The organism is Rhodocytophaga aerolata, assembly GCF_030503435.1.
In the GTDB taxonomy this organism is placed as follows: domain Bacteria; phylum Bacteroidota; class Bacteroidia; order Cytophagales; family 172606-1; genus Rhodocytophaga; species Rhodocytophaga aerolata.
The window spans coordinates 57672-115342 of sequence record NZ_JAUKPO010000021.1 but is presented as its reverse complement, the minus strand read 5'-3'; the positions used below and the strand labels follow the sequence as shown (position 1 = coordinate 115342).

General features: G+C 39.8%; 44 protein-coding genes (2 of these 44 cut by a window edge). 17 read left to right on the top strand and 27 right to left on the bottom strand.

Annotated elements, in window-relative coordinates; all coding sequences use genetic code 11:
- The 13 genes from Q0590_RS25845 to Q0590_RS25785 all read right to left on the bottom strand — a co-directional run.
- Window positions 1-81, bottom strand: the 5' end (the start) of a protein-coding gene (locus tag Q0590_RS25845; RefSeq protein ID WP_302040528.1) for an SDR family oxidoreductase. It extends 660 nt beyond the left edge of the window; the window shows 81 of its 741 coding nt (coding positions 1-81); its start codon is at window positions 79-81; the stop codon falls past the left edge of the window.
- A 90-nt stretch (window positions 82-171) separates the two neighbouring features.
- Window positions 172-1068 (bottom strand): SDR family NAD(P)-dependent oxidoreductase, encoded by an 897-nt coding sequence (locus Q0590_RS25840; protein WP_302040527.1) that lies wholly within the window; start codon window positions 1066-1068, stop codon window positions 172-174.
- Between the two features lie 76 nt (window positions 1069-1144).
- A complete protein-coding gene (locus tag Q0590_RS25835) occupies window positions 1145-1558 on the bottom strand; it encodes an SRPBCC family protein (protein WP_302040526.1) in 414 nt (137 codons plus the stop codon).
- A 243-nt stretch (window positions 1559-1801) separates the two neighbouring features.
- Window positions 1802-2551, bottom strand: coding sequence for a pirin family protein (locus Q0590_RS25830; RefSeq protein WP_302040525.1), 750 nt, complete (start codon window positions 2549-2551; stop codon window positions 1802-1804).
- Between the two features lie 70 nt (window positions 2552-2621).
- On the bottom strand, window positions 2622-3566 hold the full coding sequence (locus tag Q0590_RS25825; RefSeq protein WP_302040524.1) for an NAD(P)-dependent alcohol dehydrogenase: 945 nt from the start codon (window positions 3564-3566) through the stop codon (window positions 2622-2624).
- Between the two features lie 280 nt (window positions 3567-3846).
- The gene (locus tag Q0590_RS25820) at window positions 3847-4584 is read right to left on the bottom strand and encodes a helix-turn-helix domain-containing protein (protein ID WP_302040523.1); all 738 of its coding nucleotides are present in this window, start codon (window positions 4582-4584) and stop codon (window positions 3847-3849) included.
- A 148-nt stretch (window positions 4585-4732) separates the two neighbouring features.
- Window positions 4733-5647, bottom strand: a complete 915-nt coding sequence (locus Q0590_RS25815) for a helix-turn-helix domain-containing protein (protein WP_302040522.1) — start codon at window positions 5645-5647, stop codon at window positions 4733-4735.
- Between the two features lie 21 nt (window positions 5648-5668).
- Complete coding sequence (locus Q0590_RS25810; protein ID WP_302040521.1) at window positions 5669-6433, bottom strand: SDR family NAD(P)-dependent oxidoreductase; 765 nt, start codon at window positions 6431-6433, stop codon at window positions 5669-5671.
- A 1682-nt stretch (window positions 6434-8115) separates the two neighbouring features.
- Window positions 8116-9660 carry an aldehyde dehydrogenase family protein gene (locus Q0590_RS25805; protein WP_302040520.1) on the bottom strand — a complete coding sequence of 515 codons (1545 nt, stop codon included), beginning with the start codon at window positions 9658-9660 and terminating at the stop codon, window positions 8116-8118.
- A gap of 127 nt (window positions 9661-9787) precedes the next feature.
- The gene (locus Q0590_RS25800; protein WP_302040519.1) at window positions 9788-12079 is read right to left on the bottom strand and encodes a histidine kinase dimerization/phosphoacceptor domain -containing protein; all 2292 of its coding nucleotides are present in this window, start codon (window positions 12077-12079) and stop codon (window positions 9788-9790) included.
- A 194-nt stretch (window positions 12080-12273) separates the two neighbouring features.
- Window positions 12274-13092, bottom strand: coding sequence for an alpha/beta fold hydrolase (locus Q0590_RS25795; RefSeq protein WP_302040518.1), 819 nt, complete (start codon window positions 13090-13092; stop codon window positions 12274-12276).
- Between the two features lie 156 nt (window positions 13093-13248).
- The gene (locus tag Q0590_RS25790; RefSeq protein WP_302040517.1) at window positions 13249-14247 is read right to left on the bottom strand and encodes an alpha/beta hydrolase; all 999 of its coding nucleotides are present in this window, start codon (window positions 14245-14247) and stop codon (window positions 13249-13251) included.
- Window positions 14248-14404: 157 nt separating this feature from the next.
- Window positions 14405-14989 (bottom strand): protoglobin domain-containing protein, encoded by a 585-nt coding sequence (locus Q0590_RS25785; RefSeq protein WP_302040516.1) that lies wholly within the window; start codon window positions 14987-14989, stop codon window positions 14405-14407.
- A 494-nt stretch (window positions 14990-15483) separates the two neighbouring features.
- Here Q0590_RS25785 and wrbA point away from each other — a divergent pair, with 494 nt between their 5' ends.
- Both wrbA and Q0590_RS25775 read left to right on the top strand, forming a co-directional pair.
- Window positions 15484-16095: an NAD(P)H:quinone oxidoreductase gene (gene wrbA / locus Q0590_RS25780; protein ID WP_302040515.1), complete on the top strand. Its 612-nt coding sequence runs from the start codon at window positions 15484-15486 to the stop codon at window positions 16093-16095.
- Window positions 16096-16192: 97 nt separating this feature from the next.
- On the top strand, window positions 16193-16552 hold the full coding sequence (locus tag Q0590_RS25775) for a cupin domain-containing protein (RefSeq protein WP_302040514.1): 360 nt from the start codon (window positions 16193-16195) through the stop codon (window positions 16550-16552).
- A gap of 54 nt (window positions 16553-16606) precedes the next feature.
- On the opposite strand, the gene Q0590_RS25770 is transcribed toward Q0590_RS25775, so the two are convergent.
- The 4 genes from Q0590_RS25770 to Q0590_RS25755 form a co-directional block, all read right to left on the bottom strand.
- Window positions 16607-17014: a nuclear transport factor 2 family protein gene (locus Q0590_RS25770; protein WP_302040513.1), complete on the bottom strand. Its 408-nt coding sequence runs from the start codon at window positions 17012-17014 to the stop codon at window positions 16607-16609.
- 73 nt (window positions 17015-17087) lie between these two features.
- On the bottom strand, window positions 17088-19466 hold the full coding sequence (locus Q0590_RS25765; RefSeq protein WP_302040512.1) for a GAF domain-containing protein: 2379 nt from the start codon (window positions 19464-19466) through the stop codon (window positions 17088-17090).
- A 57-nt stretch (window positions 19467-19523) separates the two neighbouring features.
- Window positions 19524-19736: a hypothetical protein gene (locus tag Q0590_RS25760; RefSeq protein WP_302040511.1), complete on the bottom strand. Its 213-nt coding sequence runs from the start codon at window positions 19734-19736 to the stop codon at window positions 19524-19526.
- 527 nt (window positions 19737-20263) lie between these two features.
- Window positions 20264-21166, bottom strand: coding sequence for a helix-turn-helix domain-containing protein (locus Q0590_RS25755; RefSeq protein WP_302040510.1), 903 nt, complete (start codon window positions 21164-21166; stop codon window positions 20264-20266).
- Between the two features lie 612 nt (window positions 21167-21778).
- On the opposite strand from Q0590_RS25755, the gene lpdA reads away from it, so the two are divergent.
- From lpdA to Q0590_RS25705, 10 genes are all read left to right on the top strand, one after another.
- Entirely contained in the window at window positions 21779-23185 is a 1407-nt protein-coding gene (lpdA, locus tag Q0590_RS25750) for a dihydrolipoyl dehydrogenase (protein ID WP_302040509.1), read from the top strand.
- 49 nt (window positions 23186-23234) lie between these two features.
- Window positions 23235-24164, top strand: a complete 930-nt coding sequence (locus Q0590_RS25745; RefSeq protein WP_302040508.1) for a ring-cleaving dioxygenase — start codon at window positions 23235-23237, stop codon at window positions 24162-24164.
- A 98-nt stretch (window positions 24165-24262) separates the two neighbouring features.
- Window positions 24263-25132, top strand: coding sequence for an alpha/beta fold hydrolase (locus tag Q0590_RS25740; RefSeq protein ID WP_302040507.1), 870 nt, complete (start codon window positions 24263-24265; stop codon window positions 25130-25132).
- A 150-nt stretch (window positions 25133-25282) separates the two neighbouring features.
- A complete protein-coding gene (locus Q0590_RS25735) occupies window positions 25283-26068 on the top strand; it encodes an MBL fold metallo-hydrolase (RefSeq protein WP_302040506.1) in 786 nt (261 codons plus the stop codon).
- Window positions 26069-26282: 214 nt separating this feature from the next.
- A complete protein-coding gene (locus tag Q0590_RS25730) occupies window positions 26283-27107 on the top strand; it encodes an alpha/beta hydrolase (RefSeq protein WP_302040505.1) in 825 nt (274 codons plus the stop codon).
- A gap of 65 nt (window positions 27108-27172) precedes the next feature.
- Entirely contained in the window at window positions 27173-27586 is a 414-nt protein-coding gene (locus tag Q0590_RS25725) for an OsmC family peroxiredoxin (protein WP_302040504.1), read from the top strand.
- A gap of 207 nt (window positions 27587-27793) precedes the next feature.
- Window positions 27794-28495, top strand: coding sequence for a hydrolase (locus tag Q0590_RS25720; protein WP_302040503.1), 702 nt, complete (start codon window positions 27794-27796; stop codon window positions 28493-28495).
- A 175-nt stretch (window positions 28496-28670) separates the two neighbouring features.
- Complete coding sequence (locus Q0590_RS25715; protein WP_302040502.1) at window positions 28671-30428, top strand: amidohydrolase; 1758 nt, start codon at window positions 28671-28673, stop codon at window positions 30426-30428.
- 63 nt (window positions 30429-30491) lie between these two features.
- Window positions 30492-30932 (top strand): DMT family transporter, encoded by a 441-nt coding sequence (locus Q0590_RS25710; RefSeq protein ID WP_302040501.1) that lies wholly within the window; start codon window positions 30492-30494, stop codon window positions 30930-30932.
- A 3-nt stretch (window positions 30933-30935) separates the two neighbouring features.
- Window positions 30936-32309, top strand: a complete 1374-nt coding sequence (locus tag Q0590_RS25705) for an alginate export family protein (RefSeq protein WP_302040500.1) — start codon at window positions 30936-30938, stop codon at window positions 32307-32309.
- 150 nt (window positions 32310-32459) lie between these two features.
- Here Q0590_RS25705 and Q0590_RS25700 read toward each other — a convergent pair whose 3' ends face one another.
- From Q0590_RS25700 to Q0590_RS25675, 6 genes are all read right to left on the bottom strand, one after another.
- Window positions 32460-34289, bottom strand: a complete 1830-nt coding sequence (locus Q0590_RS25700; RefSeq protein ID WP_302040499.1) for a sensor histidine kinase — start codon at window positions 34287-34289, stop codon at window positions 32460-32462.
- The gene (locus tag Q0590_RS25695) at window positions 34286-34789 is read right to left on the bottom strand and encodes a hypothetical protein (protein WP_302040498.1); all 504 of its coding nucleotides are present in this window, start codon (window positions 34787-34789) and stop codon (window positions 34286-34288) included. The genes Q0590_RS25700 and Q0590_RS25695 overlap by 4 nt, the downstream gene beginning before the upstream one ends.
- A 29-nt stretch (window positions 34790-34818) precedes the next feature.
- Entirely contained in the window at window positions 34819-36219 is a 1401-nt protein-coding gene (locus tag Q0590_RS25690; RefSeq protein ID WP_302040497.1) for a sigma-54-dependent transcriptional regulator, read from the bottom strand.
- Window positions 36216-38540 carry a histidine kinase dimerization/phosphoacceptor domain -containing protein gene (locus Q0590_RS25685; RefSeq protein ID WP_302040496.1) on the bottom strand — a complete coding sequence of 775 codons (2325 nt, stop codon included), beginning with the start codon at window positions 38538-38540 and terminating at the stop codon, window positions 36216-36218. Before Q0590_RS25685 ends, Q0590_RS25690 begins: the two co-directional genes overlap by 4 nt.
- Before the next feature lie 562 nt (window positions 38541-39102).
- Complete coding sequence (locus tag Q0590_RS25680) at window positions 39103-42870, bottom strand: sigma 54-interacting transcriptional regulator (RefSeq protein WP_302040495.1); 3768 nt, start codon at window positions 42868-42870, stop codon at window positions 39103-39105.
- 2226 nt (window positions 42871-45096) lie between these two features.
- The gene (locus tag Q0590_RS25675; RefSeq protein ID WP_302040494.1) at window positions 45097-46668 is read right to left on the bottom strand and encodes an IS1182 family transposase; all 1572 of its coding nucleotides are present in this window, start codon (window positions 46666-46668) and stop codon (window positions 45097-45099) included.
- 568 nt (window positions 46669-47236) lie between these two features.
- Here Q0590_RS25675 and Q0590_RS25670 point away from each other — a divergent pair.
- From Q0590_RS25670 to Q0590_RS25650, 5 genes are all read left to right on the top strand, one after another.
- Window positions 47237-48070, top strand: a complete 834-nt coding sequence (locus Q0590_RS25670) for an AraC family transcriptional regulator (protein WP_302040493.1) — start codon at window positions 47237-47239, stop codon at window positions 48068-48070.
- 153 nt (window positions 48071-48223) lie between these two features.
- The gene (locus tag Q0590_RS25665) at window positions 48224-48688 is read left to right on the top strand and encodes a (2Fe-2S)-binding protein (RefSeq protein ID WP_302040492.1); all 465 of its coding nucleotides are present in this window, start codon (window positions 48224-48226) and stop codon (window positions 48686-48688) included.
- 3 nt (window positions 48689-48691) lie between these two features.
- Window positions 48692-50899: a xanthine dehydrogenase family protein molybdopterin-binding subunit gene (locus Q0590_RS25660; protein WP_302040491.1), complete on the top strand. Its 2208-nt coding sequence runs from the start codon at window positions 48692-48694 to the stop codon at window positions 50897-50899.
- A gap of 442 nt (window positions 50900-51341) precedes the next feature.
- Window positions 51342-52025, top strand: coding sequence for a hypothetical protein (locus tag Q0590_RS25655; protein ID WP_302040490.1), 684 nt, complete (start codon window positions 51342-51344; stop codon window positions 52023-52025).
- A gap of 549 nt (window positions 52026-52574) precedes the next feature.
- On the top strand, window positions 52575-53165 hold the full coding sequence (locus tag Q0590_RS25650; protein ID WP_302040489.1) for a hypothetical protein: 591 nt from the start codon (window positions 52575-52577) through the stop codon (window positions 53163-53165).
- 414 nt (window positions 53166-53579) lie between these two features.
- Here the strand turns inward: Q0590_RS25650 and Q0590_RS25645 are convergent, their stop codons facing one another.
- From Q0590_RS25645 to Q0590_RS25630, 4 genes are all read right to left on the bottom strand, one after another.
- A complete protein-coding gene (locus Q0590_RS25645) occupies window positions 53580-54668 on the bottom strand; it encodes a DUF3616 domain-containing protein (RefSeq protein ID WP_302040488.1) in 1089 nt (362 codons plus the stop codon).
- Between the two features lie 522 nt (window positions 54669-55190).
- Window positions 55191-55508: a hypothetical protein gene (locus Q0590_RS25640; protein ID WP_302040487.1), complete on the bottom strand. Its 318-nt coding sequence runs from the start codon at window positions 55506-55508 to the stop codon at window positions 55191-55193.
- Between the two features lie 114 nt (window positions 55509-55622).
- Window positions 55623-56252, bottom strand: coding sequence for a response regulator (locus Q0590_RS25635; RefSeq protein ID WP_302040486.1), 630 nt, complete (start codon window positions 56250-56252; stop codon window positions 55623-55625).
- Window positions 56253-56303: 51 nt separating this feature from the next.
- A protein-coding gene (locus tag Q0590_RS25630; RefSeq protein WP_302040485.1) for a tetratricopeptide repeat-containing sensor histidine kinase crosses the window boundary here: on the bottom strand, window positions 56304-57671 show its 3' portion. 648 nt of this gene lie beyond the right edge of the window; the window shows 1368 of its 2016 coding nt (coding positions 649-2016); its start codon lies off the right edge, out of view; the stop codon is at window positions 56304-56306.

The following is a 57671-nucleotide window of genomic DNA, read 5'->3' as shown; positions in this document are numbered from 1 at the left end:
ATGAAAACCCTTTTGTAAGAGTTGTTTTGCCGTTTCCAGGCCAATGCCTTTATTGGCTCCTGTAACTAATACTGATTTCATCTTCGTATATTTTATGATGATTGGTGTGAAGGCTATTTAACCAATGGTGAACGGATTACTATTTCCCATCAGCCAAATAGGTATTTGATCTTATTGTTTATTGTAGGCAGGGAAATACACCTCCTTTACGAAGTCCTCTGCTGTAGTGGGAGTGGTCGTGGAATGATCTCTTTTTTGATAATTCATGAAGCCGCTTTTAATGGCTGTCCCCATCTCAATTAAATTATTGGCAAAATCTTCTGTAAAACCGTTGCTTAAAAAGGCTTGTGTCGCCTGCTCTACCGGAATTTGCACATAGGGCAAATCGGGATTGTTAATGGCTTTCCCAATAATGCTGGTAAACTCTCTATACGTATAGTCTTTAGGTCCCATGACAGCATGAACACTTTTACCCTTGAAGTCAAGATTAGCTAAATGGTTAGCTGCTATTTTAGCTACATCTTTTGTGGCTACCATGGGTATTGAATGGTCGCCATCTGCTACTGTACCATTGAATCCCATCTTTTTAACCAACCCAATTGTTCGTAAGAAATTTTCCATGAAATAGGCTGAACGAATGTGCAGTACGTTTACTGCTTCGAGCTGATTTAATCTGACTTCCTGTTCACCGGTTCCCCCCATCATGCCATTGCCTTCATGCATGTGAGAGCCCACACTGCTCATATTGACAATGTATTTGATAGTAGACTTTTCGATGGCTTCAAGTAGCCTGCCAGTTACCTGTCTTTGATAAGCTCTTGTGTTTTCGGCTTTTACATTATCAGGTACTAATACAAATGCACTATCGGCATTTTTAAAGGCACTTGTCAGCGTTTCCACATCGGTGATATCTGCTGAAATGATTTCGGCACCCAGACTGCGGTATTTCTCTAACTTTTCGGTGTGCCTTGCGATCAATGTTACCTGATGGCCGTCATGTAAAAGGTTTTCAGAAATTTTGCTGCCAATGGTTCCAGTAGCTCCGAGAATGACTATTTTCTTTTTCATTTTATTATGTTTAAATGGTTGTTGATTAATTACTATGTAAAGATGTGGTGATTAAAAAAGTAAAACTTGTATCAAATCACTGTTCTTGAGATGGTACTTTCCAGGTAGTTCCATTTTCTAACTGCCCGCTCTCCAAATCACGTTTTATTATATCTAGTGCATTTTTAAGCATGGATTGCACAGCTTTCATCAGCACCGACTTGACTATAAACCTGGTGAGAAAATTGGTTGGAACAGCCCGGTAAGTCCATTCGATTTTTGTTTTGTTATTTCCCAAATCAGTGAAGAGCCATTCTCCCTCAAGTCTTTTAAGGAGTGCTGAAAGTGCTCTCGAAGTAAAATGTTCGTTCTTGTATGAAAAGGAAGTGGGCTCATGTACTGTTAGAAGGGTTTCCTGAGAGGTTGATCCATCTTTAAAATAAACTGTCCGTTGCAGGCCTGCTTTATTCCATCCTTGTTTTACGCTTGTATCAATGATTGCCGGAATCATGGCGTTTCCCCGAAAGTGTGCATCAAGTTGATTGGAGCGATGTAATTGAAAGCCCTGTCAATTTGAGAATGGATGGTCATTGCAAGGGTTATCTCAGGACTTTTGTTGGGATCTTTCGTTTCTTTAGTAGTTGTCATTTTCAGGATGATTTAGTAGTTGTTACTCGATTACAATACAAAATTGCTTTAATTGAAAGGGATAAACTTGTATCAAATCACTGTTCTTGCTTTGATTGCCAAGTAATCAGTGGAGATTGCCACTATACATTCCGCCGTCAAAGTATAGCCCGTTTGTTAGTGTAATGAACAGTACAATATCACTTGTTTCAACTGCGTGGAATGTTGGACTTTCCTTTTCAATCAATGCACTCTCCCCTGTGACAAGAGCTATGGTTTCATTGACATTTATTTTTCCGTCAAATACATAGAACAGGAAGGCAGAATTTTCAGACGGTGTTTCGGGTAAGAGAATTTCTTCACCCTTTTCTAAGCGCAGATCCATCAAATGGGTATTACTTCTGATTTGCAGTGGGTAATCATCGCCTTTACCGGCTATTTTTCGCCAGTGGTTGATACTGTACGTTTCAGGCAATTGATAAAATTGAACTTGAGGGGGAAGACCAGCTGTTTCCGGCCTGATGAATATTTGTAGCCCTTCTAAAACACCTCCTTCCTCTAACACCCTTTCTTCGTGATAAAAGTTTGCCCCTGCGTTCATCACCATCAATCTTTGATTTGAGATAAGGTCAGTGTTTTTTTGGGAGTCAAGATGTTTTACTTTGCCACTTCTCAAATAGGTGAGGATCTCATCATCTTTATGTGGATGCATGGGAATAAGTGTTCCTGGAGTTATGCGCGCATGGTCTATTCTTCCTATGCTGGAAAAACCGGTATCGTGTAACTCGGGCCGGATAAGCCCCGGATATAAAATCTGTATGCCAAAGCCGCCATGCTGTTTCCCATATTTAATGGCATTGTCTATTTTTGTTAGCATTGTTGTGATTATTAATGATGATGTGAATGGAATTCGCAAAAGATGTCAGGCAACATCTGCTTTGTTATTTTTAATTAAGTTCTATGGCCACTTTTCCGATGTAACCGCCCTGCTGGGCATATTGATAGGCCTCTTTGTACTGATCAAATGGAAATACTTTGCTCACTTCGATCTGTAACCCATTCTTTACTGCACCTAGCAACACATCAGTATAGGTAGTGGAGGGGCTTGAGAGTATGACGATGTGCTTTTTGGCAGTAAATAAGTTTTTGAAAAGTGCAAGGGGAATTTCGATTGGCTTGGGTGTTGGGTTTAGAAACAGGGCTTTAGCATTCATGAGTTGTCTGGCCTTTTGGTAGCCCATTTTGCCTGATAAGTCAATCACAATGTCGTAGGTAGCTTTCTGAGAAAGCACATTTTCTTTTGTATAATCTATGATAGAATTTGCTCCCCATTTTTTTGCAATTGCTGCCCCCGCAGTGCTTGTAACGGCTGTTACGTGTGCGCCCCGTTGTTTTAATAACTGAAGTAAAAACATGCCAAAACCACCGGTAGCACCATTAACCAAAATGCTAGTTTGTGAAGTGATAGTACCCATTTTTTGTAATGCGGTAAGTGCCGCAGTACCAACTACCGGAATAGAAGCCGCTTGAGGAAAGCTGATAGTAGAAGGTTTTTTCCAGACTAAAGAAGAGGGCACGGCAACATATTCGGCTGAAACACCTTCTTTCATCATATTTTTTACCACTCCAAAAACTTCATCGCCTTTTTTGAAGCCAACCACTGAAGACCCGATATCTTCAACGATGCCAGCGAAATCAGTTCCTGTATGCTTTGGAAATTTTGAGCCCGACATTAATGTCATTTCACCTTTTCTGATTTTCCAATCCATTGGATTGATAGAAAATGCTTTTACTTTTATTAGTACCTGATCTGATTGAATAGTAGGTTTTGGTTGTTCCAGAGTTTGCAAAACATCTATGTTTCCAAACTTTTGATACACGATTGCTTTCATGATATCTTTTTTACTTGTTTAAAATGATATCACAAAGTTGATAACAACCAGCTTGTCAAACTTGTATCAGATCACTGTTGTGCCTAAGGTGATAGGACTTTATTATGAGTAAATCAAAATAGGTATAGTAAAAATATCAAAATAACATCTGTATATAGGATAACTTTTGCCTTTTTGAAAATGGGATGAGCTATAAAAGCTAGAGGCACCTTTAAATGAAGGTGCCTTTAGTAACCTATCCGCCGTGTTAAACGAGAATACAAAAGGGGGTAGAGCCCGGCTAATAAACTTGAATCAAATCACTATTGTACTTTAGGGCTTTAGGAGGCATTCCAAACATTTCGTACATATACTTATTGAATTGTGGGAGGTCATAGAAGCCGGTATCGTAGGCAATATCGGTAAGGCTTCTATCCTTGTCAGAAAGTGTGAGATAGATTGCCTGGCGTAACCGTGTCCACAGTAAATATTTAGATAAACTACTACCAGTTTGTTGTTTAAAGAGTGACGCTAAACGGGATGGCGAAAGGAAAACTATATCGGCAAATGTTTGCGGTGTTATCTCTGTTTGAAAGTAATTCGCCTTAATGTATTCAACTATTTTTGTAACTCTTTCATCATAGTGGGCATCAGGTAATTGAGACAGCAAAGCATCAACTATATTGTTAACATCTAAACTGTCTTTTGGTGTCTGAAAGAAAGCATTCGTTTCTGGGGGTGAGTCGAAAACAATATACTCCTGATTTTCTTTAAATCTGCTTGCTAGTTCCAAACCAATAGTTGAGTAGGGTTCTATATTTAAAACATTCAATGTTCCTTTTTCGGCAACGCAAAAATGTGTGACATGTGGTTTGATCAAAAAGCCGTGAATACGTTCAAAGAGTACTCCGCTGATGGTTGAATTAAAGGGCGTGTCGTTTGATAAAACGATTTGATAGGCAGAATGATGATGAATTTCTACAGTGAGGTTGCGGGCTTTAAGGGCAAGAATGAACGGATTATGGATCTGTTTTTTCATGTAACTTAAACTATTTGATGTTAATTGTCGGGAATATACTTTCTATATAGCGTTAATGTCTTTTTCTCAATAGATGTGCTCCAAATATTCGGCCTACCATTAACCAGCTTAGATAGATCAGCGCATTTTCAAGCCCCGGATACTGTCGTCAGTTAAATGAACTTCTAAATTCTATGGGTGACACCCTAGTTTTATTTTTAAATAATTTCGAGAAGCTCTGACTGTGCTCAAAGCCTAATTGAAAAGCAATTTCCGAAACTGTTAATTCAGTGGTTGATAGTTTTTCTTTTGCTTTTTCTATCAATTTTTCATGAATATGTTGTTGTGTGGTTAGCCCTGTTAGAGATTTTAATAAGCTGCTTAAGTACATGGGAGATATATTCAACGAATGAGCAATGTGTTGGACGCTAGGTAAACCTGTTGTATTTTCATTATTGAAATAATCTTCGATGATCTTCTCTACATGCGCTAAAATTTTATGATTATTAACTTTATGGGTTAGAAATTGTCTTTGGTAAAAGCGGTCGGAGTAATTAAGTAAGGTCTCAATTTGAGAAACAATTATATTTTGGCTGAACTTATCTAAATTAGCATTGTATTCCTGTTCGATATTTTTAACTATAGCATTGAGCGTTGCTTCTTCCTTTTCGGAAAGAAACAACGCTTCATTTACTGCATAGCCAAAGAACTCATATTGGTTTATATTTTTTGCCAGGGGAGTGTTCCATAAAAAATCAGGATGTATCATTAATACCCAGCCACTTTTAGTTGTGGCAATTTCTTCAATTTTTTCAATGCCAAAAACCTGATTGGGTGCTATAAAAAACATAACTCCATCCTCGAAATCGTAATGATTCTGGCCATACTTGAATTTAGCACCCACACTCCGTTTGATAGAGATGTGATAAAAATCGAATACAAAATTCTTATTGTTTATTTCTTTGGAGCATTCAAAGCTGCTGTAATCAAATAAACTGATTAAAGGATGCTGAGGTGAAGGCAAACCCTTCATTTTATGAAACTCAGCAATCGATCTTACTCTATGTACCTGATGTTGGCTCATGTTTCAAAATTAAAAATAATATTATACCATCATTCCGCCTGAGAGTTCAATTCTCTGTCCATTCATCCAGCCGGCTTCCGGCGTACATAAAAAAGCGACTATCCCACCAATATCTCCGGGTTCACCCACACGCCCTAAAGCTGTAACTGATGCTATTACATTCCTTTTATTTTCATCAGATTTGTTTGAACCTCCACCAAAATCAGTTGCTATAGCACCCGGTGCGACGGTGTTTGCGGTAATTTGCCTATTGCCCAATTCTTTTGCCAAACATCTGGTGTAGGTTTCAATAGCCCCTTTCATGCTCGCATAAGCAGACACATTCGGAAAAGAAATCCTGGTTAATCCAGAAGAAATACTAATTATTCTTCCGCCATTATTTAATAATGGTAAGAGTTTTTGGGTTAAAAAGTAAACTCCCTTAAAGTGAATATTCATCATAGTATCAAATGCTTCTTCGGTAGTTTCGCTCACAGAACCATATACTCCAGCTCCGGCATTGTTTATTAAAAAGTCGAAATTAGGTGAACCCTCCTGTTCTAGTAAATGCTGACTAACCTGGACTACAAAAGTGTCAAAGGTTTTGATATCACTCACATCCAATTGGAAAGCTCTAGCTTTCTGGCCGATTGATACTACTTCCTGTACCACCTTATCTGCCTCAACTTTATTATTACGATAGGTGAAAATGATGTTGTTTCCGTTTCTAGCCAAATTGATAACCATATCTCTACCTAAACCACGGCTTCCACCTGTTACTATTGCAGTTTTATTTTTTGTTGTCATAATTTTGAATTTATATTATGACACAAATTTCAAAACATCTTAATTGACTTTTGTAGCTAAATTAGTGATTCTTGTAGCCATTTTAAATACTTATCCATACGTCGATGTATCGTCGTAAATACTTATCTTTCAAATATTCATTAAAAGCCATTTACCGGAAAGGACATTCATTTAAGAAGGCAGGTGTGCTTGTCATGGACATTGTACCGTGACATGATGTGCTACTGGTTTAATTTGATGCAACAAAAAGGGCAAGAGGAGAAAAAATTATGTAGATCACACATCAAGCAAGGAGAAAATTGCATAGTCATACATATAGTTAAAATAAGTCAATAGCCTGTGAGAAGAAAGAGAAAAAGGGTAACAAAAACTCATGAAATTTAGCTAAGTGAACTTTGATTTTTTTAACCACTTTTTGTAACTGCTGCCAATATGGCTGATTTTGCAGGGAGTACTTAATTATAAATTGTTGGTTGAGTAAAAGAAAAGGCAGCCACTCAGATACAAGATCCTAATTAAAGTCTATCCAATCTAGTAAATAAGAACATTCTACGTTCAAATGAAAGCAAAGAATAAGAGGGGAGAGGGTTCCCGCTTTTAAGGGACTGTTCTTGAGCAAAATGCTTCCCAAGCTGAGCTTAAGTGAATTATTTTTCCTAGCCAAACAAGATAAAAAGGGTAGTTTAAAAATTATTTTTTCGGACCTATTTCAGACCAGTATAGCCTAAGTGTCTGACAGAGAGTATACAGGGGACTGCCTTCTAAGCAGTAGGTCTTTGGTTCGAATCCAAACGGAATCACTCCAAAAACCGCTAAATTTGCGAAATTTGGCGGTTTTTTGTTTTTAAACTTGCAGTAGCCAAATTGCCGAGCTTATTTTGAGGTTGATTTTTTAATCCAAAAGGAGTGTTTTTGGGCTTGTCGCTATTAACTTTAAAAATGATCTATCTTTCTACTAACTACATCAACTAAGTGCTGTAAGGGTAGAGAGCCAAATCCGGATACAAAACCGTTATTTTATTTTTACATCTCGCACAATCGGCAACCAGAAAAGAGGATTTCTATTCTAAATTCATCGGGCAGAAGGAACAATGGTTTTTTTTCTAAATTTTTTAGTGGCAACGCAAAATACCCCAGACAATCAATAATATATTCTTTCTTTAAGGAGAAGACGGTTATAGTTGCATTTTCAATGATTGCATTAGAATCATAATCTCTTATTATACCAACAACTTTTTTGTATTGCTGAATATTTACACAAGATGTACAGATAATTACTCATCATAGAGTAATTATTTTAATAGATAAAAAGATTTAACTATTTTGAGTTAGCTCTGAATATTATGAAAATTCATGAAAATGTTTATATAAGATGATTGATTTTTGAATTGCAAGGTGAGTAAAGATTGATATAGTATGTAAATTATGTCAATATCTAATTTTAGGTATATTTGGTTAGCTACCTCTTTGGTTTAATAAGAAGTATTTTATATGAAAATAAAACCCAGCACTTTCCAAGACACGGTCCTCATTTCTACATCCAAACTATGAGACTAAGCAGCCAAAGTAGTTCTGTGGGCTTCTAATTCTACAATATAAGTGTTGAATACAGCCATCCGCTGATCAATATCTATTGATTTTAGCTACAAGTGCAGGTCTAGTAAACTAAACAGGAGATATTATTAGATTTTCTCAGGTAATAGGGTTGCATCTACATAGTTGCCCAGAACTAGTTCCGAAGGTGATCCCTGCGTAACAGCTTCCACCAGTAACTTACCCCCGACAAAAGCTCCTTTCCATGATTCGCCCAGGCCTCCGAAAACTTCTTCCCGGTCACCACGGGAGCGAAGATTGTTGATGCCCACCTTGAAAGCACGCACCTCTCTTGCGGTACGCTGTGCCCATTTTAAATCATCTGAGGCAACGGCCGCAACTAGTGCGCCATTAGAAATATTCATTTCACCCACCAGTTCTTCTACACGGTCTACCAGCACAACAGAGTCGATCGGGCCAAACGGTTCTTTAAAGTATAGTTCACTTTGGCGTGGCAGGTTTACCAGCGCACGCGGTGCTCGATATGTGGATCGGTCCTGATTAGGTAAGAATAAGGCATCGTCCAGCTTACCTTCATAAAAAGGGGTGGCCCCGGTTTTGAGAGCATCTGCATACAGTCTATCCAGATCCTGAGCTTGACGGGTGTTAATGACCGGTCCAAAAGCCAGATCAGGTAGTTTATCTTCTGGTTTGTCTACTATTGTGGGGTTGCCGATTTTAAGGCTGCGAATGGAATTCCAGTACGTTTCCAGAAAATGCGGGAATAAACGGCGCTCAACTACAAAGCGTACATAAGCAGTACAACGTTGTTTGCCATAGTCGTAGCCTTTTTTGAGCTGCTCCCCAAGGCTATTCCAATCAGAAAAATTCCAAATACCATAGGTGTTCACCCCTTCCATTTCCAGCATATAACGCTTGTGAACAGAAGCCAGGGCATCGGCAATGTTGCGGCCATTATAACGTCCTCCTACAAAGGAAAGACAATCGATGGCCCCATCTTTTACCAGTACCTCACTCAGTTCCCCACCAGAACCACTCACCAGCGTAACTGGCAAACCGCAGCGGCGGGCGATAGCAAAGGCCACACTCAGCGATATAAATCCACCATCGGTAGGTGTTTTGGCTATGGCCACATTGCCGCACAGTACCTGCACCAGTACGGCATGCATCAACACTGACATCGGATAGTTCCAAGAGGCGATGTTTGATACTACCCCTAAAGGTTCCCGGCGTCCAAGCATTTCTTCTATATGGTCTATGTACCACTGCACACCATCTATACAGCGGTCGATATCGGTAAAACCAAGCTTGTACGTTTTCCCAATTTCCCACATTAAAAGTTTTGCGATCAGATCCACATGGATACGCAACTCATCAAGACAATTCTGCACACGTTGCTTCCGCTCATCCAGGTCTATACGGCACCAGTCAGCCGCTTCACGGTGAGCACCTTGTAGGGCGCGCAACGCATTGGCCCGGTCCAGCATAGGCAAACTACCGATTACTGCGTTATTGATAGGGGATATAAATTCCTTGGGAGAGCCTGCTTGCTGCCAGCGGCCCTCCATCAGGTTCAAGTAATTTCCATTTGGATCAACTATTTCGGGAGTTACCCCTTTTACCTGCTCAAGGAGGGAGGAAAACTCTACGTGTGGGGAAACAATTTTTGCCATTTTTAAAATGTATTTGGAGTAAGCTAAATACAATCGTGAGTAGAAACATTTAAAGCTAACTCTAATTGAGTAAGTAATCCAAATGTTAGCTTCAACAAATTAGATTTTAATTATCAGAATTTTTTCCTCATAGGGCAATAGCACTGTCAGATAAAATGGCATATTTATCAACGGCTTCATTCAGTGTGGGTGTGGCTTTGAAGCTTATACAGATAGTCAATCCATTTTCTGATCTTATTTCTAATTTACCTTCAAGATCGTCGGTTAATCCCCGAATGAGCTTCAGTCCCAATCCTTCATTACTTTTTTTAGCATAGAAGTCGGTAGGCAAGCCTCTGCCATTGTCGGCAATGGTAAGAATAACTTCATTATTTTCTGATGTTTTACATTCAACCCAAATAGTATTATTGATTTTCTGTTTAGAAAAAGCATACTTGAATGCATTGGTGACTGCTTCGTTTACAATAAGTCCAATGGGTACCGCCTGAGAAACATCTAGTAAGATAGGTTCATAGCTTTGGTTAAAGCTGATATGGTAGTCATCGCTAAAACTTTCGCGCAAATGCTGGATTAACTCTTTAAGGTATTCTTCTATATTGATAGAAGCTACATCAGTTGCCTGATAGAGTTTTTTGTGAATTAAAGACATGGCATACACCCGGTTCTGGCTTTCCCGGATAGCTATTAAAGCATCATTACTCAGATTATGAGCTTGGGATTCCAGCAAACTTAAAACAGTCTGAAGATTATTCTTTACCCGGTGGTGAACCTCTTTTAATAACCATTCTTTTTCTGTAAGCAGATGCTCTTTCTCCGAAAGCAACTGTTGCAACTGCTTATTGGTTTTCTGCTTTATCCGGTATTGATTGTAGAGGAGTCCTATAATGGTACCAAGCAAAAGTATGCTTACTAAAGTAGTGGTTAGAATGATTTTTGATTGCTGGATTTCACTCTGCTGAACCTGAGTTCGTTTGGTTAACAGATCAATGCTTTGTTCTTTTAGTTTAATATCCTGGTCTTTTTTTGCGGTCTCATACTCTAAAGTAAGGGCTTCAATTTGTTTAGTTTTATTCAAATTATATAATGAGTCCTCAATCAACCGATAATGTTGATAATGGTCAATTGCTGAAATGTAGTTGCCTCTGGCTGAGTCGAGTTTAAACCATTGCAGATAATTCCTAGACATAGGTAATGGGGCAGCATCCTTTTTAATTAATTCCTTGTGTACTTTTAAATAATGTTCTGCTTTGCTATACTGTTGAGTTATTAGAAATAATTCAATGGCGTTGCCATAGGTAGAATGATTGGCACGCTGATCTACCCCAGGTTCTTTAACCAGGTCTAGTGTTTTATCGCAAAATTTTTGCGCTTCTATATAATCTTTCTTTGCCATATAAATGGCCAGGTATAATTTATTTATATTCAATTGAATAGGTTTATGCTCAGGCTGTGGATACCTATTTATGGTTTGCCTGATAAGATCAAGCGCTTCATCGGTTCTGCCAAGCGTTATATAGGATCGGATAATATTACTTTGAATCAGGTAAATACTTTTGATATCTTTGTATTTTTCTGCTACTGCATAGGCTTTCAGAAAGTATTGACAGGCCCGCTTATCATCGTTGAGACCAGAGTACGTAAGCCCAATCCTGTTATAAATGGTACACAACTGAATGGTTGTGTCCTTAACTAGTTGGGCAGTCTTTTCCGCCAGTAATCCATACTCCAAGCCTGTTTGATGATCGCCTATATAGGCGTACAGAACACCAATCAGATCGTAAACTCCATGTAAGCGCGTGTAATTAATGGATTGATACAGAGACAGAGATTTTTTCAAAACTAGTATCGCTTGTGGAATACTGTCGTTTATTGCAAGTAAATCTCCCAGCTGCTTTAGTGAATAGGCTTGCTTTTCTATGTTTCCATCCTGTTGGAAACTAATTGCAGCTCGACGTGTAAGATTGATTTTCTCTAGCGACTGCTCAGCATTGTAATGATCAAAATAATATGCATACTCAAGCAGGGATTCACCCAGCACTGACTTTAAATTGTGCTTTTTTGAATAGGATATGGCTTTATTTGCTAACTCTTTTCCTGCCTGTTGCTCGCCTTTTTCCCGGTAGGCCATTGCATAGAGTAAATAAGCATAGGCAATACCTTTTTGGAAAGAGAGCTTTTTGCTAAGTCTTTCAGCTTCTTGAATATAAATAAATGCACTATCAAGATCTGTCTTATTTTCCCCTGGTTTTTCGATAGAAAAACGGCCTACCTTATATAGTAAGGTGATACGATTTGTATCTTGTTTGCTTGTTTTTAACAAGAGCTTTGCTTGCTCAGCTTCCTTTAATGTTATATCCTGTGCATAACAATAGCAATGAATAACAAATAGCAGAAGTATAATTATTCCAGGCCTTTTCATATGATAAGTACTTTAATCAGCTTTTATCTATGAAAGGTACAATGGAGAAGGCATTGTCTAAAATTTAGAGTAATATATACAACAGAAAAGCGGATATAGACAAATATGGAATTAAACTGCTCTGTGTTGGATTGCAAAACTGAAAGCTAAGCTTTGATAGCTTTCAGTTAAAATCTGCCAGACAAGCATTCTGGTTATTTTTTAATGATATCTAACAAGGTGCTGGATACCAGGGATGGTTTGGATAAAAAAGGGCTATGGCCTGTGTTCAATGTATACCGTTTAGTAATATTTGCTGCGTCAGCCATTTTCTTTTGATAATCCGGACTGATTACCCGGTCCTGGGCTGTATGGATATAATATTTATCTACTTTGCCAAAATTTGCACTAGTCAGCGCAAAGGTATAGGTAAATGGAATGGTGGGTTCAGTCCGGTATTTGGCTACTAGCAATTCTTGTGTTTCTTTAGATCCATCCTGACAGAACAAATATACCAATTTATCTGCTTTTACACCTATGGTGAGCAGATCCTCGGAAGGTACCAGTGCAGGGCCTAACTCAGATCCCTGATCCATGCCTTGCAATTTTAGTAAGTCATCCCCGTTTGCAGGAACAAAGGCACCTATATACACTAGTTTTTCTATTTTGTCTGGAATTTTCTCTGCTGTAGCAGTTATTACAGAACCTCCCATGCTATGGCCAACCAGAATTACCTTTGTACCCAACTCTCCAATGAAAGAAGCTACTTTATCCCGGTACATTTCCATGGAAACATTAGCTGGTGATGTTGGGTCATCTCCATGAGCTGGCAATTCTACAGGCACCACCCGGTGACCTTTTTTCTCCAGATCTTCTTTAACTTTTTGCCAGATCCACGCACCTTGCCAGGAGCCATGTACTAGCACAAAGGTTTTAGCAGAACCTGGCACATGATTATCGTCGTCTTTCATGTAGGCAGTAGAAAGAAATAATGCGGCTACGATGAGCAGCAAACTGTTCATTAATTTTTGCATAACAGTGGTAAGTGAGGGGTGAATGAGTTATCCTGAAATAGCAGAGAACACTAGCAGGAGAAGGATATTGAGAGGTAACAGGAATTAATTTTTTTTCTAACTCCTTATTTAGATGGGACAGGTAAATACAAGTTCAGTATTTACCTGCCTGTTTTATTAACCAAGGTATTTTTTCAATTCAGCCGCTGCATGTACAAATAAAGAACGGGTAGCAGGCAGATGGGCTAAGCCATTCAGGAGGCCAAAATCGTGAATCATACCATTGTATTGGATCGTAGTCACTGGTACGCCTGCCAGATCTAATTTGCGGCCATAGGCTTCTCCTTCATCTCGTAGAATATCATTTTGGGCTACTTGAATTAGTGTGGGTGGTAAACCTCTTAGCTCCTCTATAGTGGCCTGCAAAGGCGAAGCGTATTTTTCTTTTCTTTGCTCCAGATCTGGTACATATTGGTCCCACATCCATTTCATCACAGAGGTAGTCAGAAAACGGTCTTCTCCGAATTCCTCATACGAGTTCAATTCAAAATCAGCATTGGTAACCGGCCATAATAAAATTTGCAACTTAATGTCTGGCCCTCCTTTATCTTTGGCCATTAAACAGGTCGCTGCTGTTAAATCTCCTCCGGCACTATTGCCTACTACTGCCATAGTAGTACCATCTACACCTATTTCTGCACCATTTTGGGCTACCCATTTGGTGGCTGCATAAATTTCATGTAACGCTTGTGGATACCTGGCCTCAGGTGAACGGGTATATTCCACAAAAACAGCACAATATCCTGATAATACTACCAGGTCACGTACCATTCGCTTGTGGGTAGGAAAATCGCCTAATACCCAGCCCCCGCCATGCAGGAACATAAATACCGGCAGCACCTCTTTCACTCCTTCCGGACGGATAATAAAAAGTTTCACCGTGTATCCATCGCTGGAAATTGTTTTTTCTGATACCTCGATACCTGATAAGTCTACATTCATAGATGTTTGCGCATTTACCAGCACCATACGGGCATCTGCCGGAGAAAGAGATTCCAGCGGAGGGCCACCAGCAGAATTCAGCATTGTTAAGAATGCTTTGGTGCCTTGATCTAAACGTGGGTCTTCGGCATAGTGTACTACACCTGGCTGGGTTAAAGTGGCTGAACTGTTCATAAATAGATTGTTTGTGTAGGTTGAATAAAAGAAATAATTATACCTTTTGTGAAGCGTATCTGAATGGAGGAACTGATTTAAAGATGGAAGAGAATATTGCCTGCAACAATGTCTATGTGCGGCATTCTATTAGTCATTAGCAGCACTACCCAGCCTTTTAAAAAGTACCGGCTTTTGTATAAGGATAGCACCATAATGTGACGGTAAGGGTAGTGGCTTTGAACCAGGCAGCATACATTTTTTCCACTTTCGACGCCGAGTGACCTTTGCTAGCCAGAAAAGGTTTTATAGTAGCGGTTATAGGTACAATAAAAGCAACTAAATAGCGGAAATGGATAATAGGTTCAGCATCTACTCCATCCGTCTGGTTCTTTTTTACTAAGTGCCGGAGGCCAATTTCATGCTGGTAATTCAGCCAATCCTGATCATAGGCACGAGTACAGGTATCCATAATCCATTTTCCGAAACGCCTTCTAACATTAGCCAGATAATTTGCATCTAAGTTGTTGTTTTTTCCAAAATACCTTGCTAGATGCGGATGGGCACCAACAAAGCCATACCAAACATCCAGCACTGCATCTGTTTGATCTTCTAATATGATACCTGCTAGGCGTAAATACTGAACATCTTCATCAGAGAACAATACGGTCTGTTTTAATAAATCTAAATCGGCTTCAGAAACTGGCGATGGGTCTACTTGTCCGTAAGTATACCCTGGAATTTGCTCTATTTGAGTTTGCATAGGATAGAAAGAATTACATAATAAATTAAAATGGATGTATTAAAATATACAGAAGACATAGATTCCCTCGATACCTACGTAGATATAATAGAAGGCTTTGAATTATATGAGCTCTGAAGTTTTATGCCTGCTACTAAAGCCTGGAGCGTAAGACAAAAGTATAAGTAGGAGTAGGCTTAAACAATGGACAGATAAGAACAAGAGTTGTATATATCAGCTTGACAAAAAGTTGTTTCTTTTCCGTCCTATCTACCTGGCAGTAGACAATCCTGATACCTTTCTACATGTGTAAAGACTATAACAACAAAATAGATACCTTCAAATTAAACCCCTTTCCACTAGCCGCTACTTAATTAAACTTGTTTCAAAATATACAAGGATTGAGAAGATCTAGCCATTGTCCCGCCTGGAATGCAGGAGTACTTTTGTTAAAAGCAATTTGCTTCATTTCTGATAGCATACTCACACTTCACTCTACTTAATTATTATAAAACATGGATAAAATAAAATTGGCTGTTATTTACTACAGCACTACGGGCACAAATTATCAACTGGCACAATGGGCCGCCCAGGGAGGCGAACAAGCAGGAGCCACGGTGCAGCTATTTAAAGTATCAGAACTTGCCTCAGCAGAAGCCATTGCTGCGAACCCTGCCTGGCAAGCCACTGTGGAAAAAACCAGACACATTCCTGAAGTTGCACTGAGTGATCTGGAATGGGCAGACGCTATTATTTTTAGTATGCCTACCCGCTATGGCAATATTCCTGCCCAGATGAAACAGTTCCTAGATTCTACAGGAGGCTTGTGGTTCCAAGGCAAACTAGCTAATAAAGTGGTGAGCGCCATGACTAGTGCCCAGAATCCGCATGGTGGACAGGAATCTACGCTACTTTCCTTATATACTACTATGCATCATTGGGGTGCCATTATTGCAGCTCCCGGCTATACTGATCCGGTAATTTTTGCTGCCGGCGGTAATCCATATGGCGTAAGCGTTTCTGTAGACAGAGAAGGAATGAAAACCGATGTACAAGAAGCTGTTATCCATCAGGCTAGGCGCACTGTCATGATAGCTGGATGGATAAAAAAAGGCTTATCTGCTTAACGTACATAAAGGCCATAGAAAATTACATAAGTAGTGGGTATTGCTCACTTTTAAATGAAATTAGCCCTGTTTTTCTCTTTATTCTTTGTTCTTTGATATGGATACATTTGAAGTAACCCGTTTGTACGCAGATACAAACAGGCATAGTCATTTTGAGAGGTTACTTATTCCGCTGCACTCAGCTGGGAGTATTGGTTTTGTGTCAGAAGCAGAAGAGGTAGAGAGTATTATCTTCCGGAAGGTACTGCCAGAATATGATTATGATTTTCACCAGGCCCCAGCCAAGCAATATATAATCTTACTGGATGGTGAAATAGAAATAGAGACTTCTCAAGGAGAAAAAAGAAATTTTATGCCTGGAGACATTATCTTGGTTGAAGACACAACTGGCAAAGGACATCGGACAAAAAATCTATTGCCTGCTATCAGAAAATCTGTATTTGTCACTTTGAAGTAAATAAAATTATTGAAATATTTGAATCGCTCCTAACCTTACAGGAGTTGATAATTTTTAACCCAAAAGAGGAGTAAAATCTTTATACACTTTCAATACATTCACTAATTCATCTTCTATTTTTAGAAAAATAACTCCTGAGATAATTATATCACTTTGATCTATTCTCTCATAGGTAACTTCCATTTCTACGACCACACTATTTCCTGATTGATAACTATGTAGAATTTCATACTTAATTGCTGTTACCTGTGCAAATAACTGTCTCAAAGTCTCAATCAAGTTCTGTTTATATTTACCTTTTGCTATACACCCTAACGTATATTCTATATCATCTGCCAAATAGGAAGTAAATTCTGCTATATCTAAAGCATTTAGCTTTTTGTATGTATCAGTCAAAACTTGTTGAAGATCTAAAGACTGATATAATTGAGCCTGGAAAGTATAAATGGAAACAGAAATCATATAAGTAATAGTTGAAAATTTTTTCAGGCAGATAGATTTGGGTATATCAGAAAGTAAACAGATCCAAAACTGTCTATACTTTATCTATAACTGCTGCTGGCTTAGACTTCTTTCGCAAAGGCTCACTATCTTTCAGTTTCACCTCTACGCGCAACGCTTTTAGGCCCTGTACTCCTTGTAGGTCTTCTACCTCTAAATTTTCTACGGATTCCCCTAACATCCCATTTTCCTGCAAATACTCTATGTATTCGTAGTATTCGCTTGCTTCTTTAAACTGGGAGTAGATAATGACTATCTTACCCGGCTGTGTAAGTCTTTCCTTGGTATCTTTAACTAAAGCCTTATCAATACGTTTTTTCAGTATTTCATAGCGGATATTATAGGCCCCATCTACATCAAAATGCCGCTCATCCAATCGGAAACGAATAGATAAAGGAAGTGAATGGACTAATATAAGCCCGGTAGTTTCCAATGGAATTTTTAATTGTGGTTGTAAGGCTTTTGCTCTTCTAGTCATCTCACATAAGGTCATCAGCTGCCACAAGCGGAGGTTTTTTAGATAAATCGAGCTATACTCCTGGTTCTGTACTAAGGAAGCACCCACATAAATGGTATATTCAATGCCATCTGTTTTATACTTTTCGAAATAATGAGGAAACATTTGTTGTGCTCGTTGTTCTTCGTCTTCAAGGTAAATTGATAATGCATCGTTAATCTGCATAAGGCTTTCTTCAAAATCCTTTCTCTTATCATATAACATTCCTAATTCAACATCCAAAGCACTCCAGTAAATCTGCAGGTCAGGCTTTAGCTCTTGATTAACCGAAGCTATATGTCTGAATACTGGTTCTATTTCTCTTTTGAAGAAGTCATTGGTACTAATTTCAGCATCAGACAGCAGACCGCTCTCCATACCTTTAATATATTTGTGTGTTTTGTGTAAGAGCTTGGCGTAAATAGGGAAAGGATATAGTTGGTAAACTTTATTTATCACATCATTAGCCAGTCGTAACTGAGAAAGTAAATCCTGCCTAATTGCACGATTGCGTTCAATTGAAGAGTTTCGGATGTCCGCTGCGGCATACAGTGGGTATATCTGCGTAAAAACAATTGGTTCAATCTCCAATGCTTCTCCCTTATACTGCTTATCCAATAAATTAATGGCTGCTTCTTTAAATCGCCACTCGACAGATGGATGAATGGCGGTGAATTTTTCTTTAATAATTGCATCAATCCTATTTTCTTCTTGATCATTATGCCATTGTAAAGCCAGTGCAAACAAAGGCAAGACTTCTTCTATTCTGCTGAAGACCATATTACTTAGGTCAGTAGGTTGAGGAAAAGCTAGTTCCAGTACACCTATTATCTCCTCTTCAAGATATAGGGGTATGCAGACTATACTCCCTACATTTTGTTCTTTTAATGCCTCCATTATAACTCCAGGTAAGGTGGAAACCTCTACATTTTCTATAAAAAGAGGTGCACCATTGGTCACTAACTCCTCATAAAATTTAGCTACTTGAGCGGCACAAGTCATACCTTTTGTAGGAGGTGAGGTAAAGCTGCGGGTGATTTTACACCCAGACTTCCAATAGGTATTACCACTTTTCTGCATGGCGCTGATACCCAGAAGCAAATCTGCTCGTTGCAGCAATGTTCGCAGATGATTTTGCAACAGGTTGAACTTTTGTGGTGAAGTGAGAGAGCCATTATCAAGCAGGCTATATTTTAAAGCAGACAAGGTTTCTCCTTCCGTAACATCAACTAGGTTTAATAAAATAAATCCTTCCAGTTCAAAATGCTTAGGGGGGATAAATTGCATCCATAAGTCCAGGTCATGAAAGTTATGAAGCAAACGCTTCAACTCTTCAGATGAGAGAAAGGGTAGTTCATCCACCTTATTCACTTCTACAAAATCTGTATTAAGGTAAATTTTATAATACCTGTTTAAATTTGTCTGCTCATCTTTGAGAACAAAGGGCAAGGTAGTTGGCTCATTTACCTCTCTATTATAAAATTTTTTTAGAATCAATACATAGACGTAAAATATCCGATGGTACAAAATCTGACTTTCGTCTAACTCTGGTGGATAATGGATTTGACTGGTTCCTTTCAGAAGGCTGGATCTAAATAAGGGTGTTGCATAGAAGCAAGATTTTTCAAAGGGTGTAAATGCACCGCCCATTCCTTTATCCCTACTTGCCCAGGGAAATAAGGCACTCATCAGCATCTCAATAAGAGGCTGATGCAGTTCTAGTATTTTCTCATTCCTGATTTTCTGCAACAGCTCCGGTACCTGGGACAAGTTTGACAACAGATTCTCTTTCAGGTTTGCCAGCAAAGGATTAGTATCATCTATTTTTTCTTTCCAATAGCCAATCAGCGGTGATAAAGACAGAGATGCTTTAAAAGGAAAATAATCTATCGTAAGTTTCGTACACTGTTTTATCATAGATAGGCTAGTTTAAAAGGGTTAATAGACTGTGTTAAAACCTTTATACATCTCCTCTTACCGGCTATTATCTTTGTAATAATTCAAAAAGTCATTAAGTATTTCCTGCTCGTCTTCTGTGGAGTTTACTGATGAATTTTCTTTCTTCAACTTATCTTGTGCAGCATAAACCATTTGTTTTTCTGGCTTTTTATCAGTCTCAGTTTTTAGCTTCCGATGTTCCTCCATACTCTTAAGGACCTCATGGAGAAGCTGAGCTAACGTTTTCATGGCATGTTGATTAAATTATTTCCAGTGTTAGTAAAGTCTGTAATACGCTTCCATTAATAGACAACTGCTTACAGATTAGTCAAACCATTAAAATCCAATCATCAGATGGTATTCATAAGAGAAAATGATGTAACCTACTTCTTTGATATATGCTCCCTTGAATTTTTCGGCGCATAATGGGATAATGGCTGGAATACAGTAAAATTTCGTCATTTACCGAATTAAAGACATGAGTTCAATAACTCTAGAGGTTGTGCTCTTAAATTGGGACAAATCTGATCAAAACATTCATCTGTTTGCAGGCTATATCTGGTTAGAGGTAATGAGATACAGAATGAAATGCATACGAGCCGGAACGTTTTTTACTCAACTATTTCAGATTGATTGCATGGTAAATAGAACCCCTTCAATATATAGCTATACGAATATCTTACTTTAGCCTGATTAAAAGAATGGCCATATTCCTGGTTCTGTTGTATAAATCATCACAGATCTAATGAAAAAGCATAATAGGAAAACAAAGCATTTTAATAGTTTCCATTTTTGAAGGTAGTAAAGTTCATCCCTGAATTGTTTTTGAAGAACTTACTAAAATGGGCATAATCCGAAAATCCTAACTCATAGGCTACCTCCTTCATACTTAACCCTGAATACATAGCCTGTCGCTTTGCTTCCAAAATGATGTGCTGCTGTATATGGTAACTTGCCGGAAATCCCGATATCTTTTTTACAATCCGGTTAAGGTAGTTGGGCGTAACACATAACTCTTTGGCATAGTCTGCCACCATTCGTTTGGTGGTATAATGCATTTTAAGCAAAGACATAAACTTATCGGCAATTTGTTTATCTTTCTCTGGTACATTTATATAGGCCCGCTTTTCTGCTTTTCTGGAAAGATAAATGAGAAATACTTTCAGCAATCCTTTTAAAATCTCTGTCCGTAACATAAAAAAGTTAGTCAACTCTTTGAGCATCTTCATCAGTATGTCTTCTAATTCGTACTGTATCTCCTTATCAACCTGAATAATCTGTAGTTTCTGGCCGAAGTTATTTTGCAGAGTTAATAATGAAAAATCATGTTTATTTTCTGCCAGGTATACAAACTCTGCTACTATGGAAATATAGTACCCTTCCAACTTACCAGTAGTTGAGAACTGACGCAATTGGCCTGGACAAAGGAAAAGAATGGTGTTGTTCCCAACCACATATTCCTGACAATCAACTTCTAATTTACCTATGCCTTTCATTACCCAAATTATTTCAAAACAAGTACTACGGGCAGGGTTATAGAATTGGGGAGCTTGGTTTTGCTCGATCCATTGCAGTGTGTGAATTTCTATCTGATTACCTGTTTGGGGATTTCTTTTTGTCATCCGCGCATCATAACTAGCTAATTCATTCGTGTTAGCGTGTTGAACATCTGGTGTCATAGGGAAAGATGGTTAAAGGTGGTTGTTTTCATAAGATTTGATTACAAGGTTCATCTATCGAACAGAAAAATTGACTTATATTGATTTTTAGCAATTACTTGCCATTCTGTAAGTAGAAGTAGTACTTTCTATTGAAGAAAACTGGAATGCTCAGTGAACTTAGGCAACTGAATGTTTATATTGTGATTTGCAATTGCCGTACCATTAGATAATATTTTGATAATCAACAATTTATGTTTTTTAATTCAAATATAAATTGTTGATATTTCAACAATTAGCGAAAGTATTAGTGGGATTTAACTAGTTATCTTTCTCATTTAATTTTGCTAAGAGCCTGCAGTAGCTCTAGCTAACAAGCTTCATAGTAAAGTATTTTTATAGACAGAAAATAGCTGAAAGAAAACTATAAGCTTTCAAAATACTATGATATGTTTCTGGATTTGATATATACAATATTTGTCATCATTTCACCATTGTCTTTCCTCTGCTAAAGCGATAGTTTTGATTTAAAAAAAGGTAGACAAATTCCCTTCTTACTAAACATAGTAATCTCAGCAAAGTCAGTCCTATTGTTAATTGCGATTAATTAGTATGAATGTTTTATAGCTAATTATGGAAACAGATTTTGATATTGTAGTAATTGGTTCAGGACCTGGAGGTTATACAGCAGCCATCCGAGCTGCCCAATTAGGATATAAAACAGCTATTATTGAGAAATACCATACGCTTGGAGGAACCTGCACCAATGTTGGCTGTATTCCTGCAAAAGCCTTACTCGACAGCACCGAGCATTATCATCAGGCATTATCTAAGTTCCAGTTACATGGTATTCAATTGAGTGAGCTGCATATAAATTTTACTCAACTAATCAATCGCAAGGAGCAAGTAGTAAAGCAAAATACATCCGGTTTAGATTACCTGATGAAAAAGAATAATATCCAGGTGGTAAGGGGAGTGGCTTCCTTTCAAAGCAATAAACAAGTTAAAGTAACTGGAGAGAATAATTCGGAAACAACTTTATCAAGTAAATACTTCATTATTGCTACCGGCTCTAAACCAGCTACTATCAGAGGGGTTGCCTTAGACAAAAAAAGAATTATTTCTTCTACAGAAGCACTTTCTCTAAAAACAAAACCAGATAGTATAATCATTATTGGAGGTGGGGTGATAGGCGTGGAAATGGCCTCTATTTACGCCCGTATCGGTGTAGCCGTAACAATCATCGAATACATGGATAGTCTCATTCCTTCCATGGACAGAGAGCTGGGAAAAGAATTAAAGAAGATACTAGCTAAAACTGGTGTTACTATTCTTCTAACTCATAAAGTGCAATCGGTAGTAAATAATGGCAACCATGTCGTTGTGAACTATCTGGATACAACAGATACACCTTATGAAACCAGAGCTGATTATTGTTTGGTAGCCGTAGGCAGGAATCCGTATACGAAAGGACTAGGATTAGAGAATACGCAGATTGAACTGGATGAGAAAGGCAGAATCAAAACAGACAAACAACTACGTACGGCAGAGGAAAATATTTATGCCATAGGTGATGTAATTAACGGGCCAATGCTGGCACACAAGGCAGAAGAAGATGCTGTTTTTGTGGCTGAAACGATAAACGGACAAAAACCACACCTCAATTATTTGCTTGTTCCTAATGTAGTGTATACCTGGCCGGAAGTAGCTTCTGTAGGCTACACGGAAGAAGAATTAAAAAAGGACAATATAGCTTATAGGGTCGGAAAATTTCCTTTTCAGGCAAGTGGCAGGGCAAGGGCTGCTATGGATACTGAGGGCTTTGTAAAAGTACTTTCAGAACCAAAATACGGAGAGTTGCTGGGAGTTCACATCATAGGTCCCAGGGCTGCTGATTTGATCGCACAGCCAGTAACCGGCATGCATTATGAAATTACAGATGAAGATATGTTCCGGATGTCTTATGCGCACCCCACGTATGCAGAAGCAATTAAAGAAGCTTGTCTGATAGCATCCGGACAGGGCTCCATAAATATATAATGCATCTATTCTAGTTAGTTTATTAACCACCTAGCATTTCAATACCCCTATGAATAAAATATTAGGTATTCACCACATCACAGCGATTGCAGGGAATGCCAAGCGCAACTTTGATTTCTACACAAACGTGTTGGGTTTACGTTTTATTAAGAAAACGGTCAATTTTGATGATCCCTATACGTATCATTTTTATTTTGGAGATGAAGTAGGCTCAGCAGGCACTATTCTTACTTTTTTCCCTTGGGAAGGCGTCACAGCTGGGAGGAGAGGTGCAGGGATGGCAACTGAGATTGGCTATTCGGTTCCTGAAGGGAGTTTTGATTTCTGGTTGAAACGATTTGAGCATTATAAAGTGGTTTATTTAAAACCATCCGAAAAGTTTAATGAGTCATATTTAACGTTTTTTGATCCTGATGGATTAAAACTAGAGCTGATTGTATCCAAAGTACCAGACAGACGCGCACCTTGGGAAACAGCAGAGGTGAAAGCTGACGTAGCTACCAAAGGCTTTCATAACATAACCTTAACGCTTAAAAACGTAAAGCCTACAGCTGACATCCTTACAGATATCTTTGGATATAAACAAATAGAGCAACAGGCAAACCGGTACCGCTTCGCCACGCAAGCTATTGAAAATGCAGCCATTGTAGATTTAGTAGAATTGCCTGCAGAGAAGAATGGGATGGGTGCCGGAGGAACTGTTCATCATGTAGCTTTCCGGGTGAAAGACGATGCTACTCAAATGCATTTCAGGCACCTAATTGTAGAGAAAGGAATTCAGATTACTTCGCAAATAGACCGTAATTATTTTCACTCTTTGTATTTCCGTGAACCTGGCGGTGTGTTATTTGAAATAGCTACAGACAATCCTGGTTTCATGGTGGATGAATCTCTGGAAGATTTAGGAAAAAATCTAAAGTTACCTGCTCAGTACGAAGCAAGAAGAATGGAAATTGAAAGTCATCTGCCAACACTATAAATAGTACGGTACTTTCCCTCATAGGTATTAGCCTTCTGATTCTTTCTTCTCCTGAAAAAAAGGCACTCTTACAGTATTCATAAAAATTTAAATAGGTCATGAAATCGCACACCTTTACACAAGAGCCTGTTGTTGATGCCATTATGGCAAGAACACAATACATTGAATCCAAAAACAGAAAAATGGCGTACCGTTCTATTGGCGAAGGAAAACCCCTGATTCTTTGTAACCGCTTCCGGGGAAACTTAGATTCATGGGACCCTGGCTTTCTGGATGCTCTGGCCAAAAAGTATAAGGTAATTATTTTCGACTGGACTGGATTTGGTTCTTCAACAGGAGTGCCACCAACCACAATGCTAGAGTTTGCTACGGATGTAAAAGATCTCATGGAAGCTTTACATTTAAAAAAAGTAAGTATCATAGGATGGTCTTTTGGTGGGATGGTCGCACAGACAGTCATCACTCAGTTTCCGGATCTGGTTTCTCATGCGATACTGATTTGTACTAATCCTCCTGGAAAAAATGCCTATCCTATGGAAGAGATATTCTATGAAACGGCATGGAAGCCCTTTAATGATCTGGAAGATGAAATAGTGTTGTTTTTTGAGCCGGCCTCTCAAATGAGTAGAGAAGCGGCCAAAAGAAGTCATAAAAGAATGGCCAAAAGAACAGTAGACGTTGATGTACGCATAGAAGAAAACCTCTGGAATAATTATAGCAAAGGCGTAAAAGAATATATAGAAGACATTTATCAGGCGAGAGAAAAGCTGAGTACTACCCAGATTCCAATATTAATAATTACTGCTGACCATGAAATTTGCTTTCCGCCACAAAACTGGTATGCATTAACAAGGTATCTTCCTACTGCCCAACTAATAGTTTTACCACAGGCCGGGCATGGTGCTCACCATCAATATCCCAAACTTACTGCAAGGTATATCGCTAACTTTATCAAGCATACAAAATGAGATTACATACTAAAAGGGCCTACAAATAGTAAATTACCTACATACATCAAATCAATTAATACTATCTGCTAGTAGCTAAGGAAAAAGCACATGCCGTATATCGGACTGTATATAAAATCTGCATTCATTTATTCGTAAAAGCTGTATTAAATGAACATTACCATCACGCATATTGACACGGCTTGTGTGCTGTTAGATATTAACGGATTTAGAATCTTAACTGATCCAACCTTGGATACTGCCGGGAAGCTATATTACCATGGATCGGGTACTTTTTCCAGAAAGACAGAAAATCCGGCTCTACCATTGGAACAACTCCCTACCATTGATCTGGTTTTGTTAAGCCATCATCAGCATAAAGATAACTTTGATCATAGAGGCCAGGAATTTACTAAAACTGTACCAATAGTAATTTCTACTAAGCCAGCCGCTAAGGCCATACCAGGTGTTATTGGACTTGACAATTGGGAAAGTTATACCATCCACACGCAAGCAGTGACAAATTTGACCATTACCGCAACACCTGCTCAGCATCACCCCTGGTGGGTTCCGGAATTTCTTGCCGGAAAAGTAATCGGCTTTATACTATCCTTTGAAGAACAGCAAAAAGGGGTGATTTATATTTCCGGTGACACAGTGTATTTTAAGGGTATTGAAGAAGTAGGAGAACGTTATAAAATTGATATTGGCATTTTTCATATGGGGTCGGTGCAGTTCCGCTACCTTACCGGGTTCGGGCAGTATACCATGGATAGCCATGATCTGCTGAAAGCTGTAAAAGTGCTCAATTTAAACAGCATTATTCCTATTCACCACAAAGGCTGGACACATTTTAAGGAAACAGAAAACAAACTCAAACAAGTGATTGCCGGCAATGAACAGCTACGCAGTAAAACCCTGTTTCTAAAATCCGGAATCCAGACGCGGCTTTGGTAAATCCATATCTACGTGAATCAGTCAAAACCCAAAAGATGCTATCCTACAATTTATGGAATTAAACAATATGTGATAATATGTACAAGTGTAAGTGCTGTTTATCTATTGAACCTGGGGGTAAAAAAAATTAGATTTGTTTCAGCTAACAAGCATACTGTTTACCAAATGCTACTGCACATAAATGCGTATCCACTAACCTTCTAATCACTTTGTTATGCAAACCATACAATCAAAAACCATCCTGTTTGTTACCGGTGCTTTTGTAAGCAATAATTGCTGGGACGAATGGAAACCTTACTTCGAAAGTAAAGGCTACACTACCTATGCACCACCCTGGCCATATAAAGATGCGCCAGCTGCTGAGCTCAGAAGACGGCATCCCAACGGACCGCTTGCTACTCTGCGGTTAAAACAACTCGTGGACCACTATGCCAAATTTGCCAAGATGTTGCCTGAAAAACCAATTATTATCGGGCATTCCTTAGGTGGATTGATCACTCAGATTTTAATAAACCGCGACTTAGGTGCAGCTGGGGCGGTGCTACACCCGGTTCCTCCACAAGGGGTATTTCCTTACGAGTTTTCATTTTTGAAAGCGGGATGGAAAGCATTGGGTTTGTTTACATCCACCAAAAAAACGTATCTTATGTCTTTAGCTGACTGGCAATATGCCTTTACCAATGGCATGTCACTGGCTGACCAAAAAGCGTCCTACGAAAAAATTACAGTGCCGGAATCAAAAATGGTGGCCAGGGATGGATTGACTAATGCAGCCTATGTTGATTTTGATAAACCACATGCCCCCCTCTTGATCATTGCCGGCAGTGCTGACCACATTATGCCTGCTCATTTGAGCCGCCGCATTTTCAACCGGTATAACAAACAGAATGGATCTGTTATCGAATACAAAGAATATCCAGGCATTAACCATTATGTATTGGGTCTTCCTACCTGGAAAACTCAGGCCAATTATATTCTGGATTGGATCGCAAAGCTAAGTATAGATCAACCCCTGAAAGAGTATATAAGGTATAACTGATTAAGCTCATTATTAATGAAGGTAAATCCGTTTTTGCTGCTTCTACCACTACATTCTTATTATTCATGAAACGCCATGCTACCGCCACATGGAGTGGCTCAGGCAAAGATGGGTATGGCCATATCAGTACCCAAAGCAGAACTTTAGAACAAGTCTCTTTTACATTTAACAGCCGATTTTCCGATGTAGCTGGCACAAATCCTGAGGAACTGGTGGCAGCAGCACATGCCAGTTGTTTTACCATGAAACTTAGCTTTGTGTTAAATGAAGCAGGCTTTACAGCAGCGTCCTTGGAATCTACCTGTTACATCACCTTTGAAAATGCAGTAATTACAGAGTCACACCTGATAGTAAAAGCCAAAGTCGCCGGGATTTCACAGGAAACTTTTAATGCCTGTATTAAAGAAACAGAGCTATATGGACCTGTCAGCCGGATGTTAAATGTCAGAATTCTTATAGAAGCAAGCCTGGAAAAATAAGTAGTTAATTATTCGGGAGACTTACGGGCAAAAGCAGATAAGGTATTTCTATGCTGCTTGTGTGATTTCGTTGCTGATCCATTACTTTATTATAAGCACAACTAAAATATACATTTCTTGTCCAGATATGTAAAATTCCGGGGGTGAATAACTATGCCATTTTTCAATCAAATCCTTTACTCGTTCTACATTTAAACTAGTTTACTCATGAAAAAGACAATTCAAACCATTGCTGCTATAATGCTAACTATCCTGATAACCTATACAGCGTATGCACAAAAACCTTCTGCCGAATTATTGACTCCAACGAATCATGCCCTGATGCTAGTTGACCATGAAAGCCAGATGGCGTTTGCCGTAAAAAATGTAGGGATTGATGAGTTGCGGAACAATACTGCCCTGGTTGCTGGCGGTTCTGTTATATTCAAAATTCCTACAGTAGTTACTACGGTAGCTGAGAAAAGTTTTAGTGGCCCAGTATTTCCGGAATTAGCCGAAATCTATCCACCTGCTACTTCAGGCTATATTGACCGCACGACTATGAATGCCTGGGAAGATGCAAATGCCTACAAAGCAATTACAGGAAAAGGAAAGAAGAAACTGGTGATAGCCGGCTTATGGACGAGTGTCTGTATTGTAGGGCCGGTATTGTCTGCCCTGGCAGATGGATATGATGTATATGTGATTACCGATGCCAGCGGAGATGTAAGTAAAGAAGCGCATGAGATGGCTATACAGCGGATGTTGAAAGCAGGTGCCAAACCGATGACGGCTACGCAGTATGTATTGGAACTACAGCGGGATTGGGCCAGAAGCGAAACCTATGCAGCTGTAACCGGACTATTTAAAAAGTACGGCGGCGCCTATGGTATTGGTATTGCCTATGCACATGATATGTTCAAACATTGATCTAAATGATTATTTAACGCTGAATAATCTTCCCCTATCACAATGGATAATTCCTTATTAGGCATTCAATAATCCCTATATTTTGAATACCCTGCGTTGCCAGCTCAATTTGCTATTTATTTGATCAAAATAACCCCTTTTATAAAATCTCTCTCCAGCCATGCGAGTATACCTGATGTTTATAACTTATTGGCTATTAATGGGCACTCTGTCTGCGCAATCTTCGGCAGATCTGATCATTTACAATGGCAAAGTAACCACGCTTGATGAGAACAACCCACAAGCAGAAGCTGTGGCTGTTGCAGGAAATAAAATAATGGCTTTGGGCAGCAATAAGGAGATACTACGTATGAAAAAAGCTAAAACCAGGTTAGTTGATGCAAAAGGAAGAACCGTTATTCCCGGCCTTTTCGATAGCCACTTGCATGTGATCAGAGGAGGAAGATTTTATAATGCTGAGCTCAGGTGGGATGGTGTAAAATCACTCAAAGTGGCTCTCCGGATGCTTCAAGAGCAGGCTCAACGAACTCCACCAGGGCAATGGGTTCGGGTTGTAGGCGGTTGGAATGAATACCAGTTTGACGAAAAGCGCTTGCCTACCCTGGAAGAAATTAATGCAGCTACCGGAGAGGTGCCAGCTTTTATACTCTACCTGTATGGTAAAGCCTGGCTCAACAAAGCAGGTTTGCAAAAGTTAGCTATCAACTGCGAAACTCCCAATCCGGTGGCGGGTTTAATCGAGAAAGACAATGACGGAAATCCTACCGGGTTGTTAGTGGCAGAACCCAATGCATTTATCCTGTATTCTACTTTGGCCCGATTACCTGAACTGACAACAGAGGAAAAATTTAACTCCACCTTGCAGTATATGCGGGAGTTGAACCGACTGGGAGTAACAGCCGTGATGGATGCTGGAGGTGGATTCCAGAACTTTCCGGATGACTACACCATCACAGACTCTCTATATAAAGCAGGAAAGCTTACGCTACGTTTGCCATACTTCTTGTTTGCTCAGAAAAAAGGCACCGAATGGCAGGATTTTACCAGGTGGACAGGTATGGTAGATATTTCACATTCCCATTCGCATTCTGCTAATACACCTGAATATCATGTAGCTGGTGGCGGAGAAAACTTAGTGGCCGATGCAGCAGATTTTGAAAATTTTTTGTTGCCCAGACCTGAACTACCAGCCAGTATGGAAAGTAATTTAAAACCAGTGCTACAACTACTGGTACAACACCGCTGGCCCTTCCGGCTGCATGCTACTTATAACGAAAGTATCACTCGTGGCCTGAATGTGATTGAAGAAGTGAATAAAGATACCCCACTGAATGGCTTAGTTTGGTTTATAGACCATGCAGAAACAATTAGCGAAGAGAATTTGCAGCGCATTAAAGCATTGGGAGGAGGTATTGCTATTCAGCACCGCATGGCTTATCAGGGAGAAAGTTTTATTCGCCGCTATGGCAAAAGAGCAGCACAAACGGCTCCCCCGGTGAAGCGGATGCTGGAACTTGGGATACCAGTGGGCTTAGGAACAGACGGAACCAGGGTAGCCAGTTATAATGCCTGGATAGCTTTGCATTGGGCAGTAACAGGTAAAACAATAGGAGGCACACAAGTAACGGCCAAGGAAAACACCCTAGATAGGCTTACCGCATTAAGGCTATTAACCACCGGGGGATATTCGCTTATTAAAGAAGATAATAACAAGGGCAAGCTTAAAAAAGGGTATCATGCAGATGTGGTGATTCTAAGTAAAGATTATTTCTCCATTGCAGAAGAACAAATTCCCACCATTACTTCAAAACTGACCATTGTAGATGGAAAGGTAGTATATGGAGAGGAGGAATATGCCAATTTAGCTCCTTCTCAACTAAAAGCTATTCCTTCATGGAGCCCTGTAAATTATTATGGCGGCTATCAATATTAGAGAGGCTTAATTAATTAGCCATCCGGCCTATAAAGTGTAGTACCTGGAATTATATAAGACATCATGAAATTTTTCTGGATCATTATAACTCTTCTTTCCGGAGCTTTTTTGCCAGTGCAAGCTGGTCTTAACTCCTGGTTGGGTAAATCCTTGCATAACCCGGTATATGCTTCTATGCTCTCTTTTATCATTGGTGCAATAACCGTCATCCTGTATATCCTCCTTACCAGGCAGGAAGTAGTATGGGAGGGAGTAAAAAAAGCTCCTGGTTATGTATGGATGGGAGGCGTGCTGGGAGCATTTTATGTAACAGCCATTATCCTTGCCTTTCCACGTATAGGTCCGGCATTGACCTTTGGGCTGGTAGTGGCTGGTCAAATGGTGATAGCTATTCTATTGGACCATTTTAATATTCTGGTGGCGCAGCAGCATACCATTACCATCTGGCGCATTCTGGAAGTGGTATTGATTGTAGCTGGCGTGATTTTAATCAGAAAATTCTGATCTGTGAAGAAGCTTCTGATCTTGCTGGTGCTGCTGAGCCACTTTACAGGTAGTTATGCACAAACTACACTAACTTTCAAGCCGCTCAGGTACGACGAAGACTACTCGTTCCTTAAAGATGATACCAGTAAAAGATGGCTGGAAACTATTAAGTATACGGCACTCTCTACAAGCAAAAGTACCTACCTGAGCCTGGGTGGCGAAGTACGCTACCAGTATTTCTATGTGAGAAACGAAGACTGGGGTGAATCACCTACTGATACTGATGGCTATGTACTAACAAGGTATCTGGCGCATATGGATATTCATGCGGGTAAACATATCAGAACTTTTCTTCAGCTCCAAAGCAGCCTTGCCAATGGCAAAGTAAGTACCAGTCCGGTAGACGAGAATCCCTTAGATCTTCACCAGGCATTTATTGATGTTAACTTGTATCCTACTCAAAAAGATAAGCTCATATTTCGCCTGGGCAGGCAAGAATTATCCTATGGCTCTCAGCGGCTTATTTCTGTGAGGGAAGGCCCCAATAACAGGCAGGCTTTTGATGGGTTAAAAGCCATCTATACCCACAAACAGGCAAAACTGGATATTTTCTATAGCCATTATGTAGCCGCAAAAAAAGGTATACTAGATGACCGATTTAATCCAGATACAAAGCTTTGGGGTGCATATATAGTTAAGAACAATACCGGCTTTTTACCACAGATAGACCTGTACTACCTGGGACTCTGGAAAAAAGAAGCAACTTTTGATGAGGGGCAAGGCCAGGAACTAAGGCATTCAGTAGGAGGGAGGCTGTGGGGCAATCGTGGCAACTGGACCTATGATGCAGAAGGGGTTTACCAGTTTGGTGACTTTAACAGTCATCCTATCTCCGCCTGGACTGCTTCCCTGAATACTAATTACAAAGTCGATAAAATTAGATATAAGCCTGAGATAGGACTTAAAACCGAGCTGATCAGCGGAGACAAAGCCTATGAAGATGAAAAGTTAAACACTTTCAATCCATTGTTTCCCAAGGGTGCCTATTTTGGTCTGGCCGCCTTAATTGGTCCGGCTAACCTCTTTGATCTGCATCCTTATCTTAAACTGGAACTCCACAAAAAACTCTCCTGGGATATAGATTATGATGTATTCTGGCGGTATAGCCGCAATGATGGATTATACGCTGTAAACATGACTTTGCTTTATTCTGGTAAAAACATCAACAGTACATTTATAGGTCAACAGCTTTCCACAGATCTGGAATATACACCCACTGATTTTTTATACTTCCGGACTGAATTTACCTGGTTTCATACCGGCCAGTTTTTAACTCAGGCAGGCGCTGGAAAAGATATTTTGTTCACTGCCTTCACCGCACAGCTTACGTTCTAATACTATTTTATCTTTAGTTAAAGAAGACTATCTGTCTGAATGGAATAAGATGAATTAATAGATATTTACCTTAAAAACTGTTCCTTAAACAATATTCCAGGTTAAGCCTCAATCTAGTATATCCACAGTATTATATTCTACGATTACTTTTCAATCTAATTTATGTGCTAAGCTGGACGGATGGATCTGTTGTGAAGCTTTTTCGATTGTAAAGACTATAGAAACCCTTGTTCCGTCATCCGGATGGCTTTTAATCTTGAACTGTGCCCCTATATCTTCGCTGAGTCCTTTCATTAATTTTATTCCCAGAGAATTAGCTTTCTGTAGGTGGAAATCAGCCGGATAGCCTATGCCATTATCAGCCACTGAAAGCAAAAACTCATGTTCCTCTGTTTCGGTCATCTCAACAGTAATGATTCCATCAGTAGCTGGAGGAAAAGCATGTTTAACGGCATTGGTTATGGCCTCATTCAAAATCAGCCCAATGGGTACGGCCTGAGAAACATTTAATTCAATAGGCTCTAAGTGAAATTGAAACCGGATGTGTTGATTCGTGTCGAAACTGTCTTGTAGGTACTGCACCAATTCATGCAAATACACCGACATATCGATGCTGGCTACTTTTTCTGATTGATAGAGTTTCTGATGAATGAGCGACATGGCAAACACCCGGTGCTGGCTGTCGCGAATGGCCGATAAAGCATTGTCTTCCAGGTAGGCTGATTGCGATTCCAGCAGGCTGGTCACCATGTGCAGATTATTTTTTACCCGGTGGTGAATCTCTTTCAATAACCATTCTTTTTCTGCCAGCAAATCCTCTTTCTCTGTAAGTATTTGCTGTAAGGTCCGGTTTTTCTTACGGATAACTTTCTGCTGGGATTTTAATTTTTTTACCTGCTTCACTATAATCACAGTAAGCCCTGTCAGTAATACAAAAGAGAGTGTAATGACGATGGCATACGTAATGATGGATCTTTTTTCACCTTCTAATTGAGTAAGTTTTTTGGCTTCGATCAGAGGTAAAATTTCGCTTAGTTGTAACTTTCTTTGCCTGGAACCATAAAAGTGGGCATCGTCTGCTGCCTTCTGGATAAATCTGGATGCATTCTTAAAATCGCCCTCTTTATATAATAGGGTAGCTAAATGGAAAATTGCCTGGTTCTCTTTCGTGGAAGATTGGATATCTGCGATGGCTGCTCTAGATAAAAGATAAATGGCCGTATCATTTGCTCCTTTCCTGGAATACACATCACTTAAGGTAGCCGCAGTCATAGCTAACTGGTGCAAAGACAAATCTGTCTGATCAAGCAATTGAGCAAGATAATGAGAAGCTGTATCGAACTCAAAGTTCCGGATGTATTGCAGGCCACGGTAATACCTATGGTTAAATGAATGCTCAGGAAACAAAACCAGGGCGGAGTCAATATACCCATTTGCCTGTGTGGTGTAGTGAGGTGAGTAAAATTTATCCTGATTATAGTCTGCCAGATCATAATAGCAACGGGCTAGCAAGGTATAGTATTCGGCTTTTTGATCATGAGCTAAATGATGGGTTGAAATATTACTTAACCAGTCAAAGGCTTCTTTAAACATACCAGAAGAGAGCAAGACAAAGCCGAGCTTCATTCCAGCATAAGCCATTTGCGAAGAATCATTTGCTGCTACAGCTGTTTCCTGTAATTTTTTAGCATAGGCATATGCTGAGTCACAGTTAAAAAAAACATACTCGTTGTACAATTGCAGATAATTTTCAAACAAATTAGCTTGTTGATTCTGCGGAAAAGACTGATAAAGGCCTTCAATTTTTATCAGCTTTTCTTCATCATATTTTTGCGATTGTTCTATAGTTTGGTTTAAGGTTTCAATCCATTGATCATTGCCAGCCTGGCTGTATCCTTTTGTGCAGCAGGCAATCCATAACAATCCATACAAGCTGTATTGTATATATATGATAAAAGTGGCCTTTTGCAACAATTTCATTTGCGTACAGTTTGACTTTGTATGACAGCTGTTTTGTCTTCAATAGGTATATACATATCACTGCCATCCGCATTCCGGAGTGTTTTACAATACACATCAATACAAGCCCCTGACCTAAAGAGTATAGCTAATTTAATAATCTGTTCATCTGCTGCTACATCAAAAAAGCTACGGATATTCTTTATAGAATAGGTCCATTTGTTCTTTCCTGCCGGAGTTGCTTCAGCCTCACGTTGCCTGGAACCCCAATTGAATTTTACATACCGCCAGTCATTCTTGTGAGTAGATTTACTGGTAATCAGCCCTACATGAATATATACCGGGCCTTCATAGTTAAGCAATCCTTTGTTTCCTTCGCTGGCATTGCATACTATTTCTACATCATCTGTATCTGTAACAGGGGTGGGGTTCCAGTCAAGCAATGTATGCTTGCAGGAAGCAAGTAGCAGCAAGCCTGTAACAACCCATATATTCCCTTTGAGCAATTTCCATCTGGCCATATGCATGTTGAGTAGTGTAATAGGAGAGTTTAAGGTTTGTTCAAAGAAAAGATATGCTCTTTTTCAATGCCCAGCTTTTTCATTCTGGAGTTCAGGGTGGAAACGGGCACCTTTAATAATTCAGCAGCTCCTCCCGGGCCAAATACTTTACCCTTACATTTTTCCAGTACCAGCAATATATGCTCCCGCTCTATTTCTTCCATCGATTTAATGGCTTGCTGGTTCTTTATAAGAACTTCTTCCTTTGGCGTATCTGTAGGCATGGTTACATGCTGAATCATATTGGTACTGGTGAGCAATACACTGCGCTCAATCAAATGTTCTAACTCCCGGATATTTCCCGGCCAGTTGTACTGCTTGAATGTTTCCAACACTTTATCTGATAGCCCTGATATCTGTTTGCCTGTCTTTCTGGCATAGATTTCTACAAAATGCTGAGCCAGCAATGGTATATCTTCTTTGCGTTCCCTAAGCGGAGGAACAATCAAGGGAAAAACATTGAGCCGGTAGTACAAGTCCATGCGGAAACGTCCTTCAGCTACTTCCTTTTCCAGATTACGATTGGTAGCAGCAATAATGCGTACATCTACTTTGAGAGCCGTTCTTCCGCCAATGCGTTCAATTTCCTTTTCCTGCAATACTCTCAACAGCTTTACCTGCAAATCCAGAGGCATTTCTCCGATTTCATCCAGAAAAATGGTACCACCCTCAGCTTGTTCAAACTTACCAATCCGCCTATCGGTAGCGCCGGTAAAGGCACCTTTCTCGTGGCCGAATAATTCGGATTCTACCAGGTTAACAGGCAGGGCAGCACAATTTACCTTGATCAGAGGTTTTGACTTTCTAAAAGAATGCATATGAATGGCATCGGCTATGCGCTCTTTTCCTGTTCCGCTTTCGCCCAGCAACAGAACTGACGTATCGGTAGGGGCTACAATCAGTACATGGTTTAAGACAGTAGATAAAGCCTGACTTTTTCCAATAATGCCTTTAAAATTAGCATTCTGCAAAGATACGGATGCAGGCTGCTGGAACTCTTTGCGGATGGCAGATTGCAGGTTGTGTTCGTGCAAATAGCGGGCAATATCTAAGGTTACCAGCACATCTTTTTCCCGGAAAGGTTTTACCAGAAAGCCATAAGGTTTGGTAGCTTTTGCTGCATCTAATATTTCTTTATTCGAATTGGCTGATAGATAAACAAAAGCAATCTGTTGTTCGCGTAAAATTTTGGCCAGGTCAATCCCAGTAAGTTTACCTTTTAGAAAAATATCTAGTAATACAAGTTCTGGTTTTTCTTCTTCAATGATTTCCAGCGCTGTCGGCACCGAACGGGCAATGGTGCATACCTCATATCCGGCTCTTTCCAGGATCATTTGCAGATTATTGGCTTCTACAAACTGGTCTTCTACAATCAGAATCTTATTTTTCATAGTTGGTATTCCATTTTAACAGAAGAGGAGCTTAGTCGTAAATGTTGTAATACTCTGTCAATAGGGAAGTTCATAGTTATTTTGGTGCCCTGGCTACTCTCAATGCTGAAGCGGGCTCCTAAATCTTCACTCAGTCCTCGCATCAATTTCATGCCCAGAGAATTTACTGTTTTTATAGAAAAATCTGGGGGTAACCCAATGCCGTTATCTGCTACCGAAAGCATCAGCCAATCGTCGGCAGATCTGGTGATAGAGATAGCAATGGTTCCGGTAATTCCATGAGGAAAAGCATATTTCACGGCGTTGGTTATCGCCTCATTTAGAATTAAGCCAATGGGTACAGCCTGTGAAACATCTAATTCCATAGGCTCCAGATGCAGCTGAAAACGGATTTGCTGCCTGGTATCAAAGCTATCCTGAAGATACTGAACCAGCTCCTGTACATACACAGCCATATTGATACTGGTCAAGTTGTCGGACTGATAGAGTTTCTGATGAATGAGTGACATGGCAAACACCCGGTGCTGGCTGTCGCGGATGGCCGCTAAGGCATTATCTTCTAAATAGGCAGATTGGGATTCCAGTAAACTGGTAACTGTGTGCAGGTTATTCTTCACCCGGTGATGCACCTCTTTCAGTAACCATTCTTTTTCACTTACCAGCTGCTGTAAATAAAGATTCTTCTGGTTGATTTCGTTCTGTTGTTGCTGAAGCTGTTCATTATTCCGTTGCTTCACCCGGTACTGATTGTATAGTAAACCTATAATCACAAGTAGTAGGGTAATACCACCTAAAGTCATGTTTCTGTCAGACCGGGCTTGTTGTAATTTGGCTTGCTGCAATTCTCCCTGGCGGGTTAATAATTGAATATTCTGGTCTTTTTGTGCAGTTTCGTATTGTATTTGCAGTTCCTCTATCTGCTTGCTTTTTGTACTGTTAAAAATAGAATCATTTAAAATTTTGTGTATCGTGAAATGATCAAGCGCTGAGAGATAGTTTCCGGATGCAGAGTCTACCTTATAAAGCATAAAATGAATATCCTTAATGGTGAGCAGTGAGTTTTTCTGTGGGGCATACGCCAGAGTTTTCCGTAAATACTCTCCTGCTTTCTTATATTCTTTCCTATCCAGGTAGAACTTCCCAATGTCTTGATGTACTTTCTGCGACATCTCAAAATCAGTACCCGCTGTTGCATACCAGGCTACAGATTCCAGATAATACTTTTCTGCCAACCGAAAATCTTGTAAAGCTTCATAGCAATAGGCCATAGTTTGAGCTACGCAACCCCGCTGAATATTTGTATTGGTTGGAATTTCTTTTACCAGGTTTTCTATAAATTGGAGCGCTTCGTGTGGTTGTTGTTTTTCCAGTAGGTCAAGGGTAATAAAGCTGGCAGCCATGTACAAGGCAAAATTAGGTAGTTTTTCCTGCCGCCATTTTTGAAGTGATTTCTTATACCATGCTATGCTTTGCTCATGTTTTCCCAGGTCCATATACAACCTTGCCAGATTTCCATAGAAAGAAGCCGCTGACAGGGTATCTTGTGACTTGTTCATGCTTTCGATGCATTGCAGGGTATAGGAGAGTGCTTTTTTATAATCCCCTTTTAGCCGGCTGACATTGGCCAATAAATTATAGGTATAATGTAATTTCGGAAATTTAATGGCTTGATACTGCAGCAGGATTTCTTCAAGCTGGGATTCCGCCAGATATAATTTACCCATATTGGAATGAAGGCTGGCTATTTCTTTCCGGACTACTAATTCCTGCTCTACATTATTTATTTCCCGGTAAAGATCTGCTGCCTGGGCATAATTGCTGAATACTTCCGGAATATTGTGAGTGGTTACCCGCAGGCAGGTGCCGTATCTGAACCTGGCGAGTGCTTCTGTTTCTTTATCTTTTGCTTTCCGGCAATTTTTTATCAATTGCAAAAAACGGGTTTGTCCTAATAAAGTATCGTCTCTCTCCATATATACAATAACCAGCATACTTTCGGCATCTCTTTTCCATTTGTGTAATTGAAGTGAATCACTTAGTTGACTGGCCTCTTGCAGGTAGGTTTGGCCACTGTCCAGATCTGCCCGCACTTCTCCGGCTTTATATACATGAAATTTACCCAGCTCCAACAGCAATTTAACCCTGTTTTCGTCTGCTTTGCTTTCTTGTAATTGTCCTAACAGCTGGGTTGCCATTTTCCGGGTAATGTTTTGTCCGGATATAGGTAGTGCATTCAGCAACAGGAGGAAAATAAGTATCAGGTATTCTCTCTTTCTCCTATTTGTTGGAGAAAAGAATACACGAATAAATATGGTATTCAAAATCATAAGTGGTTTTGCATTTTATTGTATAGACATACGGTTACTTACTATACTGTTTATCTTTGAATAAACCCCAACCTCTACGACTATCATATGATATTGCTTGGGTAGCAATTGAGTTTACTGTCTTTAAAGCTAAAATCTCATCTATAGACCTATGGATTTTTGTATTTATTGCAAAGTCTTATGAACAGGCACATCCATTTTATAATATTTGTAATTATTAACTAAATCAATACTGTTATCATCTCTTTCAGCAACAGGATGATTTGACTGGGCTTTGTGCTGTGCTATGCAGGTGCAAAGGAAAGTATACCAATGAACCAACTAACCAGTAGTAAATATTGCATCATTCCTTCTAAGGAATCGTAACCTTATTAGTTACTAATCAAGTCTGTATATTTTTGTCAGAGACAAAAACTGTATTTGTAGGTTACTACAATTTGCAAAAATTTAGCTAATTGGGCAAGAGTTGAAGGAAGACTGTAGGAAATAATTGTTGGATTTATCTTGGTGATGCAGGGCAGGAAGTACTAGATAACTATCTATAATTGACTTATAGTCATTTTTTTTGCATGAATATATGTTCTTTTTTTATGCCCAATTTTTTTATTCTGGAATTGAGGGTAGATACATGAATATTTAATATTTCGGCAGCCCCACCTGGTCCAAATACCTTTCCATGACAATTCCTCAATACTGCCAGTATATGGTCCCGTTCGTTTTCCTCTAAGGTTTTTAAATATACATCTTCCGAAGGTAGCATATGTACTTTATTTTCCTTGAATGGCAGGTGTATCTCCTTAATAGTACTGCCTTTAGCTAATAAAATACTTCTTTCTATCAGGTGCTCGAGTTCTCTCACATTTCCAGGCCACTCATAGGTTGTTAGCTGCTGCAAAACCATATGAGAGATGTTAGTAATTTTCCTTCCTGCATTTCTTGCGAATCTGTCTATAAAATAAGAAGCTAGCAAAGGAATATCTTCTTTGTGGTCCCGTAAAGGAGGCATTGTGATAGGGAACACATTGAGGCGATAGAAGAGATCACTTCTGAATCTGCCTTCCTGCACTTCTTTTTGCAAATTACGGTTGGTTGCAGCAATAATGCGTACATTCACTTTAATGGTAGATTTACCACCAATACGTTCGATTTCTTTTTCCTGTAAGGCTCTTAATAGTTTTACCTGCAGATCCAAGGGCATTTCACCTATTTCGTCTAAGAACAAAGTGCCATGATTAGCCAGCTCAAACTTACCTATACGGCGTTCTGTCGCACCAGTGAAGCTTCCACGTTCATGGCCAAAAAGTTCTGACTCGATCAGATTTGCTGGTAATGCTGCACAGTTCACTTTCACCATCAACTTATCTTTGCGCGGAGAGGTATTGTGGATAGCTCTGGCAATTAGTTCTTTTCCAGTGCCGGTTTCTCCCAGGATCAATACAGTACTATTGGTGAAGGCTACCTGTGACAGCAAATGAAATACTTTCTGCATTGCATCACTTGTGCCAATGATCTCGCCATAATTATAAGCTGTTCCAATTTCTGCCTGTAAATAGAGATTCTCTTCTTCCAGCTGGCTCTTGTAATGGTTAATTTGTTGAAGCTGGTTAGCTATTTTCTCGTTGGCTAAGACATTTGCTAATGCAGTAGACAGTTGATAGGAGATGCCTTGAATAAGACTTAGCTGATAGGGTTGAAAGTATTGCTTTGATTCTGAATGCAAGAAAAAAGCGCCCAGAACTTCGTTACTATCCCGCAATACAACGCTTACCATTTCTCGGATACCTGTCTGGTAAAGAAACACTGCCCACGATGGGGCGGCTGGGTGAGTTATTACAGTTTCATAATCTAGTACTATGGGTATTTCTGCCTTCAAAATGGCATCCATCACACCATCTGCAACCGGGTAAACACCTTCTGCATTAGGCGCACAATCGACATGACTCGTTCTGCGTTCTTCCATATCAAGCACAAATGCACGATAGGTAGTTTTTGACTCATCCAGAATAATTATGGATGCATCATTGTAATTAAACAATTTCTTTAACTCATACTTAATTACATTCAATAAATCTTCTCTGCCCCGGATGGAAGCAAGGGCATTGCTTAGAGAAAGCAAGGTTGCTTTTTCCCGGTCTCTTTTTTCCAAGGCTTCATTGGCGATGATGTTTGCCAGAGCAATAGATATTTGTGAGCAGACTCCTGTAAAAACAGTAGTATTAACTGTGTTAAAACTGCTTACTGTTTCTGGCTGTATCCAGAGAACCCCGAAATTTTCATTACCAATACGTAGGGCCGCACCAATTATAAAATCAATGCCAATGGAATGAAAAAAAATGGCATGTCCGGGCACATCCTTTCTGGATACCATTTCTTCTATATCAAAAACCACAGGTCTGTCAGACTTGAGGACTACATCGTAGAGTCCTTTTTCAAATTCAAAATTTGTATACAATGTATGCAGATAGTCATATTTTTTTTTGTAAGGTGTATCTTCCTGATCAAATAAGTAAGGGCCGTAGGTCATTTCATGCCCATGAATGGCTACAATGGTAAAATCTTTTATAAAGAACAGCTTCTTTAATTTTTGATTGATGATCCTTGCAAGATCTTCTTTATTGCGCACAAGCGACATATCATTACTAAGAGATAATAGTATCGACTTTTCTTCTTCTCGCCGTTTGATTTCTTCGTTAGCAATAATATTGGCTACCGCTGTAGAAAGTTGCAGTGATATACCTTGTATTAAATCCAACGCTTTAGGAGTAAAACTCTTTTTTCGGTTGGAAAACACGAACAATATGCCTATAGCTATCTGCTTTTCATATAGGGGAACAGTAGCCATTTCTCTGATTCCACTCTCATGATTGATCTGCACATAAAACGGTGCATTCTTTCCTTCTATTAGTGTATCTAGGTCATAAACTAATGGGTACTTTGATTGAAGGATTATATTAAACACGCCATCCTGTACCGGTTGTGGCTTAGCTACCAAATCCTGATACTTAGGATGATTTTTGCTTGCCGAGCCTGTATCTAGCAAAAACACGTCAAAGGTATTACTGTTCTTATTTATGACACAAATAGCGCAGTGAGTGAAGTAAAGCAGCTTTTTGAGCTTACTACTAATTACACCTACTAATAAATCCTTTTTATCCCTCACACTCACCATTTGATCACTGAGCTCTAGCAAAATTTCTCTTTCCAATTCCCTTTTTTGTATCGCTTCATTTGCTAGGATATTGGCTATAGCCGTTGATACTTGGTTGGACAAACTTTGAATAATACGCAATGTATAGGGACTAAAGCAATGTGTTTTATCAGCATAAAACACCATCATACCCATATTTTCTTCTCTATGGCGGAGTCTTATAAAAGCAGCTTCCTTAAATCCTGCAGTGTGAGTGATTTTTATATAAAGCGGTGCATTGCCTGATGCAACGACTTGATCTATATTTACTACTAGTGGCTGTTCTCTAAGAAGAACTACATCAAAAATGCCGTCAGCTATTAGATGCCGGTCTGTTACTAGATTGTCATATTCATCATGGGTGATAATGATTGATGCAGGGTCACTTAAAAAAGCACTATATGTTTGTTTGTCTTCGTTAATTAACCCAGCGCCTGCATGACTAAAATAAAATAACTCTCTAAATTTTGTATTAATCGTCTCCAGCAAATCTTCTCTTCCACGTACATTTGCCAAAGCCTGGCCCATAGAAAATAATATTTCTTTTTCTTTTTCCCGCTGCTCAATTGCCTCGTTGGCTAAGATATTCGCTACGGCAATGGATAAAAGATTAGATACAGGTTGGAGAAAATTTAGATTAGCCTTTTCAAATGCTTTCATTTGCTCTGAAAGCAATGTCAGAAAACCGATCACATTATTCTTGTAGCGTAATTTTATTGCGGCGATTTCTTTAATACCAGTATCATAAATAAATTGAATTCCAAGATGCTTATCCGGATTTTTCATCAGTTCATCAATATGCAGAACAACAGCATGTTCCGACTTTAAAGCAGCATCATGTATACCATCTTCTACAGGGTATTCAATCGTAAGAATTTCATCAAATAATTTATGCTTGCCTCTTCCCTCACCAACTACTGATAATAAAATGGTGAAGGTCATTTTCGTCTCATGGAAAAGAACAATAACAATATCATCAAACGTAAAAAACTCTTTTAATTTGTTCTGTACTATACCTAACAAATCATTTTTATGCCTTACCTGTGCGATTTCAGCACTTAGCAGTAATAAAGTATCCTGCTCCTTTTCTTTTTTCTCAAAGGCATTTTTTGATTTAGGCTGACTCTTAGTAGCCATATTTTATAAGAAAATTAAATGGTAGTATCAATAATTAAGCGAAATATCACTAATTATTTTCTGAATACAGTGATTAAACTGCTGATTGTAAAATTATTCGGAAATCGATATGTCTCTAGCAACTAAGGGGTACAAATTATATCAGCTTTATGCATCCAAACAGAAGGTAGATAGATTTACAATATTTCCTCCAAACTTGGTAACTGTGTCAGGCCCATGATATATCTTCTACAGTTGCACTATAAAAGTGTTAAGCTTTTTCTTTTCAGACAAGTTATAAAATTACACTTCACTTTCTGAGCCATTTAAAGCATTTGATTAACCTAAGGGGAATTTATAATAAAGATATACCAATTATAGATGAGCTAAATAAACTTTGATTTTTAAACACTTTGTGTAACACCTGCCAATATTGTTTGTTTTGTAGAGAGTGCATATTCATAAAAAATGGTTGAGTTACATAAAAGGCAGTCACTCATTCACAAGTAGGATTTAGAGCTAAACCTTTCTGGTACATTGGAACTTGCTACTTTTAATTAATGGAAAAAAATAGAAGGGAAGGGAATAACTTTCAAGGGGCATTGCTCGTGCAAAACGCTTCTTTCGCCTGGTGTACGTAGTCAGATAGAATTGGACAAGTGAAAGCAAAAATCAGCAGGGGAGAGGGAGCTAATTTTCAACAGGCACTACTTGTGCAAAATGCATCCTGAGCTTAGCATAAGTGAATTATTTTCCTAGCGAAACGGAATAAAAAGAGTGTTTTAAAAATTATTTTTTCGGACCTATTTCAGACCTGTGGTATATAACTCATTGACTGACAGTGTACTGTCGACTGCCTTCTAAGCAGTAGGTCTTTGGTTCGAATCCAAACGGAATCACTCTCAAAACCGCTTAATTTCGCAAATTTGGCGGTTTTCTGTTTTCTAAATTTTGCTGTATCCAATAAACTGAGCTTTTTGGAGGATGTTTTTTTTAATCGAAAAGGGGTGTTTTTGCCCGTTTGGCTATTAACTTTTAAAAACGGTCATTTCTTCTTCAAAAGCATTATCGACACAACTTATTTATCTGAAGTTCCTATCCTTTTAATCTCTTGTGTATTTACCATTAGCAACTTTTTAGTATTAGTAGTGTTGTGCAACCAGCACACTAACTATTCCGGTCAGCGGGCCACCAATGCTAAAGGCTGATGCTTCGAGCCTCGCCGCCGTATAGTCATGTTCATTAGTTGCTACTAAGAGAAAGACAATGGAGAATCTTGGCATAGGTTGTGAGATTACTCAAGATAGATTGAATCAAGTCTTAACAGAGTTGTTTCCGAGCCTGAATTTCTACTATTGGGAGATGGAGAAGGACAAGACAGTGCTTGGAGAAGCTGTTTTATTTACGTTACTGCATAACAAAAGCGAATTTCCAATAAAGCTTGACCTGTACGGGTTTCCAAAGGAAGATGTAGGAGAACGGGAGCAATACATTGCAAAGCAACTTTCTATTCGATTAGCTTGCCGAACCATTGTACCATACCAAGAAGAGGATTCAACTTACCCTTACCACTGTGTAATTTTTGACAAAGACCGAAGTTACTTGGCTAACGATAACCTAACTCTGTAGGCTGATGACGAAGGAGGAGAGGTAAAAATTATTAAACCGATACAATTGAAGCAATATCAGTTTGATTCAAAAGGAAAAATGAAGAACAGCAGCTAACACCCTGCAAATGATAACCGTGGCATACCAACGCATTACCTTACCACAAGCCAACGGTATACAGTTGCAGTTGATCCGTTAATTGCCATTAACCGGAGAAAAAAGGGAAAAGGCTTTTATTGATTTAGAGCCAAACGACTAGCGCAGCGTAGTCGGTCAGATGAGTAGGCCGAAGCGCAAAACGGCTTTTGCAAGCTGAAGGCAAACTCAGGCTGACTAAGCTTTCAAGGAAAGCAGATTGGCTCTAAAACGAATAAAGATTGGTATTTATTGTGTAGCCTGGCTTGGTGGCCGCTGTTTTTTTCTCCGGCCGTCTTTGGCAGGGGATTGAAAGGAAGAAGGAGCCAAAGACTTTACTTTTCCTGCTTTTTGGGGCTTGCTGCGTCAATGGGAGATTGAATCGACAACAAGCCCTGCGCACCGGTAGGCTCACACACAGGGCTTACTCACCGAAAGGCCAGGGCTGGAACAAGAAGGAAAACAACAGGCAACTAACACCGGTAACTGTTGCACAACTCAGGCTCAGTAATTTAATGTTTTGGAGTTTAAGGCTGCTAGTCCGCTTAATTCGCTCCCATCTTGGATAGATAGTAAACTTAGACAAAGCCTATTTAGTAAAAAAATAAAGGGCTGTAGGGGAGAAATGGCGGCCTTAGCAATATTCATGGTGTATCTGGCTGTGAAGCGGATATATTTTTTAAGGTTGAAAGCAATGGCGGCCATCAGCATACATTTATGGGCACCCTTTTGGCCGCGAGTATTCACTTTTCTCATACCTAAAAAATTAAGTAGGGTTCCAAGAACCGGTTCAACCTTGCTCTGCCTGAGCTTTTTCATATATTGACCTTTAGAAGAAAGCTGTCTAAAGTAAGCGCGTTGATAGTGAGCTTGATAATAGGTTATATCAAATTTTTTCTCTCTGGATTTTCCTAAACAAGTTTGCTTAAGAGGGCACACTTTACAATCCTTACGGGAAGCTCTATAGGATTTTTTCCAATATCCTTCTCTATCTGCATAAATACGGCTGAGAGGTAAAAGCTTGCCTTGTGGACAAATGTAACAGTCATGCCCTTGATTATAGCTGAATCCTTCTCTTTCCATTTGAAACAGACCATGTACAGGAATATAACCGATAAGATCTTGCCGCTCTAGAAAAGCATAATTTTCTCCAGAACTATAGCCAGTGTCAGCTATGACGTAATGCATGTTAAGGCTTTGTGTTTGCAGACGAGCTTTGGTTTGCTTGACGATATCTTGTAAGTAACGGCTATCTTTTTTATCAGCTAAATCTGCCTGTATATGTGTAATAACACCCTTAGCTGCATCTACACACAGACTAGCTAAATAACAAAGCTGTCGAGGTTTGCCCACTTTTACGGCTATTTTTGCATCCGGGTCTGTGGGTGAATAGTGGGTAAGATTACTTAAGTAGCGAGATCGCTCTATAGCTCCAGGCCTTCTCTTTTGTTTTTCCCGCCAGTTAGTATGGCGAGCGTTCAACTCAACTAATTTGTATTGGTTTGCTTCCAAAGCTCGCTGTTCTAGTCGGCTTCTGTCTGCTTTGCTTTTCCGATAAGGAGTTTGCAAGGCTATAGATGGATGATCTGCCATTTCTTGCTTGACAAGCAAGCTATCTAGAGAAGTATTGGCTTTGACAAAAGCAGAATCAATACATTGCTTTCTTCCACCCACCATTCCTTTTTCTACACAAAGAGCAAATACCTTATCAAAGAGTTGTTCGAAGACTTCTTTACCTAATAGCTGCCTAGTGCGGGATAAAGTACTGTGGTAAGGAAGAGGTTCGTCCAAATCATAGCCTAGGAAGTAGAGAATATCCAATCGCATGGAACAGTGCTCCAACAGTTTCCGGTCAGAAGAAATATTTTCCAAATGCGCTACCAGCATAAACTTGAAGAAGACCACAGGATCTATACTTTTCTGTCCACACTTGCCATAGTAAGCAGCCGTTAGACCATATAGAAAATCCAGATCAAGTAGATCTTTAAGCTTTCGGTAGAAGTTGTGAGGGGGAACTCGCTCGGATAGCTTAAAGCTCAGGCGAGTCTTTTCTAAGAATCGTTTCCGGCCTTGCATGTATAAGCAAATTTGTCTCACTAAGATACTACTGTTTTGCCTGTCCTTGATTTACTATTGCCTACTTTTTTGTATTATTAGAGAGTTGTGCAACAAGCACATCAAGTATAAAACGACCAGTGGCCCGCCAACGCTGAAACTCAAGCATGAGGGCACACCGTCGTTTAGCGTGACCAGTTATAGGTGCAAACAAACGTCCCAATTAGGATACATGCCCTGTTAAGTACCTTTTTGTGAATAATAGCAATAAAGTAAGTAGCGTAAACTTGTACCCAAAATCAAAGTACCTTTTATTTGGTAGCATTGAGTAAAGGGTACAAAAGCCAATACCTGTAGTTACCCAAAAGGCAGTTAAATTGAACCTTTCCATCAGGAGGGTATACTATCTTTTTTGATGGCCCATTATGGGTAGTTTAGAAAATAAACAGCTCTTGTTAGGAGATACTATCTATTTATTTTTAGTTTATAGGTTTTACCTGTCAAGGATAGTAGGACAACCATTCATCCCGAAAGTATTCATTCTTGAGCAAATTCTTTCTAGTTTCGGCTTTCTTTGCTTTCATTGGCCATGTATTATAAAGTATTGACACCCCATCCGGATTTACGTTCCTATATTGGCTGCTACTGGATATTAAAAACGGATGCTACCCCTACATCTGGCGAGGAGATTATTATTCCCGATGGATATGCTGAAATCATTCTTAATCTAGGTACGGCTTATAGCTGGAAATCTACCAACTATCAGAGCGCATCTATAATCAAAGACACACATATTGTAGGCCAGCGGGATGCATCAGTTAGTGTAAAGCTTCCTTCATATCTGTATCAAATAGGTATAAAAATAAAGCCTCAGGCTATGCACTGTCTGCTTAATCTTCCTGCCACTCATCTCTCAAACCGTTTGATTCATACAACTGACCTCTCTGATGCTAGTTTCACCCACCTGGCCGATAAGTTGTTTGCTGCCGCAACGGAGCATGAGCAAAAGCAATGGTTAGATGCCTATTTTCATCACAAATTAAAAAGCCCTCTAGCAACTGATGCTATTACCGGATATTCCATACAATATATTACTGCCCGCAACGGATTGGCCCGCATGGATGAGCTGAAGAACACCTTGGGCATTGATTACCGTACCCTGGAACGCAGGTTTAAGACAACCGTGGGCCTTACCCCAAAAGAGTTTGCCAGAGTCATCCGTTTCAAAAATGTATATAAAGCCTTCCGTAATAATCAAGCAAAAGACAAAGCTTACTTTCTGGACTGGGGCTATTATGACCAGAGCCATTATATTAAAGAATTTAAATATTTTATGGGCAACACCCCAACTGCCTACCAGCTAGGGGGAGGGGCCATGTCAGATGCCATATTGAGAAAAGGGCTGGAAAAGGCAACCCTATAAGCCCTCCAAAAATATTTCAATTTTTGCTCTTTCAGCATGAAAAGTCTCCCTCTGCCGAAAATTTACAATACACTCTTTTCGCTTCTGCTTTCCTTTGTGAGGTCACTGGAACAAATCCGGCTGTTAACATGTATTTCCTCACTTTAATTACCAATGATTATATCAGTAAATGGCAAAGCATACCATATAGAAGCAGATCCGCAAATGCCGCTGCTCTGGGCAATACGGGATTATGTAAAATTAAAAGGCACTAAATACGGTTGTGGGTTGGGGCAATGCGGAGCCTGTACGGTTCACATGAATGGGAAGGCAGTACGTTCCTGCACAATTCCTTTGTCTGCTGTCGGGCAGAAAGAAATAACCACCATTGAAGGGTTGAGTACTGATGGCAAACATCCCCTGCAGCAATCCTGGCAATCCTGCAATGTACCCCAGTGTGGCTTCTGCCAGGCCGGCCAGATCATGACGGCAGCCGCTTTATTAAAAACGAACCCAAGCCCATCGGAAGAAGAGGTAAAGGAAGCCATGAATGGCAATCTGTGCCGCTGCGGCACGTATTTAAGAATCCGCAAGGCCGTATTGCAGGCTGCGCAATCTGCTGAATCCAAGTCCAATTAAGCCATGAAGAGAAGAAATTTTATGAAAGCTTCTGCTCTGGTGGGTGGAGGTTTGTTGTTGCATTTTAACGGTTTTTCGGCTAGTGCTACTAAGGGGGCAAAACCATTAGCAGATGATGTGCCAAAGGGTGTTCCGGTAAATGCTTTTTTGAAGATTAATCCCCAGAACGAGGTGTATTTCCGGGTTACCAAGCACGAAATGGGCCAGGGCGTAGCCACCGGCCTGGCCATGATCCTTGCCGAAGAACTAGATGTGGACTGGCAGAAAGTAAACCTGGAGTTTGCCGATGCCGACCTGCAAACCTACCAATCCAAAGGTGGCCATGGCACCGGAGGAAGTACCACCATAAAAGATATGTGGCCTATTCTGCAGCAAATGGGAGCTGCTACCCGAAACATGCTCATGCAAACCGCTGCCCAGCACTGGCAGGTTGATTTTAAAGAGATAAATACCGATAAGGGAGAATTGATTAATAAGAAAGATGGCGCCCGGCTAACCTACGGAGAGATTGCTCATAAAGCAAGCAGATACAAAGCACCGGAAAACTTAGCCCCTAAAGCCAGTGCCCTTTACCGCATTGTTGGCAATCCATTAATGAACAAGATTATTCCGGATGTAGTAAAGGGCACTTACCAGTATGGAATGGATGTAGAAGTGCCGGGAATGCTGTATGCCTTAATCGTTAGGTGTCCGGTGTTTAGGGGAAAACTAAAAAAGTATGATGCTTCCAAAACCATGGCTGTAAGAGGCGTGAAAAAAGTGCTGTCTACGGCAAAAATTGGCGGCATAAGTGGGGGCATGCCTTACCACATACGCGAAGGTGTAGCTGTACTGGCTAATTCCTTCTGGGCCGCAAAAAAAGGAGCCGATCAACTGATAGTAGAATGGGAGGAGGGCCAGAACGCCAAACAATCCATAGAAGACCTGGAAGCACACATGCATCAGGAAAGCTTACAGGAAAGTCAGCCGACAGGCTATATCGGTAATCCTGATGCCTTTGCCAATGTAGCAGACATTAATTACATAATCAGTGCCGAGTATGTTTACCCCTACCAGTTGCATGCACCTATGGAAACGCTTAACTGTACAGCCTGCTATACAAACAATGCCTGCGAGATATGGCTGGGGACCCAGAGCCCCAATTACATTGCCGGGGAGGTAAATAAGCTGTTAGGCATTCCCAGAGAAAATATTACCATACACCTGCTTCCCTCGGGCGGTGGTTTTGGCAGAAGATACTACCCGGACGTAGCCATAGAGGCCATCTATTTATCTAAAGAAGCGGGTGGTGTTCCTGTAAAGCTGATGTACACCCGCGAGCAGGATTTTGGCCAGAATATGGTGCATCCCTATTCCTTTACCCGTTACCAGGCTGGGATAAACGATGCAAAGCAAGTAGCTGCCTGGTATATCAAAGAAATGAGAACCTATACCTGGGGAGCTACTTTTCCATACCGGCCTGAGCTTCCCTGGATCGGGTATAGTATTCCTAATATCCGGTTTGATTTTAAACACATAGAAGCAGAAAGCCTGTTGCAGTCTTGCGCATGGCGGGCCGTACTGGCCAATGGCTGGGCTTTCGGGCAGGAGTGTTTCCTGGATGAAGTGGCGTATAATCTCAAAAAAGACCCCTATGAGTTCAGAAAAGAATTGCTGGAGGAAGATAAGGAAACCGATATTGGCCATTCTTACAAGATAAGTACCAAACGGCTGCGGCAGGTAATGGACCTGGCTGTAAGCAAAACCGACTGGAGGGCGCAGAAGCAGAAGGGGAAAGGCAGAGGGTTATCTGTTTATCCCTACATGCATGGCAATAGTTACTGTGCTATAGTGGCAGAAGTAATCGTAACCAAAGGAAACTTAGCCATAGAAAGAATCATCTGTGCCGTAGATTGTGGCAAATTAATCAACCCTGATCTGGTAAAGAGCCAGATAGAAGGCGGTATACTCTGGGGCGTGTCGGCACTACTCTATGGAGGTGTGGAAATAAAGAAAGGAAGAGTGTTGCAAACGAATTTTCATCAGAACAAAATTATGCGTCATGCCGAGTGTCCACAGATAGAAGTATATTTTGTAGAGTCTGATGAAGGGCCTTACGGTGTGGGTGAACTCTCGCCACCGGCAGCGGTGCCAGCCATAGTAAATGCCTATTTCCAGGCAACCGGCAAACGGATACGAAAGCTACCTATTCATAGGGAGGGAAACCTGTAGAAATCATAAAAAGGCAAGGACCTATACTTAAATTGAGCTAAAAAAAACACCGGCTAAGAGTATAGGAAACCACCGTGCGACATGTAAGGGAAATATCAGCCGGGCAATTCTTGCAGGTAAAGGGCGGAGTTTTAATCTGTCAATTTCCCATTTGTCAATAAACGACCAAGTATTTTCCATAGGATTAGCAATAGAATAATAAGGCAGTTAACAGGAAAAGGTAAGCACTCAAAATTAAGAGGTGGATAGTATACCCAAAAGTTATTGACGGTCACTAAAACGCCCGCTTTTGATCTTGTAAAGGCACTCGAATGCCATAGGGAAGCTTTGTGAAGAAAGACAGATTATCTCCATTCCTAATCATTGTATCCTCCAACTGTTCATCAATTTATAAAACAAATATTGTAAGGTTATGCTAAACAAGTCTTTCATGCTACTTTTTATGATTGTCATCTTTTCATCCTGTTCAAACGAGGATGAAGGAGAAAAAATGGCTGAGCTTTCCGGCAAAATCAAAGGCATGGGGAAGCAGCCCGGTGAGCCCGAAGGTCCTCCGTTTGTTGTGCCCCCATGGTTTCAGATTGAAGAAATCAGGGGTTCGAGTCTTGCCGAACCTGAAGCCAATTCATGCATTTTTGATGGCACAGGTGAGTGGATGGTACTGAACGTAAAGTTTCGAAATACCGAAGATGAAGAAAAGCTTTTAACGATTCCGGCTGGTACGATCATCTGGCCAATAGGTGATGTATTAGTGTCTACTGCTCACCTCTACCAAGGAGGAATCATTATTGAAAAAATTGTTGTTAAAGTTCCACCAACACCTTCTGGTAGTGGTGGATGTAACATTAAGTTACTTGCATACTGTATCAATAAAAGTAAAGAATTTTCTGATCCTGAGATGGTTTACAAATTTGGCAATATCTCTAACGCGCCCCAGATTAGAAACTTTTTAAAATTAGTTGAAAAGAAAAAACTGGCTTATTCTGCTTTTGATGGTTCTGAGCCCACAGCTTTTAGTTACGGGGAAATTACGCGCGAGATTCAGGAAATAATCTGGAACATTACTGATAAAGATGGGCTGGAGAAGGAGGATATCGAATATTTGGAAAAATTGCCAAATAAATAAACCATTAGATGTAGCGCTCGGGTATAGCCATGCCATTGATGCAGGACCTATTTTAAAGCTTAAGTAAGGCTTGAACTTAAAGCAGGCATAAAGACCTTGGTAAAGCGTAAAGAATGGGCTGCAAATAGTCCGCCGACGAAGGGTTGTTAGGTGAGCTGCTGATATAAAAGGCGGCTGCTCATAAGTATATTTTTCAGACAGCCACTTTTTATTTCTGCCAAAATTTAAACTATGAAAAGGCTCCAATGAACTTTGAAAGTTAGGGGTTGGACTTGCTATAACATAGTGGACAGGATAATAAGTATCAATAATAAGCTTGTTTAGAACTTCAATTGAAGGATCAGGAAAGGGGAGCAAACAGTTACTTTGATTGTATTTATCCCTTGCATGTTTCTAGACATTTTGCCCAATTTCGTTTGCTCACAAACAAGTAATAGCTATAGGAATCTTCTTCAGGTTACTTAGCTATGTGGTTAACATGAAAGGAAAGTTAATCAGCGCTAATATAAACTCAGACAACTTACTCTATTAACCATCTATTTCTTAGTCATGAAACGAAAGCTTCTACTATTACTTCTCCTCCCCTTAGCTGAGTTATTGGTTTTTACCACCTGTGATAATTGTGCATCTATACTTCCCTACTTTGACTTTAGACAAGTGGATATAGATGCCATCAACTCAAGGGGGATAGAAGTGACTAGCTTCTCAAAGAATGATAGCATACGTCTAAAACTTACGTATAGGGGCATTCACACGGCCATCCATCAAGCTCAGCCGGTATATTTATTTTTTCCTTCAGCTTATGCCAAATGTTCGCCTGAAGGTGATGAGGGTTTTAAGTATCCTATTGAAGCCATTGACATCTATAGTAAAGAAGGCTATTTTACAGCAAGTACAGACAGGGAAAAGTTAACTGATAGCGCCTTGTTTGGGTTACCTCATGATCCTAACAAAAAATACAGTGTTCAAGCCTTTATTGATTATGTAAAGAAAAACAATAGCTATCTTATGACACGAGGTATACATATATATCTTCCTCCTCCATCCACGCTTACCAATCAACTGAGCTTCATTATTGAAATTAGAAAATCGGATGGCAGTCTTGTCAGAAGTGAAACAGGGATAATTAATCTAGAGTAAATAATGGTTCTAAGACGCTGTTTGAATGACCTATGTATTTCACTTCTTCCAACATTAGCAACTTGGAAACAGGCATTGGCAGTCTATGTTTTGCATTCATAGTCTTTAGCACTTCAACCTATGTTAATACTCCAAGTATGGATCTGATATTGCTTTAGTAACAGGTCTGGACAGCTCTACAATCCGCCCTCCTGGATGGATAGCTACTTTTTTGTAGTGATAGCCCTTTTACCATATTTCATGCTTCAGCATCTAGGTAGTTTAAAAAAGGGGAGTATAAAGCGACTTCAAGCTAGTTATGCGATTGTCGGATTAGCCTGCCAGTACATCTTTGCATGAATATTACTTCACACCTAATAAAAGAGGAAGGGATACTAAAATAACAGAACGCATGCGAGGCTTATCGAATCGATTCTATATTTCATACAAATCAGCTTTTACCACATTGCCTGCTGCTTTTCTGCCCTCAGCCGGACTATCGTAGACAATGAGCAGGTGTCTTTGATCAAAAATAGTCATTCCTTCTGCTTTATCCTTTCCTGAATTTATATCACAACCATGAGGTATTGTAAATAATTTATCGAGCTCTTCACTTCCCACAAGTGCTTCCTTCTGTTGATGTACGCCGTTTATCCACCGGAATACAGCAATCTCTCCATCTAAATCCATGGTAGGTCCGGCAAGAATCAATAGATCCTCTTCTAGAATAGCTAATTCACGGATGCCCATTCCTCCTAAATGCAGGAAATGTTTTTTATATAGCTTCCCATCTGCCTGTTCTTTTAAAGCAAAATAACCGTATTCTGTATTTACTACTTCTACTTCCAGGATGGCAGCCCAGCCCCTAAGCACCGGTCCCCGCAAACCAATGTATAGTTTCTCTCCCTTGATTGCCAGACCTTCAATATCAAAGCCATTATCCTTTCCTGGAATTTCCATAAAAGCTTTAAAATGGCTATCCTCTTTCAATACTTGCATCAACTGATTGGTCTCTTGCCAGCCAACTAGTTGAGCTGCAGTTAATACAGTTTCAGGTTCAGTTGGATGCACACAAGATCTACAAAGCTGGTATTCGCCTGTCTGTGGGTTGTGCAATAAAGGAATCCGTGCAAGGATATACCGGTTAGCATCGGCTTCTACTTTCGCTAATTTCTGGAGTTGCTTTTCTACATTATCTGATTCTTGCTTCGGCTTTTTTCTTTTCAGGCTATGTGAGCCAACCAGCCATAAATACTGCCCATGAAAACACAACCCTTCGATATCTATTTCACAGCCATCACCAGCAGGCAACTGGATATAATCCAGCAAACAAAAAGATTGGTGTTGAGAAAAATGACCATTTTCATCGATCTTCACTCTTTCCAGACCAATACTTTCATCGCAGGCTAGCCACAAATAATTTCCGGAACGTTCCACGGATGATAAGCCATCTCGTACATCTTTGCCTTTTGAATAATTTTTTACGTTATCATCAAATCGGAGTAGTACATGTTTTGTAAACATTGTATCTGCAGGTTAAATACATTTTATTTTTCAGGTGTGTTCAAGCAATTGATAATATGATACGTATGATAGATAAACCGGTTCAATAAAATGGCAAATACTCCTTTGTTGGCATGGATTAATGCGTAGCAGCAAGCTATTGCCGAGGCTCAAGTAGAAAAGGTAAAGCAAATGAGGTTATTTTGCCTCCCTTATCTTGGAAAATTTCCTTGATATTCATTCCATACCGGCAATGTGGCTTCTGCCTATAAACTTGTCGTATATAGGGGAAGTGGTGGAACATAAAAGGTAAGCTTTTGCAAAAAAAATCAATTGTGAGTTCTTTACACCTAGTAAATAAAAGTAAAAAACCAGTATAGATTTATGGCTAATAAACTTCCCTTTTGGCGTCCTAAATAATAGTACGTATGTATTACTTGCAAAATTAGCTAGGATAAGCTTTAGGGTGGAAGCTTACTGTTTCCTACTATATTGTCCTTTTTAAGCGGAATTCCACAAGGTGAGAAGCAATGTAAAATAGCTTTAATCTAGATTTAAAAATTGAGAGCAGGATTCGCTTACCGGAGTGAAAGTATTAAATAACCCTGAATGCGAATTGCGGCATCTGCCAAATTTCTTATCGGCCGAGATCCAGTACAGACAATGGGTGCAGAGTTCTTGTGAGTTCATGATACTTATGCCTTGTAGATTTTCTATAACCACATAGCAAGCATTACAAACAACATTCATCGGGTCTTTGCCCCAGGCATGCGTTGAGTGGCCACATTTATAACAGGGAGAGGCTTGTGTCATAACTGCCAAGATAGTCAATCCTTGGGATACTCCCTTTGTATCTTTCATGCGCCTGTTAGTGGAGAGGTGCCTGAGAGAAAATTGTTTGCTGAAAAGACTCCAAAGCTTTGTCTTGCTTCACACCTTACGTTTTTATTGACCTAACTTAGCAAGGCTTTAAGCTTAGAGTAATCCATGCTTCATAGTCAGAGAGATGAGGGCTGCTGTGTTTGCTACTTCAAATTTTGTGAGCAGATTTCTGCGATGGCTGATTACAGTCGTGATGCTTACAAAAAGTTTATCTGCTATTTCCTGATTAGTCAGTCCGGAAGCTATCATGCTTAACACTTCTTTTTCTCTGCGGGTAAGCCTGGGAAGGTTAGCTGAAACTGGTGCAGGACCTTGCAACAAGGTGTCCATGAGTTCTGGGCCTAGGTATTTTTTATTAGTTGTGGCCGCATAAATTGCCTCAAGTAGTTCTTCTTTGGTAGCATTCTTCAGCACATATCCATTTGCACCATTCTTCATCATTTGGCTGATATAGTCATATTGATTAAAATTACTTAGTGCCAGTACTTTTACATTTGAGAAGGCTTCTTTAATCTGTTTGCATAATTCTATACCATTGATATCGGGAAGGTTAATGTCAGAGATTACCACATCTACAGGAATTTTGTAGAGTAAATTCAATCCATCCTGTCCATTTAAAGCGTACCCTGCCACTACTATATCCGCCACACTAGCTAGTGTACTTCTAAGACCTTCAATCATCATAGGATGATCCTCAATCAGGAGAACTTTTATTTTTTCCATTTACGTGAATTCTACCCTCTTTATATAAGTAAAACGTGCTGCTACTCCTAATTATACAGAAACTATAGACTTTTGGAGGTAGAAGTCTATCGTGATAGTGGTGCCTATGCCAGCAGTACTTTGTATGTCCAGTTGGCCACCTAGGTATTGTATGCGTGAGCGGATGTTCTTTAGCCCGATACCTGTATTAGTTTGGCTAAGGTTAAAACCTTTTCCATTGTCTTCCAATGTCAAGCTTACTTGATCCCCGGTCCGTATCAATTGCACAAGTACTTCGGTGGCCTCTGCATGTTTAACCACGTTATTGAGTGACTCTTGTACTACCCGGTAGAGAATAACTTCCGTCTCCTCATCTAGGCGGTCTTCCATACCAAAGGCCTGAATGTCTATGGCAAGGGATGCTGAATTACTTAGATCATGGCAATACTCCTGTAAGGCCCGGATTAGCCCAAAACGTACCAAGGCTTCAGGCATCATATGATGTGCGACCCTCCGTAATTCGGTTATGGTAGTGTTTAACTGTTGCAAGGCTCTGGAAAAATCGCTGCTCTCCTGATCCGTTAATGTTAGATTACTTTTTATCTCACCAAACAATAATTTAATGCCTGATAACATACCTCCTAATCCATCATGTAGGTCTTTGGCTAAACGGCTGCGTTCTGCCTCCTGGCCTTGCAGCATGGCATGCACGGCTAGTAGTTGCTGAACTTGCTCAAGTTCTCTTATGCGTTGCTCCTGAAGCTTGTGTGTCTGATGCAGAATGGTTTTCTGATTACGTGTGTTGCGGTAAAACAACAATCCGAAAGCTAAAAGTGATAAAGTCGTACCAATAAATATACTGACCATCATGTTTTTCTGCCGGATGGTTAACTCGCTAATTTGTTTCTCCTTCTCTAACTGCTTGATTTTATTTTCTTTCTGGGCGGTGGCATATTTAGTTTCCAGTTCCTGTAAATTCTGCCGCAGGCTTGCATTCAGAATGGCTTTTTCCAGCGAATCTCCTTCTGCCTTTAACATATCATAAGCATCCAGATTGCCCAGAGCCAGTTCAATTTGAGCTAGTTGTACAAGCTTCTTTCCCAGTTCATCTCTTAACTGGTGAACCCGGCACAAGGCTACGGCTTGGCTAGCAAATCGTTTGGCTTTCAAATAGTTCTTTTCATGCAGATAAGCCCAGGCTAAGCTCCCCAAAGAAAGAGCTTCTCCTTCTATATCAGATAGTGTTTTAGATAATTCTAAGGCTTGAGTGGCCAATAGTATTACTTTCTTATATTGTCTTTGCGCTAGGTAGATATCTGCCGTGTTGACTAGGGCTGTTTTTTGTAAGTACAGACTGTTTATTTGCTTGGCAATCATATATCCTTCATCCGTTACTTTTAGTGCCTGAGTATAGTTTTTCATTTTAGTAAACACGACCCC

Excerpts from the sequence above, each read along its gene's own strand:
- Q0590_RS25640 (WP_302040487.1), bottom strand. The coding sequence starts at position 55,508 with ATGAAAGATACAAAGGGAGTATCCCAAGGATTGACTATCTTGGCAGTT.
- Q0590_RS25665 (WP_302040492.1), top strand. The coding sequence starts at position 48,224 with ATGATTATATCAGTAAATGGCAAAGCATACCATATAGAAGCAGATCCG.
- Q0590_RS25765 (WP_302040512.1), bottom strand. The coding sequence starts at position 19,466 with ATGATAAAACAGTGTACGAAACTTACGATAGATTATTTTCCTTTTAAA.
- Q0590_RS25805 (WP_302040520.1), bottom strand. The coding sequence starts at position 9,660 with ATGGCAAAAATTGTTTCCCCACACGTAGAGTTTTCCTCCCTCCTTGAG.
- Q0590_RS25645 (WP_302040488.1), bottom strand. The coding sequence starts at position 54,668 with ATGTTTACAAAACATGTACTACTCCGATTTGATGATAACGTAAAAAAT.
- Q0590_RS25715 (WP_302040502.1), top strand. The coding sequence starts at position 28,671 with ATGTTTATAACTTATTGGCTATTAATGGGCACTCTGTCTGCGCAATCT.
- Q0590_RS25770 (WP_302040513.1), bottom strand. The coding sequence starts at position 17,014 with ATGATTTCTGTTTCCATTTATACTTTCCAGGCTCAATTATATCAGTCT.
- Q0590_RS25690 (WP_302040497.1), bottom strand. The coding sequence starts at position 36,219 with ATGAAAAATAAGATTCTGATTGTAGAAGACCAGTTTGTAGAAGCCAAT.
- Q0590_RS25785 (WP_302040516.1), bottom strand. The coding sequence starts at position 14,989 with ATGCAAACTCAAATAGAGCAAATTCCAGGGTATACTTACGGACAAGTA.
- Q0590_RS25730 (WP_302040505.1), top strand. The coding sequence starts at position 26,283 with ATGCAAACCATACAATCAAAAACCATCCTGTTTGTTACCGGTGCTTTT.
- Q0590_RS25795 (WP_302040518.1), bottom strand. The coding sequence starts at position 13,092 with ATGCAAAAATTAATGAACAGTTTGCTGCTCATCGTAGCCGCATTATTT.
- Q0590_RS25695 (WP_302040498.1), bottom strand. The coding sequence starts at position 34,789 with ATGGCCAGATGGAAATTGCTCAAAGGGAATATATGGGTTGTTACAGGC.
- Q0590_RS25790 (WP_302040517.1), bottom strand. The coding sequence starts at position 14,247 with ATGAACAGTTCAGCCACTTTAACCCAGCCAGGTGTAGTACACTATGCC.
- Q0590_RS25635 (WP_302040486.1), bottom strand. The coding sequence starts at position 56,252 with ATGGAAAAAATAAAAGTTCTCCTGATTGAGGATCATCCTATGATGATT.
- Q0590_RS25840 (WP_302040527.1), bottom strand. The coding sequence starts at position 1,068 with ATGAAAAAGAAAATAGTCATTCTCGGAGCTACTGGAACCATTGGCAGC.
- Q0590_RS25820 (WP_302040523.1), bottom strand. The coding sequence starts at position 4,584 with ATGAAAAAACAGATCCATAATCCGTTCATTCTTGCCCTTAAAGCCCGC.
- Q0590_RS25700 (WP_302040499.1), bottom strand. The coding sequence starts at position 34,289 with ATGAAATTGTTGCAAAAGGCCACTTTTATCATATATATACAATACAGC.
- Q0590_RS25810 (WP_302040521.1), bottom strand. The coding sequence starts at position 6,433 with ATGACAACAAAAAATAAAACTGCAATAGTAACAGGTGGAAGCCGTGGT.
- Q0590_RS25675 (WP_302040494.1), bottom strand. The coding sequence starts at position 46,668 with ATGCAAGGCCGGAAACGATTCTTAGAAAAGACTCGCCTGAGCTTTAAG.
- Q0590_RS25745 (WP_302040508.1), top strand. The coding sequence starts at position 23,235 with ATGAATAAAATATTAGGTATTCACCACATCACAGCGATTGCAGGGAAT.
- Q0590_RS25650 (WP_302040489.1), top strand. The coding sequence starts at position 52,575 with ATGAAACGAAAGCTTCTACTATTACTTCTCCTCCCCTTAGCTGAGTTA.
- Q0590_RS25725 (WP_302040504.1), top strand. The coding sequence starts at position 27,173 with ATGAAACGCCATGCTACCGCCACATGGAGTGGCTCAGGCAAAGATGGG.
- Q0590_RS25815 (WP_302040522.1), bottom strand. The coding sequence starts at position 5,647 with ATGAGCCAACATCAGGTACATAGAGTAAGATCGATTGCTGAGTTTCAT.
- Q0590_RS25660 (WP_302040491.1), top strand. The coding sequence starts at position 48,692 with ATGAAGAGAAGAAATTTTATGAAAGCTTCTGCTCTGGTGGGTGGAGGT.
- Q0590_RS25735 (WP_302040506.1), top strand. The coding sequence starts at position 25,283 with ATGAACATTACCATCACGCATATTGACACGGCTTGTGTGCTGTTAGAT.
- wrbA (WP_302040515.1), top strand. The coding sequence starts at position 15,484 with ATGGATAAAATAAAATTGGCTGTTATTTACTACAGCACTACGGGCACA.
- lpdA (WP_302040509.1), top strand. The coding sequence starts at position 21,779 with ATGGAAACAGATTTTGATATTGTAGTAATTGGTTCAGGACCTGGAGGT.
- Q0590_RS25775 (WP_302040514.1), top strand. The coding sequence starts at position 16,193 with ATGGATACATTTGAAGTAACCCGTTTGTACGCAGATACAAACAGGCAT.
- Q0590_RS25655 (WP_302040490.1), top strand. The coding sequence starts at position 51,342 with ATGATTGTCATCTTTTCATCCTGTTCAAACGAGGATGAAGGAGAAAAA.
- Q0590_RS25740 (WP_302040507.1), top strand. The coding sequence starts at position 24,263 with ATGAAATCGCACACCTTTACACAAGAGCCTGTTGTTGATGCCATTATG.
- Q0590_RS25670 (WP_302040493.1), top strand. The coding sequence starts at position 47,237 with ATGTATTATAAAGTATTGACACCCCATCCGGATTTACGTTCCTATATT.
- Q0590_RS25760 (WP_302040511.1), bottom strand. The coding sequence starts at position 19,736 with ATGAAAACGTTAGCTCAGCTTCTCCATGAGGTCCTTAAGAGTATGGAG.
- Q0590_RS25680 (WP_302040495.1), bottom strand. The coding sequence starts at position 42,870 with ATGGCTACTAAGAGTCAGCCTAAATCAAAAAATGCCTTTGAGAAAAAA.
- Q0590_RS25755 (WP_302040510.1), bottom strand. The coding sequence starts at position 21,166 with ATGACACCAGATGTTCAACACGCTAACACGAATGAATTAGCTAGTTAT.
- Q0590_RS25720 (WP_302040503.1), top strand. The coding sequence starts at position 27,794 with ATGAAAAAGACAATTCAAACCATTGCTGCTATAATGCTAACTATCCTG.
- Q0590_RS25800 (WP_302040519.1), bottom strand. The coding sequence starts at position 12,079 with ATGAAAAGGCCTGGAATAATTATACTTCTGCTATTTGTTATTCATTGC.
- Q0590_RS25710 (WP_302040501.1), top strand. The coding sequence starts at position 30,492 with ATGAAATTTTTCTGGATCATTATAACTCTTCTTTCCGGAGCTTTTTTG.
- Q0590_RS25830 (WP_302040525.1), bottom strand. The coding sequence starts at position 2,551 with ATGCTAACAAAAATAGACAATGCCATTAAATATGGGAAACAGCATGGC.
- Q0590_RS25825 (WP_302040524.1), bottom strand. The coding sequence starts at position 3,566 with ATGAAAGCAATCGTGTATCAAAAGTTTGGAAACATAGATGTTTTGCAA.
- Q0590_RS25835 (WP_302040526.1), bottom strand. The coding sequence starts at position 1,558 with ATGATTCCGGCAATCATTGATACAAGCGTAAAACAAGGATGGAATAAA.